Annotated in this window: 54 protein-coding genes (1 of these 54 running past the window's edge); 13 read left to right on the top strand and 41 right to left on the bottom strand. The window is 60.9% G+C overall.

Going from position 1 to position 56,501, the window contains the following annotated elements:
* Positions 1–360: 360 nt before the first annotated feature.
* Positions 361–3,228, top strand: a complete 2,868-nt coding sequence (gene rapA / locus BN1136_RS17595; RefSeq protein WP_043757784.1) for an RNA polymerase-associated protein RapA — start codon at positions 361–363, stop codon at positions 3,226–3,228.
* A gap of 122 nt (positions 3,229–3,350) precedes the next feature.
* Positions 3,351–4,007, top strand: coding sequence for a bifunctional tRNA pseudouridine(32) synthase/23S rRNA pseudouridine(746) synthase RluA (gene rluA / locus BN1136_RS17600; RefSeq protein ID WP_043757781.1), 657 nt, complete (start codon positions 3,351–3,353; stop codon positions 4,005–4,007).
* A gap of 83 nt (positions 4,008–4,090) precedes the next feature.
* Here rluA and BN1136_RS17605 read toward each other — a convergent pair whose 3' ends face one another.
* The 5 genes from BN1136_RS17605 to BN1136_RS17625 form a co-directional block, all read right to left on the bottom strand.
* A complete protein-coding gene (locus tag BN1136_RS17605) occupies positions 4,091–4,279 on the bottom strand; it encodes a hypothetical protein (protein WP_043757779.1) in 189 nt (62 codons plus the stop codon).
* Positions 4,280–4,337: 58 nt separating this feature from the next.
* The gene (locus BN1136_RS17610; RefSeq protein WP_043757777.1) at positions 4,338–6,269 is read right to left on the bottom strand and encodes a putative bifunctional diguanylate cyclase/phosphodiesterase; all 1,932 of its coding nucleotides are present in this window, start codon (positions 6,267–6,269) and stop codon (positions 4,338–4,340) included.
* A 28-nt stretch (positions 6,270–6,297) separates the two neighbouring features.
* Complete coding sequence (locus BN1136_RS17615) at positions 6,298–6,795, bottom strand: putative pterin-binding protein (RefSeq protein ID WP_043757773.1); 498 nt, start codon at positions 6,793–6,795, stop codon at positions 6,298–6,300.
* A 95-nt stretch (positions 6,796–6,890) separates the two neighbouring features.
* Entirely contained in the window at positions 6,891–8,525 is a 1,635-nt protein-coding gene (gene groL, locus BN1136_RS17620; protein ID WP_043757770.1) for a chaperonin GroEL, read from the bottom strand.
* A 41-nt stretch (positions 8,526–8,566) separates the two neighbouring features.
* Positions 8,567–8,860 (bottom strand): co-chaperone GroES, encoded by a 294-nt coding sequence (locus BN1136_RS17625; protein ID WP_005309514.1) that lies wholly within the window; start codon positions 8,858–8,860, stop codon positions 8,567–8,569.
* 243 nt (positions 8,861–9,103) lie between these two features.
* Here BN1136_RS17625 and BN1136_RS17630 point away from each other — a divergent pair, with 243 nt between their 5' ends.
* Complete coding sequence (locus BN1136_RS17630) at positions 9,104–10,438, top strand: MATE family efflux transporter (protein WP_231557911.1); 1,335 nt, start codon at positions 9,104–9,106, stop codon at positions 10,436–10,438.
* 22 nt (positions 10,439–10,460) lie between these two features.
* Here BN1136_RS17630 and BN1136_RS17635 read toward each other — a convergent pair whose 3' ends face one another.
* Positions 10,461–10,937: an FxsA family protein gene (locus BN1136_RS17635; RefSeq protein WP_043757763.1), complete on the bottom strand. Its 477-nt coding sequence runs from the start codon at positions 10,935–10,937 to the stop codon at positions 10,461–10,463.
* A gap of 447 nt (positions 10,938–11,384) precedes the next feature.
* On the opposite strand from BN1136_RS17635, the gene aspA reads away from it, so the two are divergent.
* Positions 11,385–12,827, top strand: a complete 1,443-nt coding sequence (gene aspA, locus BN1136_RS17640; protein ID WP_043757761.1) for an aspartate ammonia-lyase — start codon at positions 11,385–11,387, stop codon at positions 12,825–12,827.
* 126 nt (positions 12,828–12,953) lie between these two features.
* Positions 12,954–14,273 carry an anaerobic C4-dicarboxylate transporter gene (locus tag BN1136_RS17645; protein ID WP_043757758.1) on the top strand — a complete coding sequence of 440 codons (1,320 nt, stop codon included), beginning with the start codon at positions 12,954–12,956 and terminating at the stop codon, positions 14,271–14,273.
* Between the two features lie 115 nt (positions 14,274–14,388).
* Here the strand turns inward: BN1136_RS17645 and gshA are convergent, their stop codons facing one another.
* Genes gshA through BN1136_RS17665 form a run of 4 tightly spaced genes read right to left on the bottom strand, consistent with a single transcriptional unit; the run spans position 14,389 to position 20,292 of the window.
* On the bottom strand, positions 14,389–15,984 hold the full coding sequence (gene gshA, locus BN1136_RS17650; protein ID WP_043757754.1) for a glutamate--cysteine ligase: 1,596 nt from the start codon (positions 15,982–15,984) through the stop codon (positions 14,389–14,391).
* Between the two features lie 59 nt (positions 15,985–16,043).
* Positions 16,044–18,857: a M16 family metallopeptidase gene (locus tag BN1136_RS17655; RefSeq protein WP_043757752.1), complete on the bottom strand. Its 2,814-nt coding sequence runs from the start codon at positions 18,855–18,857 to the stop codon at positions 16,044–16,046.
* 26 nt (positions 18,858–18,883) lie between these two features.
* Positions 18,884–19,321 carry a YqaA family protein gene (locus BN1136_RS17660; protein ID WP_043757748.1) on the bottom strand — a complete coding sequence of 146 codons (438 nt, stop codon included), beginning with the start codon at positions 19,319–19,321 and terminating at the stop codon, positions 18,884–18,886.
* Positions 19,318–20,292, bottom strand: coding sequence for an NADP-dependent oxidoreductase (locus tag BN1136_RS17665; protein ID WP_043809011.1), 975 nt, complete (start codon positions 20,290–20,292; stop codon positions 19,318–19,320). Before BN1136_RS17665 ends, BN1136_RS17660 begins: the two co-directional genes overlap by 4 nt.
* A 56-nt stretch (positions 20,293–20,348) precedes the next feature.
* Between BN1136_RS17665 and BN1136_RS20055 the strand changes: the two genes are divergently transcribed.
* Entirely contained in the window at positions 20,349–20,516 is a 168-nt protein-coding gene (locus tag BN1136_RS20055) for a hypothetical protein (RefSeq protein WP_167576551.1), read from the top strand.
* 48 nt (positions 20,517–20,564) lie between these two features.
* On the opposite strand, the gene BN1136_RS17670 is transcribed toward BN1136_RS20055, so the two are convergent.
* On the bottom strand, positions 20,565–21,569 hold the full coding sequence (locus BN1136_RS17670) for a hypothetical protein (protein ID WP_043757745.1): 1,005 nt from the start codon (positions 21,567–21,569) through the stop codon (positions 20,565–20,567).
* Between the two features lie 258 nt (positions 21,570–21,827).
* Here BN1136_RS17670 and BN1136_RS17675 point away from each other — a divergent pair, with 258 nt between their 5' ends.
* Both BN1136_RS17675 and BN1136_RS17680 read left to right on the top strand, forming a co-directional pair.
* Positions 21,828–22,124 (top strand): hypothetical protein, encoded by a 297-nt coding sequence (locus BN1136_RS17675; RefSeq protein ID WP_043757742.1) that lies wholly within the window; start codon positions 21,828–21,830, stop codon positions 22,122–22,124.
* An 18-nt stretch (positions 22,125–22,142) separates the two neighbouring features.
* The gene (locus tag BN1136_RS17680) at positions 22,143–22,478 is read left to right on the top strand and encodes a hypothetical protein (RefSeq protein ID WP_043757739.1); all 336 of its coding nucleotides are present in this window, start codon (positions 22,143–22,145) and stop codon (positions 22,476–22,478) included.
* 54 nt (positions 22,479–22,532) lie between these two features.
* On the opposite strand, the gene BN1136_RS17685 is transcribed toward BN1136_RS17680, so the two are convergent.
* The 4 genes from BN1136_RS17685 to rpsF form a co-directional block, all read right to left on the bottom strand.
* A complete protein-coding gene (locus BN1136_RS17685) occupies positions 22,533–23,276 on the bottom strand; it encodes a ferredoxin--NADP reductase (protein WP_043757737.1) in 744 nt (247 codons plus the stop codon).
* A 114-nt stretch (positions 23,277–23,390) separates the two neighbouring features.
* On the bottom strand, positions 23,391–23,837 hold the full coding sequence (gene rplI / locus BN1136_RS17690) for a 50S ribosomal protein L9 (protein WP_043757734.1): 447 nt from the start codon (positions 23,835–23,837) through the stop codon (positions 23,391–23,393).
* A 52-nt stretch (positions 23,838–23,889) separates the two neighbouring features.
* Positions 23,890–24,120 carry a 30S ribosomal protein S18 gene (gene rpsR / locus BN1136_RS17695; protein WP_005313392.1) on the bottom strand — a complete coding sequence of 77 codons (231 nt, stop codon included), beginning with the start codon at positions 24,118–24,120 and terminating at the stop codon, positions 23,890–23,892.
* A gap of 32 nt (positions 24,121–24,152) precedes the next feature.
* Positions 24,153–24,539 carry a 30S ribosomal protein S6 gene (rpsF, locus tag BN1136_RS17700; RefSeq protein WP_005331771.1) on the bottom strand — a complete coding sequence of 129 codons (387 nt, stop codon included), beginning with the start codon at positions 24,537–24,539 and terminating at the stop codon, positions 24,153–24,155.
* A gap of 242 nt (positions 24,540–24,781) precedes the next feature.
* Between rpsF and BN1136_RS17705 the strand changes: the two genes are divergently transcribed.
* Both BN1136_RS17705 and BN1136_RS17710 read left to right on the top strand, forming a co-directional pair.
* Positions 24,782–26,005 (top strand): Nramp family divalent metal transporter, encoded by a 1,224-nt coding sequence (locus tag BN1136_RS17705; RefSeq protein WP_043757730.1) that lies wholly within the window; start codon positions 24,782–24,784, stop codon positions 26,003–26,005.
* Between the two features lie 111 nt (positions 26,006–26,116).
* Entirely contained in the window at positions 26,117–26,965 is an 849-nt protein-coding gene (locus tag BN1136_RS17710; RefSeq protein ID WP_043757728.1) for an alanyl-tRNA editing protein, read from the top strand.
* Positions 26,966–27,010: 45 nt separating this feature from the next.
* Here the strand turns inward: BN1136_RS17710 and BN1136_RS17715 are convergent, their stop codons facing one another.
* From BN1136_RS17715 to rnr, 5 genes are all read right to left on the bottom strand, one after another.
* Positions 27,011–27,847, bottom strand: a complete 837-nt coding sequence (locus BN1136_RS17715; protein WP_043757726.1) for a DMT family transporter — start codon at positions 27,845–27,847, stop codon at positions 27,011–27,013.
* Positions 27,848–27,948: 101 nt separating this feature from the next.
* Positions 27,949–28,404, bottom strand: coding sequence for a GNAT family N-acetyltransferase (locus tag BN1136_RS17720; protein WP_043757723.1), 456 nt, complete (start codon positions 28,402–28,404; stop codon positions 27,949–27,951).
* A gap of 56 nt (positions 28,405–28,460) precedes the next feature.
* Entirely contained in the window at positions 28,461–29,030 is a 570-nt protein-coding gene (locus BN1136_RS17725; protein ID WP_043757721.1) for a Crp/Fnr family transcriptional regulator, read from the bottom strand.
* A 7-nt stretch (positions 29,031–29,037) separates the two neighbouring features.
* Positions 29,038–29,787, bottom strand: a complete 750-nt coding sequence (gene rlmB, locus BN1136_RS17730) for a 23S rRNA (guanosine(2251)-2'-O)-methyltransferase RlmB (RefSeq protein ID WP_043757718.1) — start codon at positions 29,785–29,787, stop codon at positions 29,038–29,040.
* Positions 29,784–32,177: a ribonuclease R gene (gene rnr / locus BN1136_RS17735; RefSeq protein ID WP_043757716.1), complete on the bottom strand. Its 2,394-nt coding sequence runs from the start codon at positions 32,175–32,177 to the stop codon at positions 29,784–29,786. Before rnr ends, rlmB begins: the two co-directional genes overlap by 4 nt.
* Before the next feature lie 133 nt (positions 32,178–32,310).
* Between rnr and BN1136_RS17740 the strand changes: the two genes are divergently transcribed.
* Positions 32,311–33,333: a GGDEF domain-containing protein gene (locus tag BN1136_RS17740; protein ID WP_043757713.1), complete on the top strand. Its 1,023-nt coding sequence runs from the start codon at positions 32,311–32,313 to the stop codon at positions 33,331–33,333.
* Positions 33,334–33,392: 59 nt separating this feature from the next.
* Here the strand turns inward: BN1136_RS17740 and luxS are convergent, their stop codons facing one another.
* From luxS to BN1136_RS17780, 8 genes are all read right to left on the bottom strand, one after another.
* Positions 33,393–33,902: an S-ribosylhomocysteine lyase gene (luxS, locus tag BN1136_RS17745; protein ID WP_011704660.1), complete on the bottom strand. Its 510-nt coding sequence runs from the start codon at positions 33,900–33,902 to the stop codon at positions 33,393–33,395.
* An 18-nt stretch (positions 33,903–33,920) separates the two neighbouring features.
* A complete protein-coding gene (locus BN1136_RS17750) occupies positions 33,921–34,514 on the bottom strand; it encodes a transglycosylase SLT domain-containing protein (protein ID WP_043757795.1) in 594 nt (197 codons plus the stop codon).
* A 5-nt stretch (positions 34,515–34,519) separates the two neighbouring features.
* Entirely contained in the window at positions 34,520–34,858 is a 339-nt protein-coding gene (glnB, locus tag BN1136_RS17755; RefSeq protein ID WP_005308848.1) for a nitrogen regulatory protein P-II, read from the bottom strand.
* 9 nt (positions 34,859–34,867) lie between these two features.
* On the bottom strand, positions 34,868–36,490 hold the full coding sequence (locus BN1136_RS17760) for an NAD+ synthase (RefSeq protein WP_043757709.1): 1,623 nt from the start codon (positions 36,488–36,490) through the stop codon (positions 34,868–34,870).
* Positions 36,491–36,637: 147 nt separating this feature from the next.
* Entirely contained in the window at positions 36,638–38,740 is a 2,103-nt protein-coding gene (locus BN1136_RS17765; RefSeq protein WP_043757707.1) for a type IV pilus modification PilV family protein, read from the bottom strand.
* A gap of 14 nt (positions 38,741–38,754) precedes the next feature.
* Positions 38,755–39,870 (bottom strand): PilX N-terminal domain-containing pilus assembly protein, encoded by a 1,116-nt coding sequence (locus tag BN1136_RS17770; RefSeq protein ID WP_043757704.1) that lies wholly within the window; start codon positions 39,868–39,870, stop codon positions 38,755–38,757.
* Positions 39,871–39,874: 4 nt separating this feature from the next.
* Positions 39,875–40,489: a prepilin-type N-terminal cleavage/methylation domain-containing protein gene (locus tag BN1136_RS17775; protein ID WP_152552592.1), complete on the bottom strand. Its 615-nt coding sequence runs from the start codon at positions 40,487–40,489 to the stop codon at positions 39,875–39,877.
* Complete coding sequence (locus BN1136_RS17780) at positions 40,483–41,004, bottom strand: GspH/FimT family pseudopilin (protein WP_043757701.1); 522 nt, start codon at positions 41,002–41,004, stop codon at positions 40,483–40,485. The genes BN1136_RS17775 and BN1136_RS17780 overlap by 7 nt, the downstream gene beginning before the upstream one ends.
* Before the next feature lie 87 nt (positions 41,005–41,091).
* Between BN1136_RS17780 and BN1136_RS17785 the strand changes: the two genes are divergently transcribed.
* The gene (locus BN1136_RS17785) at positions 41,092–41,478 is read left to right on the top strand and encodes a type IV pilin protein (RefSeq protein ID WP_043757698.1); all 387 of its coding nucleotides are present in this window, start codon (positions 41,092–41,094) and stop codon (positions 41,476–41,478) included.
* Between the two features lie 202 nt (positions 41,479–41,680).
* Here BN1136_RS17785 and ispH read toward each other — a convergent pair whose 3' ends face one another.
* From ispH to murJ, 6 genes are all read right to left on the bottom strand, one after another.
* The gene (gene ispH, locus BN1136_RS17790) at positions 41,681–42,616 is read right to left on the bottom strand and encodes a 4-hydroxy-3-methylbut-2-enyl diphosphate reductase (RefSeq protein ID WP_043757695.1); all 936 of its coding nucleotides are present in this window, start codon (positions 42,614–42,616) and stop codon (positions 41,681–41,683) included.
* Positions 42,616–43,068: an FKBP-type peptidyl-prolyl cis-trans isomerase gene (fkpB, locus tag BN1136_RS17795; protein ID WP_043757693.1), complete on the bottom strand. Its 453-nt coding sequence runs from the start codon at positions 43,066–43,068 to the stop codon at positions 42,616–42,618. The genes ispH and fkpB overlap by 1 nt, the downstream gene beginning before the upstream one ends.
* Positions 43,065–43,580 (bottom strand): signal peptidase II, encoded by a 516-nt coding sequence (gene lspA / locus BN1136_RS17800; protein ID WP_043757690.1) that lies wholly within the window; start codon positions 43,578–43,580, stop codon positions 43,065–43,067. The genes fkpB and lspA overlap by 4 nt, the downstream gene beginning before the upstream one ends.
* The gene (gene ileS / locus BN1136_RS17805; protein ID WP_043757687.1) at positions 43,580–46,441 is read right to left on the bottom strand and encodes an isoleucine--tRNA ligase; all 2,862 of its coding nucleotides are present in this window, start codon (positions 46,439–46,441) and stop codon (positions 43,580–43,582) included. The genes lspA and ileS overlap by 1 nt, the downstream gene beginning before the upstream one ends.
* Complete coding sequence (gene ribF, locus BN1136_RS17810; protein WP_043757684.1) at positions 46,441–47,415, bottom strand: bifunctional riboflavin kinase/FAD synthetase; 975 nt, start codon at positions 47,413–47,415, stop codon at positions 46,441–46,443. Before ribF ends, ileS begins: the two co-directional genes overlap by 1 nt.
* A 204-nt stretch (positions 47,416–47,619) precedes the next feature.
* On the bottom strand, positions 47,620–49,185 hold the full coding sequence (gene murJ, locus BN1136_RS17815) for a murein biosynthesis integral membrane protein MurJ (RefSeq protein ID WP_043757680.1): 1,566 nt from the start codon (positions 49,183–49,185) through the stop codon (positions 47,620–47,622).
* Between the two features lie 191 nt (positions 49,186–49,376).
* On the opposite strand from murJ, the gene rpsT reads away from it, so the two are divergent.
* Positions 49,377–49,640, top strand: coding sequence for a 30S ribosomal protein S20 (gene rpsT, locus BN1136_RS17820; protein WP_005308808.1), 264 nt, complete (start codon positions 49,377–49,379; stop codon positions 49,638–49,640).
* 49 nt (positions 49,641–49,689) lie between these two features.
* On the opposite strand, the gene BN1136_RS17825 is transcribed toward rpsT, so the two are convergent.
* The 7 genes from BN1136_RS17825 to ptsP all read right to left on the bottom strand — a co-directional run.
* Entirely contained in the window at positions 49,690–49,992 is a 303-nt protein-coding gene (locus BN1136_RS17825; RefSeq protein ID WP_043757678.1) for an ArsR/SmtB family transcription factor, read from the bottom strand.
* A gap of 49 nt (positions 49,993–50,041) precedes the next feature.
* Entirely contained in the window at positions 50,042–50,974 is a 933-nt protein-coding gene (gene nhaR / locus BN1136_RS17830; protein WP_043757675.1) for a transcriptional activator NhaR, read from the bottom strand.
* A complete protein-coding gene (locus BN1136_RS17835) occupies positions 50,961–51,365 on the bottom strand; it encodes a hypothetical protein (RefSeq protein WP_043757673.1) in 405 nt (134 codons plus the stop codon). The genes nhaR and BN1136_RS17835 overlap by 14 nt, the downstream gene beginning before the upstream one ends.
* Positions 51,362–52,552: a Na+/H+ antiporter NhaA gene (gene nhaA, locus BN1136_RS17840; protein WP_043757670.1), complete on the bottom strand. Its 1,191-nt coding sequence runs from the start codon at positions 52,550–52,552 to the stop codon at positions 51,362–51,364. Before nhaA ends, BN1136_RS17835 begins: the two co-directional genes overlap by 4 nt.
* A 288-nt stretch (positions 52,553–52,840) precedes the next feature.
* Positions 52,841–53,635 carry a thymidylate synthase gene (gene thyA, locus BN1136_RS17845; protein WP_043757667.1) on the bottom strand — a complete coding sequence of 265 codons (795 nt, stop codon included), beginning with the start codon at positions 53,633–53,635 and terminating at the stop codon, positions 52,841–52,843.
* Positions 53,635–54,459 carry a prolipoprotein diacylglyceryl transferase gene (gene lgt / locus BN1136_RS17850; RefSeq protein ID WP_043757665.1) on the bottom strand — a complete coding sequence of 275 codons (825 nt, stop codon included), beginning with the start codon at positions 54,457–54,459 and terminating at the stop codon, positions 53,635–53,637. The genes thyA and lgt overlap by 1 nt, the downstream gene beginning before the upstream one ends.
* 66 nt (positions 54,460–54,525) lie before the next feature.
* Positions 54,526–56,501, bottom strand: partial view of a phosphoenolpyruvate--protein phosphotransferase gene (gene ptsP / locus BN1136_RS17855; protein ID WP_043757662.1) — the 3' portion only. It continues 304 nt past the right edge of the window; only the last 1,976 of its 2,280 coding nucleotides appear in the window; the start codon falls outside the window, past its right edge — the gene reads right to left on this strand; its stop codon occupies positions 54,526–54,528.

The raw sequence follows: 56,501 nt of genomic DNA on the forward strand, positions 1-56,501 counted from the left end.
CGAGTCAAGCCTTATTTTCACAGGCTTTTCGAGGCTACCAACTTGGCTTTCTGCGTTGCCGCTTGCCGTGTCGATGGAGGCGCATTATAGGGAGCCAGATCGGATTGGCAAGGGCAATTTCGCATAAAATTCGAATTCTCGGCGCGTTCGCTCATAAAGCAATCGAATGGGTGCTTAAGTGCACTGACCGGGGTTCGTATGCAGTCGTTCGCTGCGTCTTGGTAGGTGTAGGAGGGCCACAGATCAAGGATGTATCGATTTGGCTTTCCCTAACACCATAACCATGATGATCGGGCTTCAGCCTTCGGGTAACATAGCGCCCCTTTGCGATTCTCACACTCTTGGGCTTTGGAGAGTTTAATGCCTTTTGCACTTGGCCAGCGTTGGATTAGTGATACAGAGACGGATCTGGGTTTGGGAACTGTCGTTGCTGTTGAAGGACGCATGGTTACCCTGTTGTTTCCGGCTACCGGTGAAAACCGCATGTATGCCAAAGAAGAGGCGCCGGTCACCCGGGTCAGCTTCAATGTGGGCGATCAGATAGCCAGTCATGAAGACTGGACCATGATGGTCGAGGAAGTGCAGGAGAAAGACGGCCTGCTTATATATGTAGGTGTTCGCACCGACAATGATGAGCCCGTTGCCCTCAAAGAGGTGTTTCTCAACAACTTTATCAAATTCAACAAGCCGCAGGACCGCCTGTTCGCCGGACAGATCGATCGCATGTCCCGCTTCACCCTGCGCTACGAGGCGCTGGTCAACCAGCACAAGCGTCGCCGCAATCCGACCCGTGGTCTGGCCGGTGGCCGGGTCAGCCTGATCCCGCACCAGCTCTATATCGCCCATGAAGTGGGTCACCGCTACGCCCCGCGCGTATTGCTGGCCGACGAAGTGGGCCTCGGCAAGACGATAGAAGCGGGCATGATCATCCATCAGCAGCTGCTCTCCGGCCGCGCCCATCGTGTGCTCATCCTGCTGCCCGAGACCCTGCAGCACCAGTGGCTGGTCGAGATGCTGCGCCGTTTCAACCTGCACTTCTCCTTGTTTGACGAGGAGCGCTGCATCGAAGCCTTTGCCGATGCGGAGAATCCCTTCGAAACCGAACAGCTGGTGATCTGCAGCCTCGACTTCCTGCGCAAGAAGCGCCGTCGCTTCGAACAGGTACTGGAAGCAGAGTGGGATCTGCTGGTCGTCGACGAGGCGCACCACCTGGAGTGGAGCGAGGAGGCACCGAGCCGCGCCTATGAGATGGTAGAAGCGCTGGCCGAACAGGTGCCGGGCGTACTGCTGCTGACCGCGACCCCGGATCAGCTGGGCCACCAGAGCCACTTCGCCCGCTTGCGTCTGCTCGACCCCGAGCGTTTCTACGACTACGACGCCTTCCTCGCCGAAGAGCAGGCCTACGGTCAGGTCGCGAGCGCCGCCCAGGAGCTGCTGGATGGCGAGACTCTCAGCGAGAACGCCAAGCACATTCTGGCTGGCCAGCTGGATGGGCTGAATCTCAGCGATGCCGCAGCTCGTCAGCAGGCGGTCGCCAAGCTGCTGGATCAACACGGCACTGGCCGCGTGTTGTTCCGCAACAGCCGCGCCAACATTCAGGGTTTCCCGGAGCGCCACCTCAACGTCTACCCCATGGCGCTGCCGGAGCAGTACAAGACCGCCATCAAGGTGATGGGTATGATGGGTGGCAACGGCGGCGATCTGCAGACCCGCGCCTTGCGCTACCTCTACCCTGAGAAGATCTTCCAGCAGTTCGAAGGCGACAACGCCAGCTGGACCCAGTTCGACCCCCGTGTCGACTGGCTGCTGGAGCTGCTGCTCTCTGCCCGCCAGCAGAAGGTGCTGGTGATCTGCTCCGAGGCAGCCACCGCCATCGCCCTGGAAGAGGCGCTGCGTACCCGCGAAGGGATCCGCGCCGCCGTCTTCCATGAGGGGATGTCCATCCTCGAGCGGGACAAGGCTTCCGCCTATTTTGCCCAGCAAGAGGGGGGGGCCCAAGTGCTGCTCTGCTCCGAGATCGGCTCCGAAGGCCGCAACTTCCAGTTTGCCAGCCATCTGGTGCTGTTCGATCTGCCCCTCAACCCGGATCTGCTGGAGCAACGTATCGGCCGACTGGATCGCATCGGCCAGCAGAACACGGTCGAGATCCACGTTCCCTATCTGGAGGGTACCTCCCAGCGCGCCCTGCAGCTCTGGTATCACGACGGTCTGGATGCGTTCGAGCAGACCTGCCCGACCGCCCGCCCGGTGTTCGAGGCGGTGCGCGACGAGCTGTTCGAGCTGCTGGCCGCCAACACAGGCGAACAGGAGACGCTCGAGGCTCTTCTGGCCAAGACCCGCGAACTGCATGAACCGCTCAAGGCCAGGTTGGAACAGGGACGTGATCGCCTGCTGGAAATCCACTCCAGCGGTGGCGAGGCCGCCCAGCAGCTGGTCGAGAAGCTGGCCGCCGAAGACGACGATACCAGCATGATCTCCTTCGCCCTCAAGATGTTCGACGAAATCGGCGTCAACCAGGACGACCGAGGCGAGAACGCGCTGGTGCTGACACCGGGTGATCACATGCTGGTGCCAAGCTTCCCGGGCCTGCCCCAGGACGGCATGACCATCACCTTCGATCGCGCCACCGCCCTGTCGCGGGACGACTTGGCGCTGCTCTCCTGGGATCACCCCATGATGCGCGGCGGCATCGACCTGATCCTCGGCTCCGAGATCGGTGCCACCTCGGTGGCCCTGCTCAAAAACAAGGCGCTGCCGGTGGGCTCCATCCTGCTGGAGCTGATCTTTGTGGCCGAGTCTGCGGCCCATCCCCAGCTCTACCGCTTCATGCCGCCAACCCCGATCCGGCTGCTGATGGACAAGAACGGCAACAATCTGGGCGACAAGGTGGCTTTCGAGGCTTTCAACCGCCAGCTCACTCCGGTCAACCGCCACCTGGGCAGCAAGCTGGTGACCGCTTCCCAGCCCACGATCCACGGCCTTATCGGTCAGGGTCAGGCCATCGCCGAAGGGCTGAAGGCGGAGATCGTCGACAAGGCCCGTGCCCAGATGGCGCAAACCCTGCAGCAGGATCTGGATCGTCTGGAGGCGCTCAAGGCGGTCAATCCGAACGTGCGCGACAGCGAACTGGATTATCTGCGCAACCTGCAGGCAGAATTGCACCACCTGATCGACCAGACCCAGCTCAAGCTGGATGCCATCCGCTTTATCGTGGTCACTCATAACTGACAGGGCCGTGAAGGCATCCTCTGCTCAATACCGACCAGAGCTGGATGCCATGCCCTGCTTTGAAGTGGTTACCCATAACTGATGGGGGCTTGCCCCCGCTTTGACCAAAGATGCGAGACGCTATGTTTGAATACTCACCGCCCCTGGAACCCTGGCTCGATATCCTGTTCAAGGACAAGGACATCATGGTGGTCAACAAGCCTACTGGCCTGCTGAGCGTCCCCGGGCGCGGCCCCGAGAATGAAGACAGCGTGCTCCATCGGGTGAAACAGCAGCACCCCAAGGCAGCGGCGGCCCACCGCCTCGACATGGCGACCACAGGTGTGCTGGTGATCCCCCTCAACCCCAACTCCCACCGGGAGCTGAGCCGGCAATTCCGCGAGCGGGAGACGGAGAAGCACTATCTCGCCTGGGTGTGGGGCGAGCCTGAGCTGGATTCGGGTGAAGTGGATCTGCCGCTCTGCGTCGACTGGCCCAACCGGCCGAAGCAGAAGGTGGACTTCGAGGAGGGGCGCCATGCCCTAACCCTGTGGCAGAAACTGAAGGTGGATAATGGCAACAGCCTGATCAAGCTGACCCCCATCACGGGTCGCTCCCATCAGCTACGGGTTCATATGCTGGAGCTGGGACATCCCATCCTCGGGGACAACCTCTACGCCCATCCGGAAGCGTTGGCGGCGGCACCGCACCTCTATCTGCATGCGGCCAGCCTGACCATCAGCCACCCGCGCAGCGGCGAACGAATGACCTTCGAGGCCCCCGCCCCCTTTGTGGTATGAACCTGATCCAATCCGGGTGAAACGCGCGATAAACGCCGAATAAAAAGAAAGCCCCCATCGTTCGATGGGGGCTTTTTTATCGCTCAGACGCGGATATCGATTCGGCTTCCGAGGGAAGCGCTGGCCGATGTCGGCGCTGCCGGAGCGGACTGCGCTGCTGTTTCCAGCAGTTTCAGTGCGGATTCGCCTTCCTGGGTCTGCTGCTTCTTGGCCAGGCTGGCCACCATCAGAGCAGAACCAAACGACGCATTTGCAGAGCTAGAAATATCCATTGTGTACCTCCTGCCCTGAGGCTATCGGCCAACATGGGACAGACATGAGACATATTGCTCAGAACAGGTATGCCTTGTCGGGCGAGCGCCTGGCCAGCCAGCGCTCTTCCATCTCGAGCAGGGTCTGATAAGCCTTGGCCGCGTGCTCGGGGCGGCTGAACAGATAACCCTGCCCGTACAGATGAATGTCGGTCAGGGAGCGCAACACATCGAGCTGCCCCTGGGTCTCTATCCCTTCACACACCAGCTTCTTGCCCAGCATGGACCCCATGCGGCAGATGTTGGCCACCAGCTCTGCCGCCTCGATAGAGGTATCGATGCCCTGGATGAAGGAGCGATCGATCTTCACCTTGTTCACCGGCAGCTTCTGCAGGTAGCTGAGGGACGAGTAACCGGTTCCGAAGTCATCCAGCGCCAGATGGACACCCTGCTGGCTGAGATCCTGCATCAACTGCAGCGAGTTTTTGACTTCCCGCATGGTGGTGTCTTCCGTCACCTCCAGCACCAGACAGGAAGCGGGGATCTGGTGATCCATCAAGGCCCTCGCCACCATCTTCAGCAGGTTGCGCTGATACATGCCGGGGGAGATGTTGACACACATCTGCAGATCCACCAGGCCAAGATGCTGCCACTGATGCAGCTGTTCACACGCCGTGTTCAGAACCCAGCTGCCCAGCTTCTCGGCCAGCTGGAACTCTTCCGCCACCTGGATCACCTCGTTGGGTGGAATGAACCCAAGCTCGGGATGACGCCAGCGCAGCAATGCCTCGACCGCCTCGCAGCGCCCGTTCTCCAGATTGACGATGGGCTGGTAATAGAGCTCGAGTGCGTTGTGCTCCAGCGCCATCACCATGTCAGAAGCCAGGTGCTTGCGTCTGGCCGTCTCGTTGAGCAGGGAGCTGTCATAGATGACATAGGGCACGTGGGTCTTGCGGCTGTGGGACAAGGCCTGCTCCGCCCGGCTCAACAGCTCCTGGGTCTGATTGCTGTCGGTCGGGAAGAAGGCGATGCCGATACCGACCTCCAGTCGGAAGGGGTAGTTGTCGATGATGATGTCTTGCCGGATGGAGTGGAGGATCCTCGCCACCAGCTCCCTGACCTGGCGCAGATCGCTCCCCTCCCGTTGCAGCATGGCAAGCTGGTCTCCCCCGAGACGCGCCACCCACTCGCCATTCTCGCACAGGCTACGCAACCGCTTCGCCAGCTCCTGCAGCAGGATGTCCCCGGTGTTGTAGCCAAACTTGCTGTTGATGTCCCGAAAGTCGTTGATGTCGACCAGCACCAGACCGAAGGCGGTGTCGCGGGTGACGTAGGAATCCATCTTTTCCAGCAATGCCAGACGATTGGGCAGGCCGGTGAGCGGATCAACCCGGGCAGTCCGGAAATGGCGTCTGGCCTCCCGCACCAGCAGGCCACTGAGCAGGATGACCGAGATCACCAGGCCCAACACCATGAACAGCAAGGCGTCGCGCAACTGGCCGAAGCGCTTGTCATTGCCCGAATAGACGTTGATGTTCTTCTGCATCATGGAGGCGAGAGAGTAGGAGAGCGGCTCCTGCAAAGGCGCAAGGGCCATCATGATCTGCTGGTAGTCCCCGGTCCCCGGTTTCAGTTTGGCCAGCTCGGGCTCCAGCTTGCGGATATTCCCCTCGGTCAGCTGCACCAGCCGCAGCGTCTTCGGGTTGTCCCCCAGACTCTTGCGCAGTTGCCCGCTCAGCAGAATGGGGGTACGGCTCCACAGAATGTCGTAACGCAGCAGCAGGCCTTCGTGATCGATCCCGCCATAGTGGTAGCTCTCGACGGCATTGAGAAAACGGCCCAGCTCGAGCTGCAACTGCATCAATGCCCAGGAGACGTCATAGGTGTACTTTTCCATTACCCGGGTCGCATTCTGTATCTGCACCAGGCAATACAGCGTGCTACCCGTGAATAACAGAATGGATAGATAAAGAACGCCGAGTAAGGGCCAAGCCCTGGTCTTCGCTTTCACCCACGACTCCCGTAAGCCACCAGCTCTTTTACTGCTGAATATCGATCCCGCTCAGCTGCCAGATCATCATGTCGGTGAACTCGGAACGCTTGAGTTCCGGATACTGATCCAGTGGCAGGATAAACCAGAGGGGCCCCTTGTCACGTACCCGCATGGTCACACCGTCATCCTGCCATGCGAGGATAGGATCGTATTGCTTGACCTTATCCCAGTTAATCCGGATCTGGAAACTGTTCAGAGCAGTGAGCGTGATGCTCTTGCCATTCGCCTTCACCGCCGCCAGCACGTCCGCCAGCCTAGGCCCCACATACTTGTGCGGCTTGTCGACCCAGGGATTGCTCGTCACGATTTCATGTTGTGGCAGCGCCTGGATCATCGCCATGTCGAACAGCGCCTCCCCTTCACCCGGATCCGCAGATTCCAGCTCCCCAGTCAGCTTGAGGATCACCGGCCCCTGCGGCGCAGCCAGGACCATACCTGGTAAGAGGAGGGAGAAGAGCAACGGAAGCAGGCCTAAATATCGCATGTTCACCTCAGATGATTTGAGTATCAATAACTTCAGCTTAGCTGCACTAAAAAAAACGGCCCGCAAAAGCGAGCCGTTTGATGACGGTAACGGGATTACATCATACCCATGCCACCCATGCCACCCATATCAGGCATGGCAGGGGCATCTTTCTTCGGCAGCTCGGAGATCATGCACTCGGTGGTGATCATCAGGCCGGCAACGGAAGATGCGAACTGCAGAGCGGAGCGGGTTACCTTGGTCGGATCCAGGATACCCATGGCCAGCATGTCGCCGTACTGTTCGGTGTAAGCGTTGTAACCGTAGTTGCCTTCACCGTTCTTCACGGCATTGGCGATGACGGAGGCTTCCTCACCGGCGTTGATCACGATCTGGCGCAGCGGCGCTTCCATGGCACGCAGGGCAACCTTGATACCCACGTTCTGGTCTTCGTTGTCACCACGCAGGTCGACCAGCTTGGCAGCCACGCGCACCAGTGCCACGCCACCACCGGCAACCACGCCTTCTTCCACTGCAGCACGAGTGGCGTGCAGGGCATCGTCAACACGGGCTTTCTTCTCTTTCATCTCGACTTCAGTCGCCGCACCCACCTTGATCACGGCAACACCGCCGGCCAGCTTGGCCACGCGCTCTTGCAGCTTCTCACGGTCGTAGTCGGAGGAGGTCTCTTCGATCTGCTGGCGGATCTGGGCCACACGGCTCTCGATCAGGGCGGCATCACCCACACCATCGATGATGGTGGTGTTTTCCTTGGTGATGACGATACGCTTGGCACGGCCCAGATCTTCCAGGGTCGCCTTCTCCAGTTCCATGCCCACCTCTTCGGAGATCACGGTACCGCCGGTCAGGATGGCGATGTCCTGCAGCATGGCCTTGCGACGATCACCAAAGCCCGGCGCCTTGACGGCGGCGACTTTCACGATACCGCGCATGGTGTTGACCACCAGGGTAGCCAGCGCTTCGCCTTCCACGTCTTCGGCCACGATGATCAGCGGCTTGCCCGCCTTGGCCACGCCTTCCAGCACCGGCAGCATTTCGCGGATGTTGGAGACTTTCTTGTCCACCAGCAGGATGAAGGGATCATCCAGCTCGACGGAGCCGGTTTCCGGCTTGTTGACGAAGTAGGGGGAGAGGTAGCCGCGATCGAACTGCATGCCTTCCACTACGGCCAGCTCGTCTTCCAGGCCCTGACCGTCTTCCACGGTGATCACGCCGTCGCGGCCGACCTTGTCCATGGCTTCGGCAATCAGCTTGCCCACTTTCTCGTCGGAGTTGGCGGAGATGGTACCCACCTGGGCAATGGCGTTGTTGTCGGCACAGGGAGTGGACAGCGCCTGCAGCTCGGCAACGGCGGCGGTCACGGCCTTGTCGATGCCACGCTTCAGATCCATGGGGTTCATGCCGGCGGCAACGGCCTTCAGGCCTTCGTTGACGATGGCTTGAGCCAGCACGGTCGCGGTAGTGGTACCGTCACCGGCGGCGTCGTTGGCCTTGGAAGCGACTTCCTTGACCATCTGGGCGCCCATGTTCTGGAACTTGTCTTCCAGCTCGATTTCGCGAGCAACGGAGACGCCATCCTTGGTGATGGTCGGGGCACCGAAGGACTTGTCCAGCACCACGTTGCGGCCTTTCGGGCCCAGGGTCACCTTGACGGCATCGGCCAGGATGTTGACGCCTTCCAGCATTTTGATGCGAGCTTCGTTGCCAAACTTAACTTCTTTAGCTGCCATGTTCTTCAATCCTTAAATCAATTCGGGGAAAGGGGGAGTGATTACTCTTCGACAATCGCCAGGATGTCGGTCTCGGACAGGATCAGCACGTCCTGGCCATCCAGCTTCTCGGTCTTCACGCCGTAGCCTTCGTTGAAGATCACCTTGTCACCCACCTTGACGGCGAGGGCCTTGACATCCCCGTTGTCCAGAATCCGACCAGTCCCCACGGCAAGAACTTCACCACGGGTGGACTTCTGGGCCGCAGTACCGGTCAAGACGATACCGCCAGCGGATTTGGCTTCAGCTTCGATGCGCTTGATGATGACGCGGTCGTGCAGTGGACGAATTTTCATCGATAACTCTCCCAAAATGAGTCTCTAGTGTTGCTTGAGGAATGGCCGCAGTCGGCCAAATTTGTTATGCCCCTGATCTGGGGCAATACGGGTAGCCCTTCAAGGGCAAATACAAAAAAAATATTTTCACGTACTATGAACACCTTTGATGGATCACCCACCCCCAATCAGGAAGGCGGATGGACACGGCCAGCATTCAGGCCCTGAGCACCTAGAGACATTGCCTTGAGCCGACCCAATCCCATGCTGACCGCCCCCATGACCCCAGTGCTGCTGCGCATGACGGGCCCCATGATCCTCGGCATCGTGGCCATCCTGGCCTTCAACCTGGTCGACACCTTTTTCATCGGCATGCTGGGCACCGAGGCACTGGCAGCCATCAGCTTCACCTTCCCGGTCACCTTCGTGGTGACGTCGCTCACCATGGGACTGGGGGCCGGTCTGTGCGCCCTGCTCGGCCATGCCCTGGGCCAGGGCCGCCACGACGAGGCGGCCCGCATCACCACCGACTGCCTCTTCCTCGCCGTCGTGCTGGTGACCCTGCTCGCCGGACTTGGTGCTCTGACCATTACCCCCCTGTTCACCCTGCTCGGCGCCAGTGACGCGCTCATCTCACTCATCCACGACTACATGCTGATCTGGTATCTGACCGTCCCCCTGCTGGTCGTGCCCATGGTCGGCAACGCCGCCATCCGCACGACGGGGGACACCAAGACCCCCAGCCTGGTGATGGGGGTGGCCGGCCTGGTCAACGGCGTGCTGGATCCCCTGCTCATCTTCGGGCCCGGCCCTTTCCCCGAATGGGGCATCCGCGGGGCTGCCATCGCCACCTCGATCTCCTGGCTGATGGCCATGCTGGTCAGCCTGCACCTGCTGCGCAAGCGGGAAAAACTGCTGACCTGGCGCCTCTCCCCGCGTCCACAGCTGCTCGCCCACTGGCGCGCCCTGCTCCATGTGGCAGTGCCGGCCTCCTTCACCAACATGCTCAATCCCCTGGCCAACGCCATCCTGATGGTGATCTTCGCCGGGTTGGGGACTGAAGTCGTGGCCGCCTATGGCGCCGCATCCCGGGTGGAGGCCTTGCTGCTCATCGTGATGATGGCGCTCTCCTCGGTGCTGGCCCCCTTCATTTCACAGAATTGCGGGGCGGGCAATCCGGCTCGTGCCAAGGGGGCCCTGTTGCTGTGCATGCGCTTCGCCCTGCTGTTCCAGCTCGGGGTCTACGGCCTCGTCTGGCTGCTGGCCCCTTTCATCGCCAACCTGTTCAGCGATCATCCCCAGGTGGTCAGGCTGATCGTGCTCTACCTGCATCTGGTCCCTATCGGATACGGTTTTCAGGGCATGGTGATGCTGCTGGCGTCGGCCCTCAACGGGGTCAGAGCCTCCACAGTGTCGCTGCTGCTCAACGGCATCAGGCTGTTTGTCTTCTTGCTGCCAGGGGCCTGGCTGGGGGCAAAGCTGGGGGGAGAACAGGGGATCTATCTGGGGATCATGCTGGCGAACCTGGCGGCGGGCCTGTTGGCCTGGGGCTATGCCCACCGCCGGTTCGAGCGGCTGTGCCATCAGGGGGCCACCTGATGTCGCCGCTCGGGATGAAGGCTTACTCCTTGCGCTCGAACTCCCCCTCTATGGTGTTGCCACCGCGCGGAGATTGACCAGGCCTCTCATCACCAGGCGCGGATTCGAACGGCTGCTGGCGGGCACCAAAGCCTCCCATCTGCATCCTGAACTGATTGCTGCCGATCAGCTTGTCGGCCAGGCGGTTGCGCAGCCAGGGTTGCAGCAGCAGAATGCCGAAGAAGTCGGTCACGAAGCCGGGAATGATCAACAGCAAGCCGGCCAGTGCCAGCATCATGCCGCCCATCACCTCACGACCCGGCATCTCGCCCTGCTGCATCTTCTGCTGGGCGCTGAACAGTGTCTTGATCCCCTCGCTGCGCACCAGGGACGAACCCAGCACCGCGGTCAGCACCAGCAAGCCGACGGTGGGCAAGGCGCCGATCACAGACCCCACCTCGATCATCACGGTGAGCTCCAGCAATATCAGGCCAACCAACAACAGTAACAACTTGCCCATAGCAACCTCGGTACGATGAATAAAATGGTCCCGAACAGGGCGCGTCGGCACAGCAGGGCTCATGCCGACACACAGGCGTGCGGGTCTCCTGTCAACTAGATGGGGGTCACTGGCCATTTTTCAAGCCCCTTCCCTGGCTGCATCGGGACTTCGGAGAAATATTTTCCCCACCAACTGGGATTGAAGTGATTGTTCTGTCAAAGTAAATCGCTCAATTGCAATATCTGTTTAATGACCACAAGTTATTTGAGGTTGTCTCAAATTTAGTGATCCAGGTCTAATACCAGATACCCCAATTGAGGTAAGATCAACACCAGTCATAGCACAGGGAGCCTGGCTCCCAACTGCCCCACCCGATGTGTGGTGCTTCAGGATGATATGTGCGTAGGGAAGTCGCGACCACTCGGTGAGGATCGTTTCCATTTATCTGATTTCTGAGGCATTACAATGAGTGACATCAAGAACGTCCGCATTGAAGAAGACCTGCTGGGTACCAAAGAAGTTTCCAACGACATGTACTACGGTGTGCACACCCTGCGCGCCGTCGAGAACTTCAAGATCAGCACTCAGAAGATTTCTGACGTTCCCGAATTTGTCCGCGGCATGGTCCTGACCAAGAAGGCCGCTGCGCTGGCCAACGGCGAGCTGGGCACCATCCGTCCCGAGATCGCCGACAAGATCATCGAAGCCTGTGACCTGATGCTCAACACCGGCAAGTGCTTCGACCAGTTCCCGGTTGACGTCTATCAGGGCGGCGCCGGTACTTCCGTCAACATGAACACCAACGAGGTGCTGGCCAACATCGCCCTCGAACTGATGGGACTGGAGAAGGGTCGCTACGACGTCATCAACCCGAACGATCACGTCAACAAGTGCCAGTCCACCAACGATGCCTACCCCACCGGTTTCCGCGTGGCCGTGGTCAACAGCACCGACACCACCCTGTTTGCCCTGGAAAGCCTGATCGCCGCCTTCGACGCCAAGGCCGCCGAGTTCAAGAGCATCCTGAAGATGGGTCGTACCCAGCTGCAGGACGCCGTGCCCATGACCCTGGGTCAGGAGTTCCACGCCTTCGCCGTCACCCTGCGTGAAGAGATCAAGTCCATCAAGCGTTGCCAGGAGCTGCTGCTGGAAGTGAACCTGGGTGCCACCGCCATCGGTACCGGCCTGAACACCCCGCCCGAGTATTCCGCCCTGGCCATCAAGCGCCTGGCCGAGATCACCGGTCGCGCCTACGTCCCGGCAGAGGATCTCATCGAAGCGACCTCCGACTGCGGCGCCTACGTGATGCTGCACGGCGCGGTCAAACGCCTGGCCATGAAGCTCTCCAAGATCTGTAACGACCTGCGTCTGCTCTCCTCCGGCCCGCGCACCGCGCTCAAAGAGATCAACCTGCCGGAAATGCAGGCTGGCTCTTCCATCATGCCGGCCAAGGTCAACCCGGTCATCCCTGAAGTGGTCAACCAGTCCTGCTTCAAGGTCTTCGGCAACGACGTCACCATCACCTTCGCCGCCGAAGCCGGTCAGCTGCAGCTGAACGTCATGGAGCCGGTGATCGGCCAGGCCATGTTCGAATCCCTGAGTCTGATGGAGAAGGCCTGTATCTCCCTGCGCGAGAAGTGCGTGGAAGGCATCACCGCCAACCCGGACATCTGCATGAACCACGTGCTGAACTCCATCGGCATCGTGACCTACCTCAACCCCTTCATCGGCCACCATGAAGGCGACATCGTCGGCAAGATCTGCGCCCAGACCGGCAAGAACGTCCGCGAAGTCGTGCTGGAGCGCGGCCTGCTGACCGCCGAGCAGCTGGACGAGATCCTCTCCATCGAGAACCTGATGAACCCGCAATACAAGGCCAAGCGCTACACCCGCGAAGCCACCGTATAAGCGAATACATGGGCCGGGATCATCCCGGCCCATAGAGTCAATTCCCGAGCGACCCCCTCCGAGTCCGTCGGGAATTGGCTTTTCAGCCTAACAAGACCAAAAAAACTGGAAAATGGAGTGTTCGCTATGATTGGAATCGAGTTACTTGTCGTGCTCGCCGCTATCTATCTGGGGGCCCGGATAGGCAGCATTGGCATCGGCTTCGCCGGTGGTCTGGGGGTGCTGGTACTGACCTGGGGGCTGGGCATGCCCATCCCGAGCGATCAGCTGGTGACCTATCTGCCCTGGGACGTGATCATGATCATCGCGTCCGTTATCTGCGCCATCGCCTGCATGCAGCTGGCCGGCGGCATGGACTATCTGGTGCACCTGGCCGAGAAAGCCCTGCGCAAGAATCCCAAGCACATCACCTTCGCCGCCCCGGTCGTCACCTACCTGATGACCATGCTGGCCGGTACCGGTCACACTGCCTTCTCCACCCTGCCGGTGATCGCCGAAGTGGCCAAGGAGCAGGGCATTCGCCCGTCCCGTCCGCTCTCCATCGCGGTCGTCGCCTCCCAGATCGCCATCACAGCCTCCCCCATCTCCGCGGCCGTGGTCGCCTTCTCCGGCATGCTGGAGCCGCTGGGCGTGGATTACCTGACCCTGCTGGCCATCTGCATCCCGTCCAGCTTCATCGCCTGTCTGCTGGGGGCCTTCATCGCCAACCTGCTGGGCAAGCCTCTGGAGCAGGATGAAGTCTATCTGGAGCGCAAGGCCAAGGGTCTGATCAAGCTGCGCGGCACCAGCCAGATTGAACTCAAACCCTATGCCAAGCTCTCCGTCGGCATCTTCGTCGCCGCCATCGTGGCCGTGATGGCCTATGCCACCGCCATCTCCGGCAACGTGGGCCTCATCAGCAATCCGCCGATCCCCCGTGACGGTGCCATCATGGGCATCATGCTCTCCGCCGCCACCCTGATGGTGCTGTTCTGCAAGCTGGACGCCGCCCAGATCACCAACATGCCCACCTTCAAGTCCGGTATGTCCGCCTGTATCTGCGTACTGGGCGTGGCCTGGCTGGGCAACGTCTTCGTGAAGGGCAACATGGTCGAGATCCAGGCCTTCGCCGGCGATCTGCTGAGCCAGTACAGCTGGCTGCTGGCCGTGGTGCTGTTCTTCTCCTCCATGCTGCTCTACTCCCAGGGTGCCACCACCAAGGCCCTGATGCCGGCTGCACTGGCACTGGGTGTCAGCCCGCTGGCCGCCATCGCCTCCTTCGCCGCCGTCAGCGCCCTGTTCGTGCTGCCGACCTACCCGACCCTGCTGGCTGCAGTCGAAATGGATGACACCGGCTCCACCCGCATCGGCAAGGCGGTGTTCAACCACCCCTTCTTCATCCCGGGTGTGACCACCATCGCCATGGCAGTGGCCCTGGGCTTCTTCTTCGGGGGCCTCATCCTCTGACGGGAAACCGCCCCATGCAAAACGGCCCTTCGGGGCCGTTTTTTGTGTCCGCTCGTCACAGACAGTCCATAAAAAAGCCGCCCGGGGTGGGCGGCTCTCATCGCAGAGGCATGCATCAGCCGGGCTGGCGGGTACCGAAATAGTCCGCCAGGAAGTCGTCGAACGACAGGCTGTCGCTGCGCTCGCGCTCCCGCTGCTTGGCCAGGGAGTCCCTCGCCTCGCCGGCGAAGTAAGCCTCGTCCCAGTACTGCAGCTCCCCTGCCAGCATCTCCTCCCGGTAGCGGCTCGCCAGCTCGTCGCCGAAGCAGCCGTTGTCCCGGCCGCTTTCCAGCAGCTGTCTGAGCAGACGGGCGGAGTAGGTCAGCTCGGGGTCGAGCAGCTTCTCGCGGTGGATGGCCAGCGTCTCGCGGTAGCGGTTGCGACCACAGCAGCGATCCAGCAGCTCCGCCACCTGATCCAGCTCGTCGAACAGCTTGAGACCGTACTCCTTGAGGCCGATGGGGTTGCCTTGCTCATCCTCCAGCTCGAGGCCGGGACGACGCCCCTCCAGCACCACCTTGTTCTGGTTGCGGCGGTTGCGGGCCACCTCCTCGTCGGTAAGGACGGGGGACGGACGCAGCAGGCACCAGACCAGGAAGAGGTCGAAGAAGCGGATCTGGTCCACCTCGATGCCGAACGGGGTGAAGGGGTTCACGTCCACGGTGCGCAGCTCTATGTACTCAATGCCACGCTGCTCCAGAGCATCCGAGGGCTTCTCGCCGCTGCGCGGGGTGCGCTTGGGCCGGATGGGGGCGTACAGCTCGTTCTCCAGCTGCAACACGTTGTCGTTGAGCTGGCGGTACTCGCCGTTCACCTTGACCCCGATCTTGGCGAACTCGGGATCATGGGTGTTGATGGCGCGGCGCAGGCTGCTGACATAAGCCGGCAGGCTGTCGTGGCTGATCTTGAGCCCCGCCTGGGCGCTGTTGGTGTAGCCGAGATCCGACAGGCGCAGCGCCGTGGCATAAGGCAGGTAGAGGGTCCCCTTGCCGGTCTTCTGGAACGGCAGGTTGCTCTTGCGCCCCTTGAGGAAGGAGTCGCAGATGGCTGGCGAAGCACCGAACAGGTAGGGCACCAGCCAGCCGAAGCGGTAGACGTTGCGAATAAGCCCCATGTACTTGTCGGAGATGAAGCGCTGGCTGCAGCAGCCCTCGCCCACCAGATCCTGCCACTCGCACCAGAAGCTGTCCGGCATGGAGAAGTTGAAGTGCACCCCGGCGATCACCTGCATCAGGCTGCCGTAGCGATTCTTCAACCCCTGGCGATAGAGGGTCTTCATCCGCCCGATGTTGGAGCTGCCGTACTGGGCAAGGCGAATGCTCTCCTCGTCACCGACGAAGCAGGGCATGGAGAGGGGCCAGATCCGCTCCTCCCCCAGGTGGTGGATGGTGTGGCGGTGGATGTCGCCGAGCTGCTCGATCAGACTCTCGATGGAGTCGGTCGCCGGGGTGATGAACTCCAGCAGACTCTCCGAGTAGTCGGTGGTGATATTGGCATGGGTCAGGGTCGACCCCAGGCTTCTGGGGTGATCGGTCTGGGCCAGGGTCCCTTGCGGGGTGATGCGCAGACATTCGCGTTCGATCCCGCGCCGGATCCCCTTGAGGGCGGTCACCCGCTCCGGGGTGCCCAGCGCAGCCAGCAACTCGGTGAACGACAAGCTAGTAGTGGTCATATTCACGGCTCATGTATGGCCGCCCCACCTGGGACGGCACTCATTTTTTGCGACGCCCCTCAGGGGAGTTGCAGTGGATAGATGGGAAGATGAAGCTCGCTCAGGGGTTTTTCAAGCTTTTGCTTGTCCCCCACCACCACAATCACCATGTCGGACGGATCCAGCCAGCGGGCCGCACTGGCCTTTAGCGTCTCGGGTGACACCGTCTTGATCAGGTTGTTCTGGGCCTGCACATAGTCCGGCTTCAGGTCATACATGATCATCTGCAGCAGGAAGCCCGCCTTCTGGCCGAGCGTCTCGTAGGAAAGCGCATCCTGCTGGGAGACGGCGCTGCGCATGTAGGCCAGCTCCACCGGGGTCGGCCCGCTCGCACGATAACCGTCCATCTCCTTGAGGAACTGGCGGATGGCATCCACGGTCGCATCGGCCCGCACGTTGGCGCCGGTGGCGAACACGCCCGCCTCGCGGTTGGCCTGGAAACCGGAGCTCGCCCCATAGGTGTAGCCTTTGTCTTCCCGCAGGTTCAGGTTGATGCGGCTGTTGAAGTTGCCGCCCAGGTTGAAGTTCATCAGGTTCGCGATGAAGTAGTCACCCGTGGTGTCGAACGCCATGGCCCGGCGGCCGATGCGGATCACCGACTGGGGTGCCCCCGGCTTGTCCACCAGATAGATGCCGGGCTTGGCCTGATCGCCCCTGGGCTTGAGATCCCCCAGAGTCGGCACTGCCCCCTGCCACTGGGTCAGGAAGGCGAGACCGGATTCTACCTGCTGAGCCGTCACGTCCCCGGTCACCACCACCTTGGCGTTGGTCGGGTTGTAATAGTGCTGATAGAAGCGCTTCACGTCCGCCAGGGTCAGCTTCTCCACATCTGCCAGCACCCCGTCTGTGGGCTGGCCGAGGCGATTGTCCTTGCCATAGACCAGCTCGCGGAAGGCCTGGCCCGCCAGCCACTCGGGCTGCTGTTCGCTCTGCTTCATCCCTTGCAACGTCTGCGCCTTGAGACGCTCGAAGTCCGCCTCCCGCAGGCCGGGCTGCAGCAGCACCTCGCGCACCAGATCCAGGGTCTGGGGCAGCTTGTCCACCAGACTGCTGATGGTGATGAGGTTGTTGTACTGGGCGCTGGAGACGCTGATGCTGGCCCCGAGCTTTTGCAGCTCGTCGCTGAGCTCGGCCTCGGAGAGGCGCTTCGTGCCCTGCTCCAGCATGGCGGCGGTGAGGCTGGCAAGCCCCAGCTCTCCCTTGCCTTCGGCCCGGATGCCCCCCGGCAGGGCGATCATGATGGAGACCGCGGGGATCTCGTCGCTCCGGGTGCCGATGATCTCGATGTTCTTGTCGAGCTTGCCGTGCCAGATGGCAGGCACCTTGACGCTCACCGCCTCAGCCGCCTTGGGCTGCACGCTGCGGTCGAAGCTGTCTTTCACCGGTCGCTCGGCCAGCGCCTCCCCATGCTTGCTGTAGTCAGGCAGCTCGCGCTTGGCAGGAGTGAAGTTGGGTTTGGCGACCTGCCAATCCGTCTTGCCCTTGGGTACCACGCTCAGCACCACGGCGGGCTTGTTCGCGATGAACTTGTCGTAGGCGGCCTGGACATCAGACCCCTTGACCCGGGCGATGGCGTCCAGGTTCTTGAACACATAGTCGGGATCCCGGGCCAGCACCTGGCCCATGGCCAGCTGGCTCACCTTGCCCTCGATGCTGTCGAGGCCCCAGATGGCGGAGGCGCGATAGCTGCTGATGGCCTTCTCCAGATCCGCCGGCTTGATGCCACGCCGGGCAAACTCGCCGATCACCTTGTCCACCTCCCCCTTGAGGGTCTTGAGGCTGCCATCCACCGCAGGGTTCGGATAGGCATAGACCGCCAGGGTGCAGGCCAGCTCCTCGCAGGAGTGGGAGGCCCCCACTTCGATGGCCTTACCGGTTTTGACCAGGGACTGGTAGAGCATGGAACTGGCGGAGCCGCCGAGCACGTCGGCGAAGATGTCCAGCGCCGGCTCCTGCGGATCACCCAGCGACACGGTCGGGTAGCTGACATAGAGCAGCGGCAGGTGCACCTTGTCTTCCAGCGTCACGTAGCGGGTCTCTGGCAAAGTCGCGGGCTGTGGCGTCGGCTTGGCCACCTCGGGCCCACGGGGAATGGGGCCGAAATACTGCTCGATCCAGGCCAGGGCCTGCTTGGTATCGAAGTCACCCCCCAGGGTCAGGGTGGCGTTGTTCGGACCATACCAGCGCAGGAAGAACTGCTTGAGGTCGTTCACGTCGACCCGGTCGAGATCTTCCACATAGCCGATGGGCTGCCAGGAGTAGGGATGGGTGCGCGGATAGAGCGCCTCCCCCACCCTCTCGCCCACCAGGCCATAGGGCTGGTTGTCGATGCGCTGGGCCCGTTCGTTCTTGACGGTGGCACGCTGGATCTCGAACTTCTTCTGGCTCACTGCGTCGAGCAGGAAGCCCATGCGATCCGCCTCCAGCCAGAGCACCTTCTCCAGCTGGTTGGCCGGCACGGTTTCGTAGTAGTTGGTGCGATCCCGGTTGGTGGTGCCGTTCATGTCACCGCCGGCCTCGTTGATGATCCGCATGTGCTCCTGATCCCCCACGTGCTTGGAGCCCTGGAACATCATGTGCTCGAAGAAGTGGGCGAACCCGGACTTGCCCACCGTCTCGCGGGAGGAGCCGACGTGATAGGTGACGTCCAGATGCACCAAGGGATCGGACTTGTCAGGTGCCAGGATCACGGTCAGGCCGTTGTCGAGCCGGTACATCTGGTAGGGAATGCCGAGCTTGCCTTCCTGCTTGACCTGCTCCGACACCAGGGTCGGAGCCGCCAGGGCCGGCAGTGTGAAGCCCATCAGCAGGCTTAATGGAATGAGTTTGTTCACGGTTACCTCGTGAGTGACAAAAAGGGCTAGAGGATCTGACTGGCCAGCAGAAACACCAGGGCATAACGAAGCAATTTGCCGAGCCCGATCAAGATGAGGGAGCGCCAGAAGGAGAGGCGCAGCCAGCCGGCCAGCAGACAGAGACCATCGCCGACCACGGGTGTCCAGGCGAGCAGCAGACACCAGTGGCCATGACGTTTGAGCCAGGAGAGCGCCTTTTGTTCCCCACGGCCTTGAAAATCTTCCGGTTTTTTCTTGTAGGTGGCGAGCCAGCCGAGCCACCAGGTGGTCATGGAGCCCAGGGTATTGCCCAGCGTCGCCCAGAGCAACAGGTTGGCCATGCTCCACTCCCCCCGGGTTGCCATGGCCCCCAGCAGCACTTCAGAGCTGCCGGGCAGCAGGGTGGCCGAGGTGAAGGCGCTCAGAAACAGCCAGCCGAGCCCCATTTCGCTGAGCTCGCTCATCCCGGCTGGCCGTCGGCGGCGGGCATGCGCAGCAGCAGCTTGCCGCGAACATGGCCATCCTCGATGGCATGGTGGGCCAGCGCCCCTTCCGCCAGGGGGAATTCGCCGGAGACGGTGATCTGCACCTCCCCCTGACGCAGCAACATCAGCATCTGGGTCAGCTGCTTCTGATCTGGATGGACCAGCATGCCGAGTACTTCGACCCCGAGCCCGGCCCCCGCGTCCTTGATCTGCTGGGCCGTGATGGTCGGCACCGTCACCAGCCGGCCCCCCGACCTGACGCAGGCAAGGGCGGCCTTGCCGCTCTCGCCTCCCACCAGGTCCAGCACCAGATCCACGGGCCCCTCGGCCACCACCTGGGCGGGCCAGTCGGCGTCGTGGTAGTCCATCATCTGGCTGGCCCCCAGACCGTGCAGGAAGCTGTGGTTGTCACGGCTGGCCGTGACCAGCACCTCGGCGCCATAGGCACTGGCAAACTGCACCGCCAGGTGACCGACGCCGCCAGCCCCGGCCAGGATCAGCACTTTCTGCCCGGCCTTGAGGCCGCCGTGCTCGAACAGACCCTGCCAGGCGGTCAGGCCCGCCAGCGGCAGCGCCGCCCCCTGCCTGAGACTGACCCCGTCCAGCTTGACCAGCTCCTCTTCACGCACCACCACGGACTCGCCATAGCCACCGGCCGAGAGCGGGAACCCCACCATGCCGCACACCCGATCCCCTTCGGCCAGCACGGTGACACCGGGCCCCACCTTCTCCACCAAGCCGGAGACGTCGTAGCCCGGCGTCCAGGGCAGGTTGTCCTTGTTCTGGGCTGCCGCCCAGCCGAGGCCGGCCCGGGTCTTCGCATCGATGGGGTTGACCCCCGCAAAGCAGATGCGTACCCGGACCTCGCCCTCGGCGGGCACCTTGTCCAGGGAAGGGTTGAGCCTGAGTACCGAGGGGTCGCCGAATGCGGTAATCTGAAGCTGCGTCATTGCACAATCCATCCTGTTGATTGATCAAGGGTCAACAGAATAACAGCGAGGACACCATGGCTCGAATGTTTCTTATCCCTCTGTTGCTGGCGCTGGGGTGGTGGGCGTTTCTGCTCTACTTCCGCATCCCGCTCAAGCAGGGGGCAAAGGGGTTTTACTGGATCATCGCCATCGGTGGCGGGCTTGCCGCCTTCCTCAGCCTGATGATGGTGCTCACCCACTGACGCCGTGCCCACGGGTCAATAAGAAGGCCACCCGAGGGTGGCCCATGCTCAACCCGCTTGCTGGTTGAGATGATAGTGACGGTTGCTGCCCTGCCCCAGCACCCCCAGTGCCAGCAGGTGCTGGAATACCCTGTCGACCTCCTCCAGGGACAGTGACAGGGCCTCGGCCACCTTGCGCTTGCTGCACTTGAGCTCGCCGCTCTCCAGCGCATCCCGCACCTGGGCCACCACCGCCGGCTCGGGTTCCGGTCGGCTTGCCACCACCGGCATTGCCGGCACCGGCGCCGGCTCTGCGCGTCTGGCCTCCGCCTGTTCCCGCTCTCGCTGCCAGAGCCAGCTGCGGCGAAAGCGGTTCTCCTCGCCGATCAGACTGACGAAGAAGGCACCAAACGCATCGAGCAACACGGAGAGGAAACAGACCAGCAGGAACTGCACCTGGCTGATGCTCATGCCCACCCCGTCCGCCAGGCTGCTCATCAGCCCCAGCATGGAGGATTGCTCCCCCAGCGGCTTGGCGTCCCGCTCCTGGCGCAGCTCGTCCTGACGCAGCCTGAGTTTGGTATTGGCCTGCTGCAAGCCGTTGACACCGCTGGAGATCCGCGCCATCTCGATGTACTTGCGAGCCGCCTCCTCGTTGAGCTGGATCTGCCGCTCTATGCTGGCGATCTGTTCATCGAAGCGGGCGATCTCCCGCTCATGGCGCGCCTGCTGGTTCAGGATGGTGTTGGTGGCGCTGTTGATGCCACCGATGCTGCCGCCGATGGAGATGGCGGCCAGCACGCAGTAGAAGAGCAGCGACCAGAAGGCGCCCCCCAGATCCCGCCGCGCCTTGCACTCACCGTATTCGTACCAGACATAGAACTTGCCCAGCTCGAAGATGATGGCCAGACCGCCGAACAGCCACTTCATCAGCGGGTTGTCATCGATGGAGAGAAACAGCAACAGGGAGAAGACGATGGAGGCCAGAATGGCCAGCCCGGTAAAACTGTACACTGTGGTGAGGGCAAACCACCCCTTGGGATAGCGCAGTACGGCAGAAACCTGTGTGGTCATGATAAAAAGGGTGCAACGTGCAGGAAAAGTTGGCTGCCGATTATAGTCAGCGAGCCCCCGGAGAGAAGGGCAAATCCCCGAATTCCCGCATATGGACGATCAGCTGCCCAGAGTGCGACCAAAACGGACAAATCGACAACAAAAAGCCGGTACACTTTCTTGCCGAACTGAATAATATGATGAGATGGGGCACGGTTCCGTCCGGATTCAGCCCGGCTGGAATAGACTGACCCGCAATGACAATCAACCGAGGCCATCATGAACAGAACGACTACCTTGTTACTCTCCCTTCTTCTGGTTACCGGCGCGGCCAAGGCCATGTCACAGTATGAAGAAGAGGGCGGTTCAGCGTTCTCCGTCGATGCGCTTACCTTCAACCTGGACTGGGATGACAAGCAATATCACTGGTCACAAGCCGATTGCCTCGATCTGGGCATGAACGATGTGATCCCTTCTGAATGCCGGGGAATGAAGGTCGATCTCGATGACACAGAGCAGCGCAATCATCCTCCCAGCACCAACCAGATCCCAGTCGACACGGGCAACGACCAGTAACCAAGGAGAATTCTCGCCATGACTCACAAATTCCTGCTCAACAAACACGCCCTGCTGCTCTCCCTGCTGCTGGTCAATGGCGCCGCATTTGCTGCTCCCCCTCACTCCAAAGATGGCGATGGCATCCGTATCTCCACCGACAACGTGAAGCTGAACGTCGACTGGGATGACAAGGAGTACGACTGGTGGCAGCACAACTGCCTGGATCTCGGCATAGGTGACAGCAGACTCAAGCTCAATTGCGACAAGATCGATGGCAAATACCGGGATCACTACAACCGCAGCATCCACAGCGGCAACAACCCGGGCCAGGGTCACAACAAGTCCAAGGACAAAGGCAACAAGAAACACTGATCGGGCAATCGGTCAGCGTGAAACAGGGGCCATTGGCCCCTGTTCGCATGCTGCCTACCAGTAATTTTCCACGCTGATGTTGCCGGGGGTTCGTCGCAGGTTCTTGGCCAACCCCATCCCAATCAGGGTCTGCTGGGTCTCCTTCACCATGTCGGGATTGCCGCAGATCAGCACCTGACTCTGTTCTGGGGAAAACGTGAGACCCACCCGTTCCTGCAGTTGGCCACTGGTGATGGCGGCCGGGATCCGGCCGACCATGGCCTCAGGCCAGAACTCGCGGCTGACAAAGGGCACATAGGAGAAACGGGCGCCGTAGCGCTCGGAAAAACTGGCGATTAGCGACTGATAGGTGAGCTCTTCTCCCGTACGTACCCCGTGAACCAGCACCAGATGCTCGAAGCGCTCGAAGGCCTCCCCTTGTGCCAGCATGGCGAGGAAGGGACCGATGGCGGTACCGGTGGAGAGCAGCCAGAGATCCCGCCCGGCCGGTACCTCGTCCAGCGTCAGAAAACCGGTCGCCTGGGACTGCACCAGCACGGAATCCCCCACCTGCAGGGCACCCAGGGAGGGGCTCAGCTCGCCATTCGGGATCTCGATCAGATAAAACTCGTGGTAGGGCATGTCGGGGGGATTGACGAAGGAATAGGCCCGCTGGATCCGCTGTTCGCCCCGTTGCAGGGCCAGCTTGGTGAATTGTCCTGCCTTGTAGGGGGCAAGTTCTGCCTCTACCCGCAGGGAGAACAGAGTGGGGGTCCACTCGATGCGATCGATGACCCGACCTTCAACCCAGGCAGCCATAAAGGTTCTCCTTCAGAGGAACGGAACCTTCACTCTACCCTTTGATCCCCGCTTGATTCAAAAAGAAAAAAACCCGCGCAAGTGCGCGGGTTTTTTCTGCAAAGCGAGACGCTATTACAGAGCAACAACCTGGATTTGTACGGTTGCCTTGACGTCAGCGTGCAGCTGAACGGCAACTTCGTACTCACCGGTGTTACGCAGAACGTTGCCCATGCGGACTTCGCTCTTGGCAACGGCTACGCCGGCAGCAGTGATGGCTTCAGCCACGTCACGGGTACCGATGGAACCGAACAGCTTGCCTTCGTCGCCAGACTTGGAGGCGATAACCACGGTAGCCAGTTCGGCCAGCTTGGCAGCGCGCTCTTCGGCAGCAGCCTTGTTGGCAGCCAGTTTGGCTTCCAGCTCAGCGCGGCGAGCACCGAAGGCTTCGATGTTGGCCTTGGTGGCCATAACAGCTTTGCCTTGCGGGATCAGGTAGTTACGGGCATAACCAGCTTTAACAGAAACTTGGTCACCCAGACCGCCCAGTTTGGCGATCTTATCGAGCAGGATAACTTGCATTACCTTTCCTCTATAAATTTCGTTGAGTTAGGCGTAAGCGCCGGACCGATTCTTACTTGTTGTGCAGATCGGTGTACGGCAGCAGAGCCAGGTAACGAGCACGCTTGATGGCGCGTGCCAGCTGACGCTGATACTTGGCGCGGGTACCGGTGATACGGCTCGGTACGATCTTGCCAGATTCAGTGACGTAGTTTTTCAGAGTAACGATATCTTTGTAGTCGATCTCGGTAACGTTCTCGGCGGTGAAGCGGCAGAACTTACGACGACGGAAATAACGTGCCATGGCCTTTATCCTCTAATGCGGTGATCTAAGAATTACTCTTCGGAAGATGCTTCAACAGCATCTTCACGACGCTCGTCGTCACGACGGGTGAAGCGCTCTTCCTTGGCCTTGGCCATCGGAGAAACTTCAGTCACGGCGTGCTTGGTGCGCATGATCATGTTGCGGATAACGGCATCGTTGAAGCGGAAGTTGGTTTCCAGCTCATCGATAACGGCCTGCTCAGCTTCTACGTTCATCAGAACATAGTGAGCCTTGTGCAGCTTGTCGATCGGGTAAGCCAGTTGACGACGGCCCCAATCTTCCAGGCGATGAATGGTGCCACCAGCGGTGGTGATAGCGCCGGTGTAACGCTCGATCATGCCAGGTACTTGCTCGCTCTGGTCCGGATGAACCATGAAGACGATTTCGTAATGACGCATTTTAGCTCCTTACGGATTAATTCAGCCTCCGCCCAGGTGCAGCCAGACCTCGGAGGCAAGGAACATAGTGGTGTTTAGACGCTGCTTTCTAGGGCGGCGTATTGTACGAAATCGCCTCAGCCACTGCAACTGCAACTGGCGTCAACAGATGTTTTTCTCTATCACCTTGATGCAAAACTTCAATTGATAATAATTATCACTTAGATCTATGCTCTCCTCATATCCCCATGGAGGATGACAGCATGCAACCCGCAGTGACCACGGCCATTCCGGCCCGAAAATTCAAGCTGACCCTGCTCGGGCCCGCCTTCATCGCCGCCATCGGCTACATAGATCCGGGCAACTTCGCCACCAATATCCAGGCAGGCTCCACCTTCGGCTACCAGCTCCTCTGGGTGGTGGTGTGGGCCAACCTGATGGCCGTGCTGGTACAGACGCTGTCCGCCAAGCTCGGCATCGTCACCGGCAAGAATCTGGCGGAACATATCCGCGACAGGCTGCCCAGACCGGCCGTCTGGGCCTACTGGGTGCAGGCGGAGATCATCGCCATGGCCACGGACCTCGCAGAATTTATCGGGGCTGCGGTCGGCTTCAAGCTGCTCTTCGGCGTCACCCTGCTGGAGGGTGCCTGCATCACCGCCGTGGTCACCTGGGGCATCCTGATGCTGCAGTCCCGCGGTCAGAAGCCGCTGGAGTTCGTGGTGGGCGGGTTGCTGCTGTTCGTCGCTGCCGCCTACATCGTCGAGCTCGTCTTCTCCCGCCCCCACCTGCCCAGCCTGCTGGAGGGCGCCCTCTTCCCCGGTCTGCCCAACGGGGATGCCGTCTATCTGGCTGCCGGCCTGCTGGGGGCGACCGTGATGCCCCACGTCATCTACCTGCACTCGGCACTGACCCAGCACACCCATGACAAGGGATCAGTCCACCAGCGACTGCACAGCACCCGGGTCGACGTGGCCATCGCCATGACCATCGCCGGTTTCGTCAACCTGGCCATGATGGCCATGGCCGCGGCCGCCTTCCACGCCTCGGGCAACCAGCAGGTGGCGGCGCTGGAAACCGCCTACCAGACCCTCACCCCCTTGCTGGGGCCGGCCGCCGCCACCCTGTTCGGCCTCTCCCTGGTCGCCTCCGGCATCTCCTCCACCGTGGTGGGCACCCTGGCCGGCCAGGTGGTGATGCAGGGGTTCGTGCGCTTCACCATCCCGCTCTGGCTGCGCCGGGCCATCACCATGGCCCCCGCCTTCGTGGTGATCGCCATGGGGCTCAACACCACGGAGATCCTGGTGCTGAGCCAGGTGATCCTGAGCTTCGGCATCGCGCTCGCGCTCATTCCCCTGCTGATCCTGACCGGCGATCGCGCCCTGATGGGGGAGCATCGCAATCACTCGCTGATCCAGGCCATGGGGCGCCTCATCGTCACCCTGGTGATAGGCCTCAACGCCTACCTGCTGGTCACCATGATCTAGCGCCTTGCCCTGCCCCTGCTGGAGGCTCGTTAACACCGGTTAATGAGCCTCTTCGCACTTTCGCGTATGCTGCCGCTTTTCCTTCCTATTAATCGTTGCGGGAGCCCTGCCATGGAACATACCCGGGTCAGCTTCGTGCTGGGTCATCATCAGGAACAGGCCAGCGTCATCTATTGCGAGCAGGGGGAACCCACCCTGCTCGTCACCGATCTCACCCCCTTTCATCCCCAGAGCCACCTCTGGCCCGATCAACCCGGGGACCAGGGCACGGTGCACTGGGAGGGGGGCGAGGCGAGCGTCGGCCCCTGCCGCATGGGGGCCATCAGCCCGGCAGGCGAGCTGTTCGTGGATCAGGCCATCCCGGTCAAGCGGGGCGCCGAGGGCTGGGCTTTCGTGGTGGTGCATCCCCTCGCCGGTTCCCACCAGCTTGCTATCGGCACGCAAGTAGCACTGAAGGTGGATGCCGAGGCACGCCATGCCCTGAGCCTGGGTCACAGCGCCTGCCATCTGGTTGCCCTCGCCCTCAACCGGGTGCTCACCCCCTACTGGCGCAAGGAGGTGAGCGAGCGGGACGCCCTGGATCAGCCCGACTTCGATCGCCTCGCCATCCAGAGTTCCCGGGTCGAGCCTCTCGGCTCCCGCGAGCAGTACCGTATCGGCAAGAGCCTGCGCAAGAAGGGGGTCAACGGCGAGGCCCTGCTGGCGGAGCTGGCGCAGGTGGAAGATCAGGTCAACCGGCAGCTCGCCGACTGGCTGGCCGCGGGGGGCGAGATCCGCCGCAGCCGGGCCGGCGAGGCCATCATCGACTCGCGCTACTGGCATGGTGTGCTGGAAGAACGAGAGCTGACCATTCCCTGCGGCGGCACCCATGTGGGCAGCCTGGCCGAACTGGGGCAGGTACAGGTGCAACTGGCCCCCTGTGAAGAGGGGTTCATCCTCACCACCCGGGTCACCCCCTGAGCCAGGCGCCGGGCCTGGCTTATTACGGGCCGGCGTCGCTCTTCATCAGCCAAGCCGGATCAGCAGGATCCCGCCGAGGATTACCAGGGCCGCCATCAACCGGGCACGCCCCAACCGCTCCCCCAGCCAGCCCCAGGAGAGCAGCACGGCGAACAGCACGCTGCTCTCGCGCAGGGCCGCCACCAGACCGATGGGGGCTCGGGTCATGGCCCAGATGACGATGCCATAAGCCAGAAGCGAGAGGGCACCACCCAGCGCCCCCGAGTACCAGTCGGCCCGGGTCAGGGTGCGCAGGGAGGTGCGACCCTGCCATCGCATCAGCAGCGGCATCATCAGGGCAGTCAGGGTAAAGAGCCAGAGGGTGTAGCGTACCGGAGCATCGGCCGAGCGTGCCCCCATGCCGTCAGACAGGGTATAGGCTGCGGTAAAGAGCGAGGTGATCAGTACCGCCTGCAGGGCGGCCGGAGCGAGCCGAAGACCACCTCGCCATGCCATCAGCAGCACCCCGCCCACCAGCACCAGGGCCCCCGACACCGCCACCGTCCCGGGCACCTCGCCAAGCAGCAGAGCACCGAACAACAGGGTCATCAGGGGGGCACAACCCCGGGCCAGCGGATAGACCTGGCCAAACTCGCCCAGCCGGTAGGCACGTCCCAAAAACAGGCAATAACCGCAGTGCAGCAGGATGGAGAGCGCCAGCCAGGGGTATTCCACTGTGGCAGGCAGCCCTACCAGGGGCAGGAAAGGCAGGGAAAACAGCCCGGAGCAGAGGGAGACCAGAAGTACGCTGACCCGCCCCGCTACCTGGCGCTTGGCCAGCGCGTTCCACAGGGCGTGCAGCAGGGCGGCCAGCAGAATGGCCGAGAAGATAGAGAGTGTCACGACGGGGTTCCGAACGACAGGGGAGCACCATCATACTCGTTTGCATCACCACAATGTGAGAGCCGGCGCATGGCCGTCCACTTTCCCGGCCATGTGACTGATCAGACTGGCTGCCTGCGCATGCCCACGTGGGGAATGTCGTCTTCGAGATACCCCTCCCCTTCAGCCACAAAGCCGTGTCGGCCATAGAAGCCCTGCAGGTGGGCCTGGGCTCCCAGCCAGATGCTGTGCGCGGGCCAACGTCCCAGGCACGCCGCCACTGCCTCGTCGAGCAGCTTGTGGCCAAGGCCATTCCCCCTCGCCCTGGGCGAGGTCACCACACGACCGATGGCAGAGCCCGTCTCATCGCCCACGCCTGGGGCCATGATCCTGGCATAGGCGGCCAGCAGATCCCCCTGATGGCCAAGCAGATGCCAGACCCCCTCGCGGCGATCCAGCCCGTCCAGATCCTGGAAGGGGCAGGTCTGTTCCACCACGAACACCTCGGCCCGCAGGGCCAGCAACTCGTACAACTCGTCCGTGGTCAGTTCCGACCAGGATTTCAGGGTCCAGTTCATGGATAGCTCCTTGTGAATGCGGCCCGCCAGCATAGTCCCGCGCCCGGGGGACGTCATTAACCTTGGTTAAGCGCTTTCAACCGCCTGCGAATGCGGCTCAGACTGATGGGGGTAATGCCGAGATAGGCGGCAATCAGGTGATCCGGCACCCTGGCATCCAGTGCTGGGAAACTCGCGAGAAAATGCTGATAGCGGGCCTGGGGGCTCCCGGTCAGCAGCAACAGCTCCTTCTCCTCCTTGATACGCAGCTGCACGGCCAGCAGATGCTGATACCAGGTGGGCCAGCAGGACAGCGTGCGCAGATCCGCCAGTGCGAAGATCTGCAGTCGGCAGGGCTCCAGCGCCTCCACACTGTAACGGGCGGGGTCGCCGCTGAGCAGGTGGTGGAAATCGAGAAACTCGTCCCCCTCCCAGTAGAACTCCTTGATGTACTCGCGGCCATCCGCCAGCACCACCTTGGCCCGCAGCAGCCCCTCCTCCACCCTGACCAGGAGTGCCGGGCTGTCTCCGGCATGCCAGAGGCAAGATTTGGGGGAAAGGGTCAACGGCCGGGCAAAAGAGAGGAGGCGCGCGGCCTCCTGCTCATCTGCGACCCGATCCCAGTCGAAGGGGGGTCTGTCGGTCATCGCCCGATCAGCCGCGACGTTGACGCACGGCTTCGAACAGGCAGACACCGCTCGCCACCGAGACGTTGAGGCTGGAGACAGCCCCCGCCATGGGGATGCTCACCAGCTCGTCGCAGTGCTCGCGGGTCAGTCGGCGCATGCCCTTGCCTTCGGCGCCCATCACCAGCGCCATGGGGCCGGTGAGTTTCGCCTGGTAGAGGTCGTGATCCGCCTCGCCGGCGGTACCGACGATCCAGACACCGCGCTCCTGCAGCTCGCGCAGGCTGCGCGCCAGGTTGGTGACCTGGATGAGCGGCACCACCTCGGCGGCGCCGCAAGCCACCTTGCGCACGATGGGCGTCAGGCCGGTGGCCTTGTCCCGCGGCACGATCACCGCATGCACCCCGGCCGCATCGGCACTGCGCAGGCAGGCGCCGAGGTTGTGCGGATCGGTCACGCCGTCCAGCACCAGCAGGAAGGGTGCAGTCTCTTGCGCCGCCAGACAATCCAGCAGGCTGGCCAGGTCGTGCTCAGCCAGCTTCGGCGCTTCAATGACCTTGGCCATGATGCCCTGGTGATTGTTGCCTTCCGCCTTGTCATCCAGCGTCTTGCGGTTCACGCTCTGCACCCTGATGCCGAGGGACTCCAGCTCCGCCAGCAGGGGCTGCAGCCGCTCGTCATCGCGGCCCTTGAGGGCCCACACTTCGATGAAGCGCTCGGGGGTACGCTCCAGCAGCGCGGAGACGGCGTGAATGCCGTAGATCAATTCAGTACTCATTTCGTGCTCTTGGCCTTGTCGCGAGCCTTCTTGCTCGGTCGTCTGTTGCTGGGTTTGGCACGGCCACCCTTGTCGGATTTGCCGCTCTCCTTGCCCTCTTTGCGTTTCTCGTGGCGCTGGGCGCTCTTGGCCTTCTCTTTCTTGATCTCGGCCTGCTTGCGCGCCATCTCCTTGGCGTTCTTGCCGGTGGCCTTGAGCGGCTCTTCCACCATCACGAAGTCGATCTTGCGATCGTCCAGGTTCACGCCCATCACCTTGACCCGCACCTTGTCACCCAGACGGTAGCGACGGCGGAAGTTCTCGCCGATCAGCTGCTGGTGCAGGGGGTCGAACTGGTAGTAGTCGTTGGTGAGGGTGCTGACGTGCACCAGACCGTCGATGTGGATCTCCGCCAGGCGCACGAAGAAGCCGAAGCCGGTGACGCTGGCGATGACGCCGTCAAACTCGTCACCCACGTGATCCAGCATGTACTCGCACTTGAGCCAGTCGGCCACGTCGCGGGTGGCGTCGTCGGCACGACGCTCGGTCATGGAGCAGTGCTCGCCCATCGGGTCCACTTCTTCCAGTTGGTAGTGGTAGCCACCGCTCGGGGTCCACTTGTGGCGCAGGTTGCCCTGCTGCTCCTTGGCGGTCTGGTACTTGATCGCCCGGTGCAGGATGAGGTCGGGGTAGCGACGGATCGGCGAGGTGAAGTGAGCGTAGGACTTCAGGGCCAGACCGAAGTGGCCGATGTTGTCGGCCTGATAGATGGCCTGGCGCATGGAGCGCAGCAGCATGGTGGAGAGCAGCTCTGCATCCGGGCGCCCTTCAAACTTGGCGGCCAGCTCGGCAAAGTCTTTCGGCTCGGGCTCCAGGCCCCCCTTGAGTTCCAGGCCCAGCTCGGCCAGGAAGTCACGGAAACCGGTGAGGCGCTCCTCGCCCGGGCGGTCGTGTACCCGGAACAGGGCGGAGGCCTCGTTCTTCTCGATGTAGCGGGCAGCGGCCACGTTCGCCTGGATCATGCACTCTTCGATGATCTTGTGGGCGTCGTTGCGCACCAGCGGCACGATGCGGTCGATCTTGCGCTGGGCGTTGAAGATGAAGCGGGTCTCCTCGCTCTCGAACTCCACCGCACCGCGCTGGTGACGGGCATGCTTGAGCGCCTTGTAGAGGTTGTTCAGCTCTTCAATGTGGCCCACCAGGGGATCATATTGCTGACGCAGCTTGGGATCCCCGTCCAGGATCGCCGCCACCTTGGTGTAGGTCAGACGAGCGTGGGAGTTCATCACGGCTTCGTAGAACTTGTAACCGGACATGCGGCCGGCGGCGGAGATGGTCATCTCGCACACCATGCAGAGGCGGTCCACCTGGGGGTTCAGGGAGCAGAGGCCGTTGGAGAGCACCTCGGGCAGCATGGGCACCACGAATTCCGGGAAGTAGACGGAGTTGCCGCGCTGGTAGGCTTCGGTGTCGAGGGCCGTGCCCGGCTTCACATAGGCGGAGACGTCGGCAATGGCGACCCACAGGCGCCAGCCGCCGCCGCGCTTGGCTTCACAGAAGACCGCGTCATCGAAGTCGCGGGCATCTTCCCCGTCGATGGTGACCAGCGGCAGGGCACGCAGGTCGATGCGGCCTTCTTTGGCTTTCTCCGGCACCTGTTCGCCCAGACCGGCGACCTCCTTGGTCACCTCCTCGGGCCAGGTGTGCGGAATGCCGTGGGTACGCAGGGCGATCTCGATCTCCATGCCCGGCGCCATGTTCTCACCCAGCACCTCCAGCACGGAACCGACCGCATTGAAACGGGCGGTGGCACGCTGGTTGATGCGCACGACCACGACCTGGCTCTGGCGAGCGCCCTTGTTCTCCCCTTCCGGGATGATGATGTCCTGGCCGATGCGGCTGTCGTCGGGTACCACGAAACCCACACCGTTCTCGACGAAGTAGCGACCGACGATGTCCGCCTCGCGGGCCTTGAGCAGGCGCACCAGACGCGCCTCCTGGCGCCCCTTGCGATCGATTTCGGTCGGCTGCACCAGGGCATAATCGCCGTGCATCAGACGCTGCATCTCGCGGTTGTTCAGGAAGAGATCCGCTCCACCACCTTCGGGACGCAGAAAACCGAATCCATCTTTGTGGCCAAGCACATAGCCTTTGACCAGATTCAGACGATCCGGCAGGGCGTAACATTGGTTGCGCGTGAATACCAGTTGCCCATCGCGCTCCATGGCGCGCAGACGACGGCGAAGGGCTTCCAACGGCTCTTCCTCGGTCAGCTTGAGGACCTTGGCCAGCTCTTCACGGGACATGGGTTTTTCATGGCCCTTGATGAGCTCCAGCAGCATCTCGCGGCTGGCGATGGGATTTTCGTATTTTTCGGCCTCGCGTTGGAGGAAAGGATCTTTTTGAGACATAAGCAGGCCTTAGGGTAGGTAGTTACGCAGACATTATATCGAAGGGGGGAGCTAATGGCATCCATCGACTGCCTTTTGGCCATTCTCTCTGTCATACTGGCCGCAGTTTGCAGGTATGTGAGACTCGGAACTCATGAGCAAGGACTCGTTCGCCCAATCTGCCGCCTATTTGAAACAGGCGGTACCCCTGATGATCAAGTATCAAATCCCCACCACGCCGCACAATTACCACCTCTGGTACAACTATGTCTCCGGCGACATGCCCGAGCTGAACCAGGCCATCGATCAGGCCATCAAGCTACAGGGCACCTTCTCCCTTTCCACCTGTGAGCGTCTCTATCACCAGCACCTCGCCAGTCAGGACGAGCGACAGCTCGAGGAGATGAAGCTCAGCCTCGCCGCCATGGCCAACGAGCTCGGTAGCTCCATGCATGACGCCCTGGTGGATACCGGCCAGTTCCAGGCCATGCTCGACAAGAGCTTCGACAAGTTGAGTCTCATCGACGACGAGGGGCTGAGCCTGGACGACACCATGGCCATCTTGCGGGAGCTGGTACGCGAGTCGCGGGACGTACGCATGTCCACCCTGCACTTTCGCAGTCAGCTCAGCAATGCCGAGAAGGAGATCAAGGAACTGCGCGAGGCACTCAACGAGACCCGCAAGCTGGCCAACGAGGATGCCCTCACCAACCTGCTCAACCGCCGTGCCTTCGATCTGGAGCTGGACAGCCTGATCCGCAGCAAGCGCCCCTTCTCGCTGATCATGGCCGACATCGATCGCTTCAAGAGCTTCAACGACGAATATGGCCACCTGCTCGGTGACCAGGTGCTGCGCATCGTCGGCAAACGACTGCGAGAGGCCAGCAAGGAGGGGATCACGGCCTATCGCCTCGGCGGTGAAGAGTTTGCGATACTGGTGCCGAACCGAGCCCTTGCGCTAACCCGCCAGATGGCCGAAAGCCTGCGTCGCATCATAGAGCGGATGTCGATCCTGGATCGCAAGTCTGGCCGGCGCATCGACCACATCACCGCCTCTTTCGGCGTGGGGGAATATAGCGGCCAGGAGACGGGCGACAGCCTGGTCGAGCGCACCGACAAGCTGCTCTACAAGGCCAAGGAGCTGGGGCGCAACCGGGTGATGCCATTGCCCTCCTGAACGTCCATACGATAAAGGCCGGTCAATGACCGGCCTTTTTCATGCTCACCACACCAGGATCAGAGGCTTTTCAGCTTCTCTTCCGGCAGGGCCAGCTCGTCGTTGCGGTTGACGCCGATGCCGCGCTCCAGCACGTGGCGGGCGATGGCGTGCGCCTCTTCCAGGGAGTGCATGCTGTAGGTGCCGCACTGATATTCGTTGAGCTCGGGGATCTTGCCCTGCTCCTGCACGGTCAGCACGTCGCTCATGGCGGCCTGCCAGGCGGCGCCGACACGGGCCTCATCCGGTGCGCCAATCAGGCTCATGTAGAAGCCGGTGCGGCATCCCATGGGAGAGATGTCGATGATCTCGACCCCATTCCCATTGAGATGGTCACGCATAAAGCCGGCAAACAGGTGCTCGAGGGTATGGATGCCGCGCTCGGAGAGGATCTCCTGGTTCGGCACGCAGAAACGCAGGTCGAACACTGTGATGGTGTCCTTGTTCGGGGTCTGCATGGTCTTGGCCACCCGCACTGCAGGGGCTGCCATGCGGGTGTGGTCGACGGTAAAACTGTCCAATAACGGCATTTCTGACTCCTGATGTGGTTACGAGAACCAGCCCCCGCTGGGCAGCTGATCCTTGCATTGTCGATACTGGGCGCCGTAGCGTTGGGCTCGGGCCTCCACCTTGCGGGAGACTTTCATCAGCCACCCCTTGCTGCGGTAACTGCCACGTCGGTAGCCACCCCAGCCTTCGTGATAATTCAGATACTGGCCATAGGCATCCCACTTGGAAGTGCCATTGAGCCGTTGTGCCTTGCTAGTGTACCAGCCCATGAAATCGATGGCGTCGGCAAAGTCGTCCCGATCACTCCAGCCGTTCCCGGTTTCCCGCTGGTAATCATCCCAGGTCTCGTCCTTCACCTGGGCGTAGCCGTAGGCGGAACTCGCCCGCCCGGTCGGGATGAAAAGGAAGTACTGCATCGGCGGTTGGGCATCGTGTACGAAGGAGGACTCCTGATACATCATGGCCATCACCACCTGCACCGGCGTTCCCCACCGCTCGTTCATCCTGAGTGCCGCCTTGTGCCAGTCAGGCTTCTCGCGAAAGATCTGGCACAGGTTTTCTGGCTGGGCCGGCGGGCGGGTACTGCAGGCGGTCAGACCAAACACCAGGCCAGCCACCACGGTGAGACGCATCCACATCAGATGGCGTCTTCGTTCTCTTCGCCGGTACGGATGCGAATGACGCGCTCCACCTCGCAGACGAAGATCTTGCCATCACCAATCTTGCCGGTGCGGGCGGTATTCTGGATAGCTTCCAGGCAGGCATCGAGATCCTCGTCCTGGACCACCAGCTCCACCTTCACCTTGGGCAGGAAGTCGACCATGTACTCGGCACCGCGATAGAGTTCGGTGTGGCCTTTCTGGCGACCGAAGCCTTTCACTTCGGAGACGGTCATGCCGTTGATGCCGATCTCGGCCAGGGCTTCGCGCACATCGTCCAGCTTGAACGGTTTGATGATGGCTTCAATCTTCTTCATGGTGACTCCTTACCAGTTCTGTTTGCCGAACCCGGACGTGATGGGATAACGGCGATCCTTACCAAAGTTGCGGGCCGTGATGCGAGGCCCGACCGCGGCCTGACGGCGCTTGTATTCGTTGAGGTCCACGAGGCGGATCACCTTGCGCACCACCGCCTCTTCGAAGCCCTCCGCCACCATGTCGGCCACGGAGGCATCCTCTTCCACATAGCGCTTGAGGATGGCATCTAGGATGTCGTAGGGAGGCAGGCTGTCCTGATCCACCTGATCCGGTGCGAGTTCTGCCGAAGGGGGACGATCGATGACCCGCTGCGGGATCACATACTCCACGCTGTTGCGGTATTCGCACAGCTTGAAGACCAGGGTCTTGGGGACATCCTTGAGCACGTCAAAACCGCCGGCCATGTCGCCATAGAGGGTGGCGTAACCGACCGCCATCTCGCTCTTGTTGCCGGTGGTCAGCACGATGCGACGACGCTTGTTGGAGAGGGCCATCAAGAGCACACCGCGGCAACGGGCCTGCAGGTTCTCTTCGGTGGTGTCGCGAGCCGTCCCTTCGAACAGCGGTGCAAGCTGGGCCATGAAACCTTCGAACATGGGCTCGATGGAGATGATGTTGAATTCCACCCCCATCCGCTCGGCCTGTTCCTTGGCATCTTCGACGCTCATCTGGGCGGTATAGCGGAACGGCATCATGACCGCCTGCACCTTGTCGACCCCGATGGCATCGGCTGCGATGGCGAGCGTCAGTGCCGAGTCGATCCCGCCGGAGAGACCGAGTACGGCCCCCTGAAAACCGTTCTTGGTGACATAGTCGCGCACCGCCAGTACCAGAGCCTGATAGGTCTCGGCCAGCGGCTCGAGCGGCGCGGCAGGCTCCCGCACCTTCACCGGTTCACCGTCAGCAAAGCGCACCAGCGCCAGCTCTTCGGCGAAGGGGGCCAGCTTGTGAGTCAGCTCGCCCTGGCTGTTGAACACCTTGGAGCAACCGTCGAAGATCAGCTCATCCTGGCCACACACCTGGTTGAGGTAGACCAGCGGCAAGCCAGCCTGCTCACAACGCTCCACTATCAGCTCGCGGCGGATCCAGGGTTTCTCCTGATCGTAGGGGGAGGCGTTGATGGTGATCAGCACGTCGGCACCAGCGGCCTTGACGGCCAGCGCCGGCCCTGGTTGCCAGAGATCTTCGCAAATGAGCAGTCCCAGTCGATGGCCACGGAATGGCACCACGCAGCTCTCGGTTCCTGCGGTGAAGTAACGCTTCTCGTCGAAGACACCGTAGTTGGGAAGATCCTGCTTGAAGTAGCGCGCCACCAGCTTGCCCTGCTCATAGAGAGAAGCCGCGTTGTAGAGCTTCTCCCCTTCACGCCAGGGGTGCCCCACCAGAATGGCGCAGTTGCCCTGCCATGCGGCGACGCGGGCCAGCGCAGCTTCTGCCCGGATCATCAGGTCGGCGCGCAGCAGCAGATCTTCCGGCGGATAGCCGGTCAGGGCCAGCTCGGAACACACCAGCAGATCGGCACCTTGCAGATCGGCCTCAGCGGCGGCAGCCAGTACCTTGTCACAGTTATCTTCGATAGCGCCTACCGTCAGATTTAACTGGGCAAGCATCAGAGAGAGGGCGTTTGCCATGGCGATGCATCTTGAATTCGAAAATGATGGGGAATGATAAAGAAAAGGCGCTGGCTGTGCCAGCGCCTTGGGGGGAAGGGGTATCATTACTCCCCCACCCTGTCTGACTACATGTAGGCCCCGGCCTCCATATCACCGCGCTTCAGGCTAGGGCACTGTGGTGCACGTCGTCGTTGGTGTCGGCGTCGCTGCTGGTGATGCGGTCAGCAATGTCTCCTGTACCATCATCACACATCCCCCTACCGAAGTGCCGCTGGCAGGCAGGGTAAAAGTCTGAGAGGCTGGCGTAATCTGGTAACCACTCTTCGACAGGGTAAGCGTAAAACTGCTGCCAGGTACCCCGCTGCACGAATAGTTTGGTTTTGCCGGTTTGCCCAGATCCAGCACCTGACACGTCACATTGGCATTGTTGACGCCAACGGTCAGGCCAATAGAGGTGGCATCGCAAGAGACCGAACTGTTTTTCAAGCCATTACCGTTACCCGTCGTCTTCAGCTGCAAACATTCTACGATCCCGTGAATGCTGGTAACCGGTTGGTTTTGAATACTGACCAGCATGGTAGAAGTCATGGCTGCTGTGACATCCTCAGGCAGTACGGGTGACCCCACGACTCCCGAATTCCCCTGATAACTTTTCACCGTGATGGTGATCGGGCTATCGACGGGCGGTGTACCAGAGAAGGTCGTACTCTTGGCCGTCAGCACCCCACGACTGTAAGTGCCGTAATAGTTATTGTCCGGGTCGACGATAGTGGCAATTGGCTGGCTGGTCACGGTGCCCTTGTTGGCATCGCTGCTGCTCCATTCGCTCAGCAGCGTCATGTTCACATCCTGGAACGTGATCTTGGCCAGAATCGGCTCGGTCACGCCTCCTTTAAAGACTTCATCACTTAGATAGCTGGGGGGCATGATATCCACGTAGATACCACGGCTTATCAATTGCCTGGAGCCGATCGATGTCGACAAGGCGGTGGTACTGTCACCAGCCCGATTTGCTGCCAGCCAGCTATTGAATGACTGGATCGCCGGGGAAGAGTTGGGGACGGACCAACTGCTGTCAGTTGTGCCAGCAAAGGCCGTTTTCTGCCATTTGGCATGCTCTGTTACCACATAGGCTACATAGGCCTGATAGTTCGCCAGATTGGTTGCATCATTCAGAAAGCTGGCCGAAAAACTGGTCAGGCTCGCAAGACGCCAATCCGGTGCAGGTCGGTAGAAACCATCAATGCGGATGAAGCGGCAGGCATCCTGATAATCACCTGTACTGGCAGCCACCAGATTGGCACCGCTCGCTTGGTATCTACCTCTGCTCGTATTTAGCGGGGCATAATAGCCCGCAAACCCTTGGGTACTCACATCATAATGTTCGCTGCAGCAGGTCGAGCAGAGTGTTTCCTGTTGATTGGCATTGCCCTTCAGCATCCCGACCGACTTGCTCAACTGTGTACCCGACTTCCAATATTGCAGGCCATCCGACTCGATATAATAGGGACGTGCAGGCAAATAAGCCGTTCCCGTACCACCGGAAAAAGTGCAGCTGCAATAAACCGTGGCAGTATCCTGCACCGACTGCCTCTGGCTGCCGGATCCTATTGTCTGGTAAGTCGCTGTATCAAATTGAATGGTTCGGCTGGAACTGGAGCCCCCCGATATATGGGGTAAAGGCTTGCTCGTCTCTTTATTGCTGCCATTACCAAGCGCTACCGCGACCACGTCCGGAACGCTTCCCTTTGTATAGTCAACAGTGGGATTTTCACGGGGTTTGACCAGACCATCCCCTGTTTCATCGCTGGTGAAGGAGCCCGTGGGTGAAATAGCTCCAGCTAGCTCCAAATAACGGCCGGAGCCATCATTGTCATTCCAGGTGACTCTCACCACAATCCGCTTGCGTTCCGGATAGTCGTAAAGATAAGTGGCAGGCTGGGTTGTCGACCAGACACCACCATTCAGAAACTGATTGGTAACCGTCCAGTTCACTGCATAACTGTCGTTCGAGAGTGATTGGCTGCCACTACCGGTGACAATGTCTTTATAAGCAGTAAGTGGCGGGGTCGCAGAGCGTACTTCGTTGAAGTTGCGAAACTCATCGAGCTTTGACTCAGCCAATCGCATGGCGATTTCGTAGCGCCCTCCTTCCCGGGCCGTGCTCAACATGCCACGTGCCAGCGAGACCAGCCCGGCCACCCCCACCCCGAGCAGCACCAGGGTAATCAGGATCTCCAGCAGACCAAATCCTTTCTGCTTGTTCATATGCGCTCCTCGCCTTACCAATCCCGCCAACTGCCGGGCACCATCTTTGTGGTCTGAAAACTGGCGCCTTGCTGAACACCGTCAAGCACGGATTGATCGTATTTGACATTGAAAGTACCGCTGGTGATATCGATAGGGGCATTGGCAATCAGGGAGCCATTCACCGTTGCCGTACCATTCGCTTTCACCCGTGGAGAGTTACTCGGATCATCAGAATGCGCGAAGATGATGCCATTGAATACCAAACCGCCATTCATAGTCAGATCACCATCCCGGACAATCAGCACCACGGGAGCAGCCGCACTTCCGATCAGGCTCGCAGTGAAGTCGCAATCGACACCGATATCGACAATGAAAATCCCGGTCGATGCAGCCCCAAGAGAGCTGCAATTGGGGATAGAGATCGCCCCGTTATCGAACATGTTGGCCCAACCTTCATCGGTATCCGGCTCTCCAAACAGGTACCAGAGCAGATCATCTGGGAAGGCGGGATCATTTGCCTTGATATCTGCTCCTATATCGTTCGTATCGCTTAGATTGGTGCTGCAACTGCCTCCGCTATAGTCCCCCTGATGGCAGGTCTGCCAGGAACCACTGCCCCCGACAGCCTGATCAGACCAAACCGACAACGGCACACCTGGCCCACCACCGTTGGGATTCGAGACCACGGTAAAGTTCCCCCCGATAGAGGTCCCCCCGGCAACCATCAGCGGCACCGCCTTTGCAGCGGAGAGTAGATGATAGCCTGCCACCTGAACCCGCACGGTGGCGGTTCCCAGATTGCTGGGCAAGGTGGCGGTGGATACCAACTCTACCGGCGTCACATCAAGAGTATTGGGGGGGGTTCCGACCGTGATCGGCGTTGTGTTGGTCGCAGTAAGCAGATATGTGCCTTGCGCCGAGCTGACCGTCAAGCCGCCGCTGGGAATGGCAATACCGGCATCCTGCCGGCTCAGACCATCGGCAATGCCCAGCTCAGCCAGCGCCAGGGCCTGCCGATATTGCACCTCGTTGACGCTAACCTTGCGGTCGGCCACCATCAGCTTCCCCACAAGCAGGGAAATGCCAACAAGGATAAGGATCAGCAGCAGGGTGACCGTAAAGGTAGTGAAACCGGCGTGACGTTTCATGGCATCAAAACCCGTCGTTGCGCAGCTTGATATCCCGCTGCAAAGTGAGCGTCAGGGCCGGGGATTTAATATCGTTGCCCGTGATAGTAAGTCTGATGCTTCTGACCCCTGTGGAAACGGAACCGGAGAGCATGCTAAAACTCAGCGCACTGACCGCAATCGTGTCATCGGAGCTGAGCTTGCTGCCTGCCGAACAACTGGCTGTGTCTCCTTGATCCAGCCTCACTGCCTTGTCGGCACTGCTGTAGTTATAAAACCGAGTCTCACCGGCCGCAGAGGTGTTGTCCAACACACCATCCGCATTGTCGTCGTATTTCACCTTGATGCAGCCGCTCACCAGATCTGTGGCCGGATCGAAATAGAATGGGGAGGTCGCACCAGAAACCAATGTATGTGCAGCTGCACTGGCGTCATAACCTGCACGCTGGATATCACGGGCCATCATGTCCGTAATCGATTGAAGTTCCTGATTGAGGCGACTGACCTGCATCGCCGTCTTGTTGGCCTTGAGTATGCTAGCAAAGAGTGCCGAAGCGGCGGCGACCAGTAGCAAACCCGCCACCATGGCCACCATTAGCTCCACCAGGTTGAAACCTTTCATACGATGGCGTCTCAGCATGTGTTCCCCTCCACGCAGGTACTGATCCGGCCATAGGTTGCGATGACCACCCTGTTCGTCGTGCTGGCATCATTGGAGACGCTCAGATTGCCTCCGAGAAAGGTGCCCCGGCGTGGCGTGAAAGTGATGCTGGCGGTGGAGCCACTCTTGTATTGGTTCGACGCATCGATCACCACGCCGCCAAACTCGTTTGCATCGGCGCCTTTGCGGCCCTCGATACTGGAGCAATGGTCGGCACAGCTGCTGCAGGTAGCGTCTATCGCGATGCGATAACACCAGTTCGACTGACCAGCGTTGAAGAGTTTGAGCGTCAAGGGGCCGCCGCGTTTGATGGCTTCGGACTTGAGCAGCATCATGTCGGTATAAAGCGCCTGGGTGGCGGCCCTGACCATCTGCTCCTGGCGCAGAGAACGATAGCTGGGGAGCGCGACAGCCACCAGGATCGCCACCAATGTCAAGGCGAGTATCAGCTCTATCAAGGTAAAGCCGGACTCCGGCCTGATCCGCATTTCCATGTTTGCCTAGACTCCTGTCTATAGCCCGTTCTCGGGCTGGCGAGTACTATCCTATGATAGTCCCAACTCACTTATGGAACCATGCCGATGCCGCTACGCTTCGCAAGAGGAATAACGCTGATTGAATTGATGGTCGTGGTCGCCATCGTGGCCATCATTGCCGCCATTGCCTATCCCTCTTTCCAGAATGGATTGTTACACTCCCGACGCACCGATGCATTCAAGACTCTGATGACCATGCAACTCAAACAGGAGGAGTATCGGATCACCAGCAGCGCTTACAGCACGAACCTGGCGGATCTTGGCAACCCCAGCAGCAACTATTACAGTTTTTCCGTGGTTGCGGCCTCGACCAGTGCCGCCACCTACAAGCTGCAAGCTCAGGCCAGCGGAGCTCAGAGCAATGATACCGGTTGTACCCTGCTCACCATCACCAAGGCCGATGTGAAGGAGCCTGCCGACTGCTGGAAGTGAGCCTTCATAACCATCAGCACCCGGTTGAAGATACCTGAGAGGAATACCTCTCATGCATAGATCATGGATAGGGAAAACACAGGAATAAGAAGAAAGTGAAGCCTGTACCAATCATGGCCCTTTCCCCGGAAGCGCCTTTGGCCTCGATACTGGAGTTGCTCGCTCTGCCTACAAAAATGCCGACGCTGGGCCGGCATTTTCATCAGAGGATACGAAGTTCGGGGGGGACTTCGAATACCACGTTTTCCTCGCGGCCCGGATGCTCCGTCACTATCTTGCCTCCCAGCTCGCGCAGACGGGCGATAACGTTTTGTACCAGCACATCGGGTGCAGAGGCACCCGCAGTGACCCCGATACGTTCGACACCGTCCAGCCAGTGAGGGTCAATCATGGACGCATCGTCGATGAGGTAGGCCTGGGTCCCCACCTTCTCGGCCAGCTCCCGCAACCGGTTGGAGTTGGAGGAGTTGCGCGATCCCACCACCAGCATGGCATCCACCAGCCCTGCCATCTCCCGCACCGCATCCTGGCGGTTCTGGGTGGCATAGCAGATGTCATCCTTGCGCGGCCCCTGGATCTTGGGGAAGTGCGCCCGCAGCGCATCGATAACGTCTGAGGTCTCGTCCACGCTGAGGGTGGTCTGGGTGACGAAGCAGAGGTCATCCGGGTTCTTCACCTTGAGCCTGGCCACATCTTCCGGTGTCTCCACCAGATACATGCCGCCTTCGGCGTTCTCGTACTGCCCCATGGTGCCGATCACCTCGGGGTGGCCGGCATGACCGATGAGCACGGCTTCGGAGCCCTTGCGACTGGCGCGATGGACCTCCATGTGCACCTTGGTCACCAGCGGACAGGTGGCATCGAACACCTTGAGAGCGCGGGACTTGGCCATCTCGCGCACCGCCTTGGAGACGCCGTGGGCGGAGAAGATGACGATGCTGTCGTCCGGCACCTCATCCAGCTCCTCGACGAAGACGGCGCCCGCCTCCTTGAGCTTGTTCACCACGTAGCGGTTGTGCACCACTTCATGACGGACATAGATGGGGGCACCGAACTTCTCCAGTGCGCTCTCGACGATGCTGATGGCGCGGTCGACACCGGCACAGAAGCCACGGGGATTTGCGAGCAGGATATCCATCAGTTCACTTTCTCCTCGTCATCAACCCCCAGGATCTCCACCTCGAAGGTGACGGTGTGGCCGGCCAGGGGGTGGTTGAAATCGACCGTCACCGACATCCCTTCCACCGCCCGGATGATGCCCGGCAGCTCGCTGCCGTTGGGCTGGTCGAACAGTATGATGGTACCGACCTTGGGCTCCACCTCGGCGCCGAACTTGGCGCGGTCCAGATGGTAGATGTTGTCGGGGTTGGAGAGGCCGAACGCCTGCTCCGGTGCCAGGGTAAAACTCTTGCTCTCCCCCTCGCGCAGCCCCAGCAGACACTGCTCGAAGCTCGGCGTCAGGCTGCCATCCCCCATCCGCAGACGGGCCGGCTTGCCGTGCAGTGCCGTGCTGTCGGCCACCGAGCCATCTTCCAGCTTGATGGAGAAGTGGAACAATACGCTGCTGTCAGCGGCAATCGGCTGGCTCATGAGGTCGCCTCCTTCTTCTTCTCACTGCGGAACCCTTCCAGCACTATCATGGCGGCACCGATGAAGATGAAGCTGTCGGCCAGATTGAACGCCGGCCAATGGGCGCGCTGCCAGTAGAAGTCGAGGAAGTCGACAACGTGGCCCAGCACCAGCCGATCAAACACGTTGCCGAGCGCCCCGCCGATGATCAGGCTGTAAGCGATACCGCTCCAGCGCTGGGTGACGGATTGCTTGCGCAACCAGTGGATCAGCAGGCCGCAGATGGCGAACGCCAGCACGGCGAAGAACCAGCGCTGCCAGCCCCCCTGATCGGCCAGGAAGCTGAAAGCCGCCCCCTTGTTGTAGACGTGGACCAGATTGAAGAAGGGGGTGATCTCCACCCCCGGGTAGCCAAACGGCAGCAACTTGACCACGGCGAGCTTGCTCGCCTGGTCCAGTACGAAGGCCAGCACCGCCAGCCACAGCCAACGCAGGCCGGTTTTGTTGTTCATCTCGTTTTGAGTCATGTTCATCAGGCAAATTGACGAGTTTCGCCGTCACCCTCGACGTTGGTGACACAGCGGCCACAGATCTCTTCGTGGCCTGCGATGGTACCCACGTCTTCCACATGGTGCCAGCAGCGGTCGCACTTGGCAGCGACAGACTGGGTCACGCTCAGCCACAGGTCATCGCGCTCAGTCTCTACTGCGTCTGCCGGAGCGGCATCGACGCTGACCACCTTGGCCTTGGAGGTGAGCAGCACGAAGCGCAGCTCATCGGCCAGGGCGTTCAGACGCGCGGCCAGCTCAGGCTTGGCGAACAGGGTCAGCTCGGCTTGCAGGGAACCGCCGATGCGCTTCTCGCCACGGGCTACTTCCAGCGCCTTGTTCACTTCACCGCGCACGGTGAGGATCTCGGCCCAGAACTCGTCGTTCAGCACTTCGCCCGCTTCCAGCCCGAACAGGCCGTCGTACCACTCCTCGGTGAATACAAACTCGCCGCGCTCGCCCGGCAGAAGGGCCCAGATCTCGTCGGCGGTGAAGCTCATGATGGGCGCCATCCAGCGCACCATGGCCTCGGCGATGTGATAGAGGGCGGTCTGGCAGGAGCGACGGGCCAGGCTGTCAGCCTTGGCTGTGTACTGACGATCCTTGATGACGTCCAGATAGAAGGAGCCCATCTCGATGGAGCAGAACTGCATCAGCTTCTGGGTCACACCATGGAAGTTGTACTCGTCGAACGCCGCCACGATCTCGGCCTGTACCGCCTTGGCACGGCCCACGGCCCAGCGATCCACCACCACCATGTCGGCCGGTGCCACCATGTCGGTCGCCGGATTGAAGCCGTTCAGGTTGGCCAGCAGGAAGCGGGCGGTGTTGCGGATACGGCGATAGGCATCGGCGGAGCGCTTGAGGATCTCGTCGGAGACGGTCATCTCGCCGGTGTAGTCGGTGCTGGCGACCCACAGACGCAGAATGTCGGCACCCAGCTTGTTCATCACGTCCTGCGGGCTCACCACGTTGCCAATGGACTTGGACATCTTGCGACCCTGACCATCCACGGTGAAGCCGTGAGTCAGCACCTGGTTGTAGGGGGCCTTGTCTTTCATCGCCACGCCGATCATCAGGGAGGACATGAACCAGCCGCGGTGCTGGTCAGAGCCTTCCAGATACATGTCGGCCGGCTTGCCGTTGAACTCGGGACGGGCGTCGACCACGGAGGCGTGGGTAGAGCCGGAGTCGAACCAGACGTCCAGGGTATCGGGCACTTTCTCGTAGTTGTCGGCGTCCGCGCCCAACAGCTCGGCCTTGTCCAGATCCCACCAGGCCTGGATGCCGGACTGCTCGACCCGCTTGGCCACCTCTTCCATCAGGCGCACGGAATCCGGGTGCAGCGCCTGGGTATCCTTGTGGACAAACAGGGAGATGGGCACACCCCAGGTACGCTGACGGGAGATACACCAGTCAGGACGGTTCTCGACCATTGCCTGGATGCGGTTCTTGCCCCAGGCCGGCACCCAGCCGCTCTGGCCGTGTTGGGCGATGCCCTCTTTCTCGATACGCTCGATCTCTTCCAGGGCGCGCTTGCGCAGACCCTTCTGCTCCATGCTGATGAACCACTGGGGGGTGGCGCGGAAGATGATCGGGGTCTTGTGACGCCAGCAGTGCGGGTAGGAGTGGTTGAACACCTTGTGGTGCAGCAGGGCGCCGCGCTCGGTCAGCACCTCGACCACGGCCGCATTGGCCTTGAACACGTGCTGGCCGGCAAACAGTTCGGTATCCGGCAGGTAGACGCCGTTGCTGCCAACCGGGTTGGCCACTTCCAGACCGTACTTCTGACCGACCACGAAGTCTTCCTGACCGTGGCCAGGGGCGGTGTGCACCGCGCCGGTACCGGCGTCCAGGGTCACGTGATCACCCAGCACCACGGGCACGTCGAAGCTGTAGAAGGGGTGGTTGAAGCGCAACAGCTCGAGCGCCGCGCCCTTGGCGTAGCCCAGGTTGTGGAAGTGCTCGATGCCGGCGCGATCCATCACGTCCTTGACCAGCTCGGCGGCCAGGATCAGACGCTCGGGGTGTTCGCCCTCGACCTGTACCAGGGCGTAGTCCAGCGCCTCGTGCATGGCGATGGCGCGGTTGGCCGGCAGGGTCCACGGGGTGGTGGTCCAGATCACGGCAGAGAGGGGGCCCTTGCCGGTGTGGCCTTCGGCGCAGTCAAACTTGGCGGCCACGGCAGCCTCGTCGACGGCCTTGAAGCGCACGTCGATGGAGGGGGAGTTCTTGTCGTAGTACTCCACTTCCGCTTCAGCCAGCGCAGAGCCGCAATCGGTACACCAGTGCACCGGCTTGGAGCCTTTGTGCAGGTGGCCGTTTTCAACGATCTTGGCCATGGAGCGGATGATGTTGGCTTCGGTGCCAAAATCCATGGTCAGGTAGGGGTGTTCCCAGTCACCCAGCACGCCCAGACGGATGAAGTCGGTCTTCTGCGCTTCGATCTGGGTCTTGGCGTATTTGCGGCACTCTGCGCGGAATTCGGCGGCGGAAACCTTCTCACCCGGCTTGCCGACCATGCCTTCCACTTTCAGCTCGATGGGCAGACCGTGGCAGTCCCAGCCCGGCACATAGGGGGAGTCGAAGCCGGAGAGGCCCTTGGACTTGATGATGATGTCTTTGAGGATCTTGTTGACCGAGTGACCGATGTGAATGCTGCCGTTCGCATAGGGGGGGCCATCGTGCAGAATGAAAGAAGGCTTGCCCGCTTTGGCGCGGCGAATGGCGCCGTAAAGATCCTGATCGTACCAACGTTTCAGCATGTTGGGTTCGCGCTTGGCCAGATCGCCGCGCATCGGAAACTCGGTTTCCGGCAGATTCAGGGTATGTTTATAGTCGCTCATCAGTCCTGGGTTCCCTTCTTTTCTAAAAGAGTGCTGGGTAAATGAAATTGTGGCAGCCCGAACCAGGCTCGGGCCGCCAGGGCATCTCGTTCGATCTGCTCTTTCAAGGCGGTGAAAGAGTCAAATTTCTGCTCTTCGCGCAGCTTGTGGCGAAGCAGCACCTTGACCTGCTGACCGTATAGATCACCAGAAAAATCAAATAAATGTACTTCCAATCTGGCTTGTGTACCGCTCAAGGTCGGCCGTACACCCACATTGGCGACACCGGGGAAGATCTTGCCGGAACATACCACTTCCACCGCGAACACGCCACCGACCGGGATCACCTGGCGCTTGAGGGCCAGGTTGGCGGTGGGAAAACCTATGGTGCGCCCCAGCTTGTCACCGTGGGCCACCCGACCGCTGATGGCATAGGGGCGGCCGAGCATCAACTCCACCTCCGCCATACGGCCCGCCTTGAGGGCCTCGCGCACCAGCGTGCTGCTGACCCGCTGGCGGGAAAGCTGGAAGCTCTGGGTGCTGATCACCTCGAAGCCGAAGCGCCGTCCCGCCTCTTCCAGCAGGTGGAAGTCCCCTTCCCGCCCCTTGCCAAAGCGAAAATCGTCGCCCACCACCAGATAGTGCACGCCGAGTTTCTCCACCAGCAGTTGCTCGATGAAGGTACTGGCCGCCTGCTCGGCAAAGCGGTGGGTGAAGCGCACGCAGAGCATGCGATCGATCTGCATGGCCTTGAGGGCTTCGTATTTCTCTCGCCAGCGGCTGAGGCGGGCGGGTGCCGCAGCACCGGCAAACAGCTCCAGCGGCTGGGGTTCGAACAGCATGACACAGGCTGGCAAGCCCAGCTGGGCCGCTTTTTCCTGCAAGCGGGTCAACACCGCATGGTGCCCCTGATGAACCCCATCGAAGTTGCCTATGGTCAATACACAGCCCCGGTGACGGGCCTGGATATTGTGAATGCCGCGAATAAGCTCCATCAGTGCCTTGTGCGTTGCTGCCATGGAAATCGGCGGATTATATATCAGGCAGCAGGCAGGGTCAGCCCTGCATTACCCCGATTTCAGCCATCCCGCCCGGTTCCCCGGGCTCGGTCAGGGCCATTCTCCCCCACCGGTCGCCCGGCCCCCCTCTCCTGCTCTGCTATCCCGACCTGCCCGCAGCGCCTTGCTTCCAAGCCGTTATTACGGCTGCTGATCGGCTCTCAGGTGTCGTGGCCGTATGCCCAGCGCCACCAGCACAATCCCGTACACAGCCCCGCCGAGGCAGAGCAGCAAGGTCAGCTCAAGACTGGCTTTGCCCATGCTCCAGGCGCCCCACTGGGCGAGATCCGGTGACAGGTAGGCGAGCAGCCCCCCCATCAGCACAGTGGCAACCAGCAGTTTGAGGCAGAACACCCCGGTGTTGCGGGAGGGGCGGTAGACATTCTGTTGATAGAGCCCCTTGAACAGCAAGGCGGCGTTCAGGGTGCCAGAACAGGCGGTAGCGAGCGCCAGCCCCACGTAACCGAGCGGGTAAATGAAGATGAGGTTGCAGACCATGTTGGCCACCATGGCCATGATGCCTATCCGCACCGGGGTCTTGGTGTCCTGGCGGGCATAGTAGCCCGGCGCCAGCACCTTGATGAGCATCAGGGAGAGCAACCCTGTGGTGGAGGCCAGCAAGCTGGCGCTGGACATGCTCACCTCGTGCAGGCCGAACTCGCCGCGCATGAACAGCACCCGCAGGATGGGCTCACGCAGCACGGCGATGCCCACCATGGCGGGCATGCCGAGCAGCATCACCATACGCATACCCCAGTCCATGGTACGGGAGAAATCTGCCGGATCCGCATCCACATGCTTGCGGGCCAGGGCTGGCAGGATGACGGTGCTGATGGCCACCGCGAACAGGCCGAGGGGAAACTCCAGCAGGCGATCAGAGTAATACAGATAGCTGATGGCACCGGTGGCCAGGAAGGAGGCCAGCATAGTGTTGATAAGCAGATTGATCTGGCTGACCGAGACACCAAACAGGGCCGGGATCATCAGGGTACGGATCTTCACCACCCCGGGGTGATGCCAACCCCACTTGGGCCAGACCAGCATGTTGAGCTGGCGCAGGAAGGGATACTGGAACAGGAACTGTACTAGTCCCCCGAGGAAGACACCGATAGCAAGCGACAGCTCGGGGCGATCCAGCAAGGGGGCAATCCACCAGGCGGCCCCTATCATGGTGATGTTGAGAAACACCGGCGTGAACGACGAGACCGCGAAACGGCCGAAGGTGTTGAGGATAGCCCCCGCCATGGCGGTAAAGGTGATGAACCAGAGATAGGGGAAGGTGATCTTGAGCATCAGGCTCGCCAGCTCGAACTTCTCGGCCGCAGGCCCGCCGTGTAGCCAGTCCCAGAACCAGCCCCACCCGAAGATGGCGGTCAGCACCCCTGACCCCAGCACCCCCAGCAGGGTCACTATGGTGACGATGCCGCCGAGTGTCCCCGCCACTGCGGCCAACAGCTCACGGAGCGCCTGCTCGTCACCGTTTTTCTTGTACTCCGTCATCACGGGCACGAACGCCTGGTTGAACGCCCCTTCTGCAAACAGGCGGCGCAAGAAGTTGGGAATGCGATTGGCGAAGAAGAAGACGTCTGCGGCCACCCCGGCACCGAGCAGATTGGCGATGACCACATCGCGCACCAAGCCCATCACACGGGATGCCAGCGTCATTCCGGACACTATCATGCCGGATTTGATCAATTTCTTACTCAAGACGAGGCCTCTGGAACTGTCGGAAAGAAAAGAATGCTGTTAGAATCGGCCGACAGTTTAACCGTCTCCCATCTGACACACCACCGGGGGGCGGTGTTTATTTGCACAAATCATTTGACAATATGTGGTTGGGAAGGCATATTTCCGGGCCTTTTCAATACACTCGCTAAGACAGTTTTAGGAGTTTTACCTTGGCTAACATCAAATCTGCTAAGAAGCGTGCTCTTCAGTCAGAGAAACGTCGTCAGCACAACGCCAGCCGTCGTTCCATGACCCGTACCTACCTGAAGAAAGTGATCGCTGCCATCGCCTCTGGCGACAAGGCTGCTGCCACTGCCGCTTTCGCTGTTGCTCAGCCGATCATGGATCGTATGGCGACCAAAGGCCTGATCCACAAGAACAAAGCTGCTCGTCACAAGAGCCGCCTGTCTGCCCAGATCAAAGCCATGGCTTAATCAGCATCCGCTGATGAAAGCTGAAAAAACCGGCCTCAGTGCCGGTTTTTTATTTGGGGTCGCTGCAGTACAGTCTGTGCAACAACCCTATCATCTCCCGTACCTCAACGCTGCGCAGGGAATAGTAGACCGTCTGGGCCTCTTTTCTTGTCGCAACCAGCTCATCCCGGCGCAATACCGCCAGGTGTTGTGATAGAGCCGATTGACTCAACCCAAGCACTTCGTTCAACTCGCCGACCGACAGCTCCCGCTCCAGCAACTGACACAGAATGAACAGTCGCCGCTCATTGGCCAACGCCTTGAGCAGGGCCACCGCACGTCCGGCATTCGCCTCCATCTCTTCCAACTGCATCTCGTACCTCTTCCTGCGAGGCGGGGATCATAGCCCCGGCCTCGACGATTTAAAATGACAGGCTTGCCGGCTGAATGGTGGCGAAGTCCTCCTGTCCGGCAAACAGGAAGGAGAAGTCACTCTCGCACACCCGTTTTACCGCCGGATGCTGGATCATCCGCTCGGCGAAGATGACATAGTACTCCTCCATCAAATCCTGGGTCTCCCCCAACAGCATCACCTCTTCCCCCTCCAGGATCTCCTCCCGGTAGATGGTTGGCGCCATGAAGATGCCCTGGTTGAAGAAGCCGAACGCCTTCATCAGCGCCGCGTCGTCGAATTCTCCCAGGATGCTGGGGGAGATACCCTGCTGCTCGAACCACTGGGTCAACTGGCGCCCCATGGCGGTGCGCCGTCCGGGAATGAGCAGCTTGCGTTCCTCCAGGCAGGCCGGGAATGGCAACGATGGCAGGGGAGCCTTGCAGAAGAAGCTGACGCCACAGCCCCCCAGCCGCTTGGAGAGCAGACCGGCATGTTGGCTGGAGTCCACCGGACAGTCGGAGAGGATCATGTCCAGCTTGTGTTCGCTGAGCTGCTCCAGCAAGAGTTCGTGGGTCGATTCGAAGCAGCGCAGGTGGATGGAGCCATCGTTCGGGATGACGGAGAGCAGCACCCGGCTGGCCAGACGCTTGGAGAGGGCATCGGCAATGCCGACATCGAACAGGACCTGGCTCTCCTTGCGATAGTTGACGATATCCAGCATCTCGTAGGAGAGGCTGAACATCTTGTCGGCATAGCGAAACACCAGCTGGCCAAGTTCGGTGGCTTCGAGGGAACGACCTTTCCTGATCAGCAACTTGCCGCCGAGGCGCTGCTCGAGCAACTTGATCTGACCGGTGACGGTCTGCGGGGTCAAAAAGAGGGCTTCCGCCGCTTGCGTGACGGAGCCCTTCTTCTGAGTCATCCAAAAATAGTAGAGATGGTTGTAGTTAAGGTGTGACATCCGATGGGGTTCCCGCGCCAGGCGGGCTCCGGTAGCAGCTGAGTTCAACCGCCAGAATGTCATACATGTCGCTGATCGAGTCAACCTTGTTCGCGCCGAACTGCTGTTGCAGATGCGCCTTGAGACGGGCCGCATCCGGCATCCGCTCGTTGCAGTAGCGCTTGTTGGACTGCTTGACCCGCTCGCCGGCACGGCTGCTCAGGGCCCGTTCGGCAAAGGTCTCGCCGAACCTGGCCTTGGCCTGCTGATCTCCCAGCATCAGGGCGCTGTCGACCACCCCGTTGAGGTAGGCCGAGCAATTGGCCGATGCCGCATCCTGCTGGCAATCGGCCAGGCTATTCGCCCAGATTGCAGGGCTCGCCAGCAGAACTAACCATCCGAGTCTTTTCATAACCCCTCCGTGCTTTGATTAGCCTCCCCCCTCGGCAGCGATATCCGCAGGGCGATGTAACCAGCCACGGCCGCCAGGGTGGAACCCGCCAGGATCCCGAGGCGGGAATAGCTGCCGTAATCCACTCCGCCATGCTCGAACGCCAGCGATGCGATGAACATCGACATGGTGAAGCCGATGCCACACAGGATGCTGACGGCAAAGATCTGTTTGAAGTTCACTCCCTTCGGCAGCTGGGCAACCCCGAGCTTCACGGCCAGCCAGCTGATGGTGAAGATCCCGAGCGGCTTGCCGACAAACAGCCCCAGAATGATGCCCATGGGCAGCGGGCTGAGCAGGGCTGACAGAGAGATCCCCTCAAGCGACACCCCTGCGTTGGCAAAGGCGAACAGCGGCAGGATGAGGAAGGCGCTCCAGGGGTGCAGCACATGCTCCAGATGCTTGAGCGGCGACGCATAACGCTTGCCGTTGAGCGGGATCATGAAGCCCACGATGACGCCAGCCAGGGTCGCATGGACACCGGACTTGAGCACGGCCACCCAGAGCACCAGCCCTACCAGCATGTAGAGCCCGATCCTGTCCTCACCGCGACGGTTCATCCACAGCAGGGTCAACGTGGCCGCCACCCCTATTGCCAGTGCGCTCAGCGACAGCTGCTGGGTATAGAACAGGGCGATGATGACGATGACACCCAGGTCATCCATGATGGCCAGCGCCAGCAGGAATACCTTGAGACTGGTCGGTACCCGCTTGCCCAGCAACGCCATCACCCCGAGGGCGAAGGCGATGTCGGTCGCGGCCGGGATGGCCCAACCAGCCCTGGTCGCCTCGTCTCCGTAGTTGAAGAAGCTGTAGATGAGCGCGGGGGCCAGCATGCCCCCCACGGCGGCAATGGCCGGGAAGGTGGCCTGCACCCGGGATGAGAGCGCCCCTTCCAGCATCTCCCGTTTGACTTCAAGCCCGACCAGCAGGAAGAAGATCGCCATGAAGCCGTCGTTGATCCAGAGCAGCAGCGGTTTGTTGATGTCGAGCGCCGCGATGCGAACCTGCACCTCGGTGTTGAGGAAGCTCTGATAGTGCTGCGCCAGGGCGGAGTTGGCCAGACCGATGGCCACGAGGGCGGCCAGGATCAGAATTATTCCGGAAGCCGACTCCAGTTTGAGGAATCTCTTGAACACGTCACTCATAAGCTAACTACCCATAAAATTGCATTTTTGCAGTCTAGAGTCCGAGGTAATTAATGAAAAATCGTTTCTAACAGCCAATAACAACGAAAAAACCGAAGGCAAAATGTTGCATGCCTGCTATAAGCACTGGATATCCTGCCTTGTCAGCAGACACTCTCATTCTATTTTTTGAATATAAATTCATTTAAGACATAAAAAAGGCGCCCGCAGGCGCCTTTAAAACGTGAGTGTCGAGTTGTCGTCATACAGAGCCTCACGGGAGATATCTCCCCCACACCGTATGCGAGATCAGATGGCGACGGGCGCCTTGATCCCCGGGTGGGGATCATAGCCCTGGATTTCGAAATCTTCGAACTGGTAGTCGAAGATGGAGTCAGGCTTGCGCTTGATCACCAGTCGCGGCAGCGGTCGTGGCTCGCGAGAAAGCTGCAGCGCCGTCTGCTCCATGTGGTTGGAGTAGAGGTGTACGTCACCACCGGTCCAGACGAAGTCACCCACTTCGAGATCGCACTGCTGGGCCATCATGTGGGTCAGCAGGGCGTAGCTCGCGATGTTGAACGGCAGGCCGAGGAATACGTCGCAACTGCGCTGGTAGAGCTGGCAGGAGAGCTTGCCGTCCGCCACATAGAACTGGAAGAAGGCGTGACAGGGGGCAAGCGCCATCTTGTCCAGCTCACCCACGTTCCAGGCGGAGACGATGATGCGGCGAGAATCCGGATTGTGCTTGATGTCGTCCACCGCCTTCTGGATCTGGTCGATGACAGCCCCGTCGGCGGTCGGCCAGGAGCGCCACTGGGCGCCGTAGACCGGGCCCAGATCGCCGTTCTCGTCGGCCCACTCGTCCCAGATGCTGACGCCGTTCTCTTTGAGGTAGGCGATGTTGGTATCGCCGTCGAGGAACCAGAGCAGCTCGTGAATGATGGAGCGCAGGTGACACTTCTTGGTGGTCACCAGCGGAAATCCTTCTGCCAGATTGAAGCGCATCTGATGACCAAAGAGGGAAACGGTCCCGGTCCCGGTGCGATCGGATTTGACTGTCCCCTCGTCCAGGATCTTCTGCATCAGGTCGAGATAGGCGCGCATTACTTGGCCTCCTTGGTGGCATTGCCGAACAGACGCGGCTGCTTGTAGGCGGCCCAGATCATGAGTGCCCCGGCTACTATCATCGGGGTAGAGAGGATCTGGCCCATGCTGATCTCGTTGAAGTAGAGGCCCAGCTGGCTGTCAGGTTGACGGACGAACTCCACCAGGAAGCGGAACAGGCCGTAGAACAGCAGGAACATGCCGGAGATGGCGCCGCGGGGCGGGTGCTTGCGCCAGAACAGGTTCAGGATGATGAAGAGCACCACCCCTTCCAGGGCGAACTGGTAGAGCTGGGAAGGGTGACGCGGCTCTGGGCCCGCCTCCGGGAAGATGATGGCCCAGGGCACATCGGTGACCCGGCCCCACAGCTCGCCGTTCATGAAGTTGCCGATACGGCCGACGCCAAGGCCAAACGGAATGAGTGGTGCCACAAAGTCAGCCACAGTGAAGAAGTGGCGCTGGGTCTTGTGGGCGAACCAGATCATGGCGGTGATGACCCCGATCAGGCCACCGTGGAACGACATGCCCCCGGTCCAGATCTTGAACAGGTAGGTCGGGTCGGCGAGGAAGAGATCGAAGTTATAGAACAGCACGTAGCCGATGCGGCCACCCAGGATCACCCCGAGGAAGCCATAGAACAGCAGATCCGACACCTCGTTGCGGGTCCAGCCACTGTTCGGCGCATCGGCGCGGCGCCCCGCCAGCCACATGGCGAAGGCGAAGCCAAACAGGTACATGAGACCATACCAGCGTACCGATAGTGGTCCCAAACTGAATGCTACGGGATCAATCTGCGAGAAAACCCAATATCCGTCGTGCTGCATAAGCGGCCCCAATCATAAGAAAAGCCGCATTCTCCGATCATTCTTACGCAGTAACAAGACGGAATATCAATCTGGCAACTTCACCTTGTGGCCCGCCCGCAGCAAGCCCCCCAGTCCGTGCTCTTCCAGATAACGGGCGAACAGGCCGCGCAGCACGTGGGGATTGTCGTGCTTGAGGCCATCAGCCAGCAGCGCCTTCAGTTCATCGAGATGGGACTGTCGCAGCACGTACTTGATGCGAGAAATGTTGTGGGTGTTCATGCTGAAGCGGCGATAGCCCATGGCCAGCAGCAGCAGTACGCCCACCGGATCGCCGGCCAGCTCGCCGCACACGGACACTGGCTTGTGATAGCGCCGGGAGGTGTCGACCAGGAGTTGCAAGGCACGGATAACGGCGGGATGGAAGGCGTCATAGATGCTGGCGACCCGGGCATTGTTGCGATCCACCGCCAGCAGATACTGGGTCAGGTCGTTGCTGCCCACCGACCAGAAGTCGATGAGGGGCGCCATCTCCGGCAGGATATAGAGCGCGGAGGGCACTTCTATCATCACCCCGAGGCTGGGGTAGCGGATCACGGCATCGCGGCTGGCTGCCTCCTCCGACACCTCGCGCCAGGCCTGATCCAGCAGGCGACGGGAGGCCTTGATCTCACTGACGCTGCTGATCATCGGCAGCATGATGGCCAGGTTGTCCAGCCCTTCGCTGGCCCGCAACATGGCCTTGAGCTGCACCAGGAACAGTTCGGGGTGATCCAGGGTGAGCCGGATCCCCCGCCAGCCAAGGAAGGGATTTTCCTCCACGATGGGGAAATAGGGCAGCTGCTTGTCCCCCCCCACGTCCAGGGTTCGCATGCAGACCGGGCGATCCCGATAGGTCTCCAGGATCCCGCGATAACGGGCGGTCTGCTCCCATTCCGAGGGAAAGCTGTCCTGCAGCATGAAGGGGATCTCGGTACGATAGAGCCCGACCCCGTCCGCCAGATGATTGAGGGAGATCTCGGTATCGGCGCTGAGCCCGGCGTTGAGCAGCAGAGAGACAGGGGTACCGTCGGCAGTTTCGGAGGGCAGGCTGTCGACGCTGCGCACCAGGGTATCCAGGGCCCGCTCCTCGCTCAGCAGCTGCCGGTACTCGGTCAGGATCACCTGGTTGGGTTCGATGAAGAGATCGCCGCTGTAGCCATCGATGACCAGGGTGCGTCCGCCGATATCGCCGAGGGGCAGATCCACCCCCATGATGGCAGCCACCCCCATGGCACGGGCAAGGATGGCGGCATGGGAGTTGGTGCCCCCCTTGAGCGACACCACGCCGCTCAAAAATTCCCGCGGGATCTCGGCGAGTATGGTGGCGGTCACCTCGTCGGCGACCAGCACCACGGGCTCGCCTATGGTGAGCTGCTCGGGCTCGTCCTGCACCAGGCGGCTGATGAGCCGCTGGGCGATGTCTTTCACATCGGTGGAACGCTCCCTCAGGTAGGGATCCTTCATCCCCTTGAACTGCTCGATCAGGCGATCGCTGACGAGCTTGACCGCGGAGATCGCGGTCCAGTGCTCCTTGCTGACCTTGTTGCGGATGGGCTTGATATAGCCGGGATCATTCAGCAGGTGCAGATAGATGTCGAAGATGGCGACCGAGTCCTGGCTGTAACTCTCGCGAAAGCGCAGGGCCAGGCTCTCAAGATCGTGGCGCACCTCCTCCACCGCCAGCTCGAGACGGGCCAGCTGCTTGGCATGATCCTCGTCCTTGCGCGGGGTGATGGTGTTGAGCGCCTTGCGCGGACGCCACACCCAGGCCTTGGCAATGGCGATGCCGCTCGCCCCGGCGATGCCGCGCAGCGGCTTGCTCCAGTCCGTCTTCTGCAACCACCCCTTGGCCTGGGCATGGGCGATACGGGCAGCGAGCTGCGCCGCCAGCGTGACCATGAAGGACTCTTCCCCCTCATCGAAGAAGCGGCTCTCCTTCTGCTGTACCACCAGAATGCCCACCACCTGGCGCTGGTGCATGATGGGCGCACCGAGGAAGGAGCGGAACGCCTCCTCGGCCA

Origin of the sequence: Aeromonas taiwanensis (assembly GCF_000820165.1) — a bacterium.
GTDB lineage: Bacteria > Pseudomonadota > Gammaproteobacteria > Enterobacterales > Aeromonadaceae > Aeromonas > Aeromonas taiwanensis.

Bases quoted from the DNA above. Each gene is read 5' to 3' on its own strand.
- rapA (WP_043757784.1), top strand. From the start codon at position 361: ATGCCTTTTGCACTTGGCCAGCGTTGGATTAGTGATACAGAGACGGAT.
- rluA (WP_043757781.1), top strand. From the start codon at position 3,351: ATGTTTGAATACTCACCGCCCCTGGAACCCTGGCTCGATATCCTGTTC.
- BN1136_RS17605 (WP_043757779.1), bottom strand. From the start codon at position 4,279: ATGGATATTTCTAGCTCTGCAAATGCGTCGTTTGGTTCTGCTCTGATG.
- BN1136_RS17615 (WP_043757773.1), bottom strand. From the start codon at position 6,795: ATGCGATATTTAGGCCTGCTTCCGTTGCTCTTCTCCCTCCTCTTACCA.
- groL (WP_043757770.1), bottom strand. From the start codon at position 8,525: ATGGCAGCTAAAGAAGTTAAGTTTGGCAACGAAGCTCGCATCAAAATG.
- BN1136_RS17625 (WP_005309514.1), bottom strand. From the start codon at position 8,860: ATGAAAATTCGTCCACTGCACGACCGCGTCATCATCAAGCGCATCGAA.
- BN1136_RS17630 (WP_231557911.1), top strand. From the start codon at position 9,104: ATGCTGACCGCCCCCATGACCCCAGTGCTGCTGCGCATGACGGGCCCC.
- BN1136_RS17635 (WP_043757763.1), bottom strand. From the start codon at position 10,937: ATGGGCAAGTTGTTACTGTTGTTGGTTGGCCTGATATTGCTGGAGCTC.
- aspA (WP_043757761.1), top strand. From the start codon at position 11,385: ATGAGTGACATCAAGAACGTCCGCATTGAAGAAGACCTGCTGGGTACC.
- BN1136_RS17645 (WP_043757758.1), top strand. From the start codon at position 12,954: ATGATTGGAATCGAGTTACTTGTCGTGCTCGCCGCTATCTATCTGGGG.
- gshA (WP_043757754.1), bottom strand. From the start codon at position 15,984: ATGACCACTACTAGCTTGTCGTTCACCGAGTTGCTGGCTGCGCTGGGC.
- BN1136_RS17660 (WP_043757748.1), bottom strand. From the start codon at position 19,321: ATGAGCGAGCTCAGCGAAATGGGGCTCGGCTGGCTGTTTCTGAGCGCC.
- BN1136_RS17665 (WP_043809011.1), bottom strand. From the start codon at position 20,292: ATGACGCAGCTTCAGATTACCGCATTCGGCGACCCCTCGGTACTCAGG.
- BN1136_RS20055 (WP_167576551.1), top strand. From the start codon at position 20,349: ATGGCTCGAATGTTTCTTATCCCTCTGTTGCTGGCGCTGGGGTGGTGG.
- BN1136_RS17670 (WP_043757745.1), bottom strand. From the start codon at position 21,569: ATGACCACACAGGTTTCTGCCGTACTGCGCTATCCCAAGGGGTGGTTT.
- BN1136_RS17675 (WP_043757742.1), top strand. From the start codon at position 21,828: ATGAACAGAACGACTACCTTGTTACTCTCCCTTCTTCTGGTTACCGGC.
- BN1136_RS17680 (WP_043757739.1), top strand. From the start codon at position 22,143: ATGACTCACAAATTCCTGCTCAACAAACACGCCCTGCTGCTCTCCCTG.
- BN1136_RS17685 (WP_043757737.1), bottom strand. From the start codon at position 23,276: ATGGCTGCCTGGGTTGAAGGTCGGGTCATCGATCGCATCGAGTGGACC.
- rplI (WP_043757734.1), bottom strand. From the start codon at position 23,837: ATGCAAGTTATCCTGCTCGATAAGATCGCCAAACTGGGCGGTCTGGGT.
- rpsR (WP_005313392.1), bottom strand. From the start codon at position 24,120: ATGGCACGTTATTTCCGTCGTCGTAAGTTCTGCCGCTTCACCGCCGAG.
- rpsF (WP_005331771.1), bottom strand. From the start codon at position 24,539: ATGCGTCATTACGAAATCGTCTTCATGGTTCATCCGGACCAGAGCGAG.
- BN1136_RS17705 (WP_043757730.1), top strand. From the start codon at position 24,782: ATGCAACCCGCAGTGACCACGGCCATTCCGGCCCGAAAATTCAAGCTG.
- BN1136_RS17710 (WP_043757728.1), top strand. From the start codon at position 26,117: ATGGAACATACCCGGGTCAGCTTCGTGCTGGGTCATCATCAGGAACAG.
- BN1136_RS17720 (WP_043757723.1), bottom strand. From the start codon at position 28,404: ATGAACTGGACCCTGAAATCCTGGTCGGAACTGACCACGGACGAGTTG.
- BN1136_RS17725 (WP_043757721.1), bottom strand. From the start codon at position 29,030: ATGACCGACAGACCCCCCTTCGACTGGGATCGGGTCGCAGATGAGCAG.
- rlmB (WP_043757718.1), bottom strand. From the start codon at position 29,787: ATGAGTACTGAATTGATCTACGGCATTCACGCCGTCTCCGCGCTGCTG.
- rnr (WP_043757716.1), bottom strand. From the start codon at position 32,177: ATGTCTCAAAAAGATCCTTTCCTCCAACGCGAGGCCGAAAAATACGAA.
- BN1136_RS17740 (WP_043757713.1), top strand. From the start codon at position 32,311: ATGAGCAAGGACTCGTTCGCCCAATCTGCCGCCTATTTGAAACAGGCG.
- luxS (WP_011704660.1), bottom strand. From the start codon at position 33,902: ATGCCGTTATTGGACAGTTTTACCGTCGACCACACCCGCATGGCAGCC.
- BN1136_RS17750 (WP_043757795.1), bottom strand. From the start codon at position 34,514: ATGCGTCTCACCGTGGTGGCTGGCCTGGTGTTTGGTCTGACCGCCTGC.
- glnB (WP_005308848.1), bottom strand. From the start codon at position 34,858: ATGAAGAAGATTGAAGCCATCATCAAACCGTTCAAGCTGGACGATGTG.
- BN1136_RS17760 (WP_043757709.1), bottom strand. From the start codon at position 36,490: ATGGCAAACGCCCTCTCTCTGATGCTTGCCCAGTTAAATCTGACGGTA.
- BN1136_RS17765 (WP_043757707.1), bottom strand. From the start codon at position 38,740: ATGAACAAGCAGAAAGGATTTGGTCTGCTGGAGATCCTGATTACCCTG.
- BN1136_RS17770 (WP_043757704.1), bottom strand. From the start codon at position 39,870: ATGAAACGTCACGCCGGTTTCACTACCTTTACGGTCACCCTGCTGCTG.
- BN1136_RS17775 (WP_152552592.1), bottom strand. From the start codon at position 40,489: ATGCTGAGACGCCATCGTATGAAAGGTTTCAACCTGGTGGAGCTAATG.
- BN1136_RS17780 (WP_043757701.1), bottom strand. From the start codon at position 41,004: ATGGAAATGCGGATCAGGCCGGAGTCCGGCTTTACCTTGATAGAGCTG.
- BN1136_RS17785 (WP_043757698.1), top strand. From the start codon at position 41,092: ATGCCGCTACGCTTCGCAAGAGGAATAACGCTGATTGAATTGATGGTC.
- ispH (WP_043757695.1), bottom strand. From the start codon at position 42,616: ATGGATATCCTGCTCGCAAATCCCCGTGGCTTCTGTGCCGGTGTCGAC.
- fkpB (WP_043757693.1), bottom strand. From the start codon at position 43,068: ATGAGCCAGCCGATTGCCGCTGACAGCAGCGTATTGTTCCACTTCTCC.
- lspA (WP_043757690.1), bottom strand. From the start codon at position 43,580: ATGAACATGACTCAAAACGAGATGAACAACAAAACCGGCCTGCGTTGG.
- ileS (WP_043757687.1), bottom strand. From the start codon at position 46,441: ATGAGCGACTATAAACATACCCTGAATCTGCCGGAAACCGAGTTTCCG.
- ribF (WP_043757684.1), bottom strand. From the start codon at position 47,415: ATGGAGCTTATTCGCGGCATTCACAATATCCAGGCCCGTCACCGGGGC.
- BN1136_RS17825 (WP_043757678.1), bottom strand. From the start codon at position 49,992: ATGCAGTTGGAAGAGATGGAGGCGAATGCCGGACGTGCGGTGGCCCTG.
- nhaR (WP_043757675.1), bottom strand. From the start codon at position 50,974: ATGTCACACCTTAACTACAACCATCTCTACTATTTTTGGATGACTCAG.
- BN1136_RS17835 (WP_043757673.1), bottom strand. From the start codon at position 51,365: ATGAAAAGACTCGGATGGTTAGTTCTGCTGGCGAGCCCTGCAATCTGG.
- nhaA (WP_043757670.1), bottom strand. From the start codon at position 52,552: ATGAGTGACGTGTTCAAGAGATTCCTCAAACTGGAGTCGGCTTCCGGA.
- thyA (WP_043757667.1), bottom strand. From the start codon at position 53,635: ATGCGCGCCTATCTCGACCTGATGCAGAAGATCCTGGACGAGGGGACA.
- lgt (WP_043757665.1), bottom strand. From the start codon at position 54,459: ATGCAGCACGACGGATATTGGGTTTTCTCGCAGATTGATCCCGTAGCA.